We start from the raw sequence: 57,671 nt of genomic DNA, 5'->3' as shown, positions 1-57,671 counted from the left end.
TCCACTGGTATTTCGTGAAGGGATGTTCATTGATAAAAGCCTGAATATCGATGGTTGTCTTCTTCATACGGCATTCCTGGCAGGCTGAGCGGGGGACAGAGATAGATTATTGTTATCACCCTCGCGGTCATTGATATTGTCTGTGCGATTATCGAACGAAGTGTCGTTAATCGCCTCATTTAATAAAATCATCGAACTCTGTTTCAGGCAATGCAGGTCAGCCGGTAAGCGTGCGATTATCGTCCGTTTTCGCGAACCGTCAGAAGGGAAGGGTTAGTAAATCAAATAAAATCAGTGAATTAAATAATTCTGTCGAGCATTAAGCGCTAGCCGTAATTGTGATGTACTTAACAGACGATAGTCGTGGGGGCGCAAAGGCCGAATACCTGCTTTTTAAGGGGGAAGATTGTCAGGAAAAGGTATCCTGTAAGGCTGACCTGGACTATCCTTGTCAGCGGCTGGCACGTGTGTGCCTGTTTGCGCTTTTTTTGGCTGAAAGGAGTAAAAAAATGGCGACAGGAAAGTCCTGCTCTCGCTGGTTTGCGGCTATTGCAGCCCTGTTAATGGTGGTTAGCCTGAGTGGGTGTTTCGATAAAGAAGGCGATCAGCGCAAAGCGTTCATCGACTTCCTGCAAAATACGGCAATGCGTAGCGGCGAACGTCTGCCGACGCTGACCGCCGATCAGAAAAAACAGTTCGGACCTTTCGTTTCCGATTACGCGGTGATTTACGGTTATTCACAGCAGGTGAGTCAGGCGATGGATGCGGGGTTGCGTCCGGTGGTGGATAGCGTGAATGCGATTCGCGTGCCGCAGGATTATGTGACTCAACGCGAACCGCTGCGTCAGGCAAACGGCGCGCTGGGCGTTCTGAGCCAGCAACTGGAAAACGCAAAAATGCAGGCCGATGCCGCTCACGGCGCGCTGAAACAGAGCGACGATCTGAAGCCGGTCTTCGACCAGGTTTATAATAAAGTCGTGACGACGCCAGCGAATGCGCTGCAGCCGCTGATCCCGGTGGCGCAGGTCTTCACCCGGCAACTGGTGCAGGTCGGTGATTTTATTGCCCAACAGGGGACGCAGGTCAGCTTCGTCGCCAACGGCATTCAGTTCCCGACTTCACAGCAGGCCAGCCAGTATAATACGCTGGTCGGGCCCTTGCCCGCGCAGCACCAGGCTTTTAATCAGGCGTGGACCGCGGCGGTGAACGCGACGCGCTAAGTGGTCAGATCTCCCGGGTAAGGCGTCTGCTTTATCCGGGATTGCTGTTTCTCACTTCACGTGCGGATTAACGCAGTTCTTCTCGACTTTGCCGTTCAGGGCATCAATCAGATTATCCACCGCGCAGGCCGCCATATTGTAACGAGTCTCGTGGGTTGCGGAGCCTATATGCGGCAACGCAACGACGTTTGGCAGACTTAGCAGCGGAGAATCTTTCGCCAGCGGTTCTTGTTCGAACACGTCCAGTCCGGCAGCATAAATTTTCCCTTCCTGTAGGGCGGCAATCAGCGATTTCTCGTCAACCACGGCGCCACGACCGGCGTTAATAAAGATGGCGGAGGACTTCATCCTGGCGAACTGCGCTTTGCCAAACAGGTGATACGTCTCGTCAGTCAGCGGCAGGATCAGGCAGACAAAATCGGCTTCCTGCAACAACGTATCGAGATCGCAATAGCGGGCATTAAACCGCTCTTCCGCCTGCGGGTGCTGGCGACGAGCGTTGTAGAGAATCGGCATGCCGAAACCCGCATGCGCGCGCTGGGCGAGCGCCATCCCGATACGCCCCATGCCGACGATGCCCAGGGTTTTATGATGCACATCGTTACCAAACCAGTCCGGGCCAATGCTTTTCGTCCACTCCCCGGCTTTTACGCGGTCGGCGACTTCAACCACCCGACGCGCGGTACTTAAAATCAGCGCCATCACGGTATCGGCCACGGTTTCGGTCAACACCGTCGGGGTGTGCATCAGTAATATTTTACGTGCATTCAGGGCATCAACGTCGAAGTTGTCATAGCCGACGGAGATGGTTGAGGTTGCACGAAGCTTCGGCATGTTCTCCAGTAACGCGGTATCGACTTTTTCGCTGGCGCCCAGCAGACCCACCGCTTCAGCAAAGGCGGCGGCATGTTGTGAAACGGTCTCCGGATTCAGGTTTTTCACCTGAGTCACGGTAAAGTGTTGTTCCAGACGCTGTTGCAGGTCGTCGGGAAGCGTTTTGTAGAGAATAACTGACGGCTTCATGCGGATCTCCATTATGTGAAGGTTTCAGGCGTGACGTGCGCCAAGCGGAATTTTTTGATTATTAGCAGGCTTAACAATCAGAGTAAGCCATACCGAAGCGAAAAGCGCCACTCCCATAAAAATGTACGATGCGGACGGGCTACCGGTAGTGCCATTCAGATAGCCCACAAACCAGGAACCGAAGAAAGACCCCAGGGCGCCCATGCTGTTGATCAGCGCCATCGCACCCCCGGCAACGTTACGCGGCAGCATTTCAGGGATGATGGCGAAGAAAGGCCCGTATGGGGCGTACATCGCCGCACCGGCAATCACCAGTAACGAATAGGAAACCCAGAAATGGTGGGCGCCGACGGCCCAGGAGCCGATAAACGCCAGCCCGCCAATCAGCAGTAGCGGCCAGACAAACAGCTTGCGATTCTGCATCTTATCGGAGGCCCATGACACCACGATCATGGCGATGGTCGCCGCCAGATAAGGAACCGAAGAGAGCCAGCCGACCTCAACCATCCCCATATTCTCGCCGCCGCTGCGGATAATCGACGGTAGCCACAGGACGAAACCGTAAACCCCGATGCTCCAGGCAAAATACTGCATACACAGCAGCACAACGTTACGCGAGCGGAAAGCTTCACCGTAGTTGCGTATCGGTTTGATGCCCTGTTGTTCACGTTCCAGTTGTTCCTGCAGCGCGGCTTTTTCGCTTTCCGCCAGCCAGTTGACCTGGGACGGTTTATCCTTCACCAGTACCCACCAGCAGCATGCCCAGATAATCGCCGGTACACCTTCAAAGATGAACATTTCCCGCCAGCCGAAAGACTGAATCAGGTAACCGGACACAACCGACATCCACAGCACCGTTACCGGATTGCCGAGGATCAGGAACGTATTGGCGCGAGAACGTTCGGATTTGGTAAACCAGTTGCTGATATAAATCAGCATCGCGGGCATTACCGCCGCCTCTACGACGCCAAGAATAAAGCGGATTGCCGCCAGCGCCGGGATATTGTGCACCATCCCGGTCAGCGAGGCGCAGGCGCCCCACAGAATCAGGCAGATAAAAATCAGTTTGCGTACGCTGCGGCGTTCGGCATAAATCGCGCCGGGGATCTGAAAAAAGAAGTAGCCGAGGAAAAATAGCGCCCCCAGCAGGGAAGAGATACCTTTGGTGATGCCCAAATCTTCAGTAATACCGGCTGCTGAAGCGAAACTGAAGTTAGCGCGGTCGAGGTATGCCAGGCTATAGGTGATAAACACGATAGGCATGATATACCACCAGCGTTTTGTTGCATTTGTCGAGCTATTCATAGGATTGCCTCTGTGAGTGAGGTGACATTTATCATTAGAAAAGATCGGTTACGCCGCGCTGCATGTAGGGTACAGGACGGCCGTACATTGCGTGGGCGTTGCTTACTCGCCCAGCGCCTCGCGCGTGGGCAACCCTTCGCTATCGCCCTGGACCTGAATGGCCAATGAACCGATTTTGTTGCCGCGCAGTACCGCCTGCTGCAGCGACTTGCCTTCCAGCAGGGCGCTAATCACGCCGACGGCAAAACCATCGCCTGCGCCGACGGTATCCACGACGTTATCGACTTTTATCGCCGCTACCGCCCCCTGGTCGCCGTCAGCGGTTTTATACCAGGCGCCATCGGAACCGGTCTTGATCACCACCGTGCGTACGCCGCGGGTTAGGTAGAAATCGGCGATGGCTTCGGGCGTCTGCTGACCGGTCAGAACCATCCCTTCTTTCAAACCAGGCAGCACCCAGTCGGCCTGAAAAGCGAGGCGGTTGAGTTGCCCGACCATTTCGGCGGTACTTTTCCATAGCGTCGGACGCAGATTCGGGTCGAATGAGAGGGTTTTCCCCTGGCCTTTCATGGCACGAGCAGCATGCTCCAGCAGCGCGTACGAGCTGTCTGACAGCGCAGCGGCGACGCCGCTTAAGTGCAGATGACGGGCGCTGGCGAAGTACGCTTCGTTAAAGTCGTCCGGCGACAGATGGCTGGCGGCGGAGCCTTTACGGAAATATTCCACAATGGGATCGGTTCCATTATCGACTTTAGATTTCAACTGAAAGCCGGTAGCGTAGCGGCGATCCAGGCTAACCCCGTCAGCGTCGATTCCCTCTTTCGCCAGCGTGTTGAGGATGAAGCGGCCAAAGCTATCCTCGCCGACGCGGCTTACCCAGCCGACGCGAAAACCCAGACGGGCAAGGCCGGTGGCGACGTTCAGTTCGGCCCCCGCAACGCGTTTCATAAAGTGCTCAGCGTCAGCCAGTTCGCCGGTTTCGCTGGCGACAAACATCGCCATAGCTTCGCCTATCGTGATGACATCCAACGTTTTTTGCATAACTTAATCCTTGCGTAACAGGTTGACATAGCGGCGGGTCACGGCCGTCAGGTCCTGCCCGGTCAGCGGAAATTCAATCCCGCGGGGGGCATCGGCGGGCAGGTTGTCGAGCAGTGTCAGCCAGCGGTCGGCGGCTTCGTCCGGCGGCACGGCACGAAAGTGCGAATGATGCGGCTCAGCCGCTTTGACGTGGATATAGCTGACGGCGGGCGCCAGATGGCGGGCGGCTTCTTCCGGCGAGTCGCCGACCCACAACCAGTTGCCCATATCAAAGGTCAGGGTGATGGGCAGCTGATTAACCCGGCAGGCGGCTTTGAAGCGTTGCATTGGCGCTAACTGGCCGCAATCAGTCTGATCGTTCTCAACCACCAGCGTCATCCCGCTTTCGCGCAGAATATCCCGCAGCGCTTCCAGTTCCTTGTGGTGGTTAAAGTTGCCCAGCGAGAGTTTCAGCCACAGCGCATTAAGGGTTTGCGCTTCCAGCAGGAGAGAGGGAAGTTGCGGATTGAGCGCGCCATCGCGGGCAAACAGGGCTTCCGGGGCTGAGTAGCAAGCCAGCAGACCACGGCGCTCAATGTCTGCGGCCAGCGACGGCAGGTGGTTCAGTTCATCGGCGCTGAACAGTTCGCGGCGAATTTCCACGCCGTCCGCCCCGGCAGCGGCGATAAACGGCAGCACGGCGGACTGCCCGCCGAGCGCTTTAACATGGTCATTACCGTAAGCGGCGGTAACGACAATAATTTTCCTGGCCATTCCATAAACTCCCGGCGGTTATCTGATGCGTTATTTATTACGCTAGATGGTACCGGTTCCAAAGAAAAGGTCAGTATGTCTAATTTATGATCGCCATCACGAAGGATCGTTAGCGGGAGGTGGAGCCCCTGACGATGAGTTCACCGGAAAACACCCGTTCACAGACCGGGTCGTTACTGCCGTTAATCCGCCGCACGACCTGCTCGATAGCGGCGAAACCAATCTGCCAGGTGGGTTGCTTAAGTGTCGTAATCCCCACGCCCGCCAGCTCGGCCCACTCCAGCTCATCGAAACCCAGCAGCCCGATATCGCTGCCCCAAATCAGGCCAACGCGCTTCAGGGCGCGCGCGACCTGCAGGGTCAGCGCCCCATTAGCGGAAATCACCGCTTTACGCATCCCACGATGGTGGGAGTGGAAATGACGCAGGACGTCATCCAGCATCGCGCTATCGTTCAGCGGTACTTCGGCGTTTTCCGCGACAATATCGGCATGGTGGCGGAGCGTCTGATGAAAGGCGTTCAGGCGCTCGCGGCGGGTATTGACCGAGCCGAGCGGCTCGCTGAGGAACAACAATGCTTCAAAGCCTTTTTCCACCAGATGTTCGGTGGCGGTGGTCGCGGCCTGGGTGTTATCGAGACCGACGACATCGCAGGCGAATTCAGGAATTTTGCGGTCGATAAGCACCATCGGCAGCGCCGACTGCTGCAGGCGGTTAAGCCCGTCTTCGCGCATTCCCACCGCGTTGACCACAATCCCTTCCACCTGATAGCTGCGCAGGAGGTCGAGATAGTGAAGCTCCTGGTCCACTTCGTTGTTGGTATTACACACCAGCAGCGTGAAGCCTTTATCACGGCAGGCGGCCTCGATGCCGCTGAGCACATTGACGGAGTAGGGGTTGGTGATATCGGCGATAATCAGGCCAATCAGCCGGGTACGGCCATGCTTCAGGCCGCGGGCCATCAGGCTGGGGCGATAATCAAGCTCGGCGATGGCTTTTTCAATCCGCCCCAGCAGATCGTCGGAAAGCAGATGTTTTTCGCCGTTCAGATAGCGTGAAATGCTGGTTTTGCCGGTTTTTGCGGCTTTCGCCACATCGCTAATGGTTGCTCGCGCCGCTTTCGCCATGGTGGCTTCCTTTGCTGAAATCTGCACACACCTTAGCGCGAAAATCCGCTATATCAAGCATTTTGCCTGGTTCTGTTCAGTGGCCTGTACCGTTCACGGTTAATATGAAAGGTGCTTGTCATCTCCGCTGTGAGTGAATGGCCAGGAGGACGTTTCGCCCATTCCCCTGGCGTCCGGCATTGTGCTGAAACCCGCCATTATGCGTTCGCTTCTTTCCTTAATTATTTTTATTCTTTGCCACAGCAACCACGACAGTTGATTATGTTGTCCGAAGACGGAGAAAATTCCGCAGAGCGCATCTCAATTTGTAAATACTATTGAACGGCTTAATAACAGGCCGTCACCACACCTGCTATCGCTGACCAGGAGCCTGCTTTGTCAATTTCATCTGCCACCAAAACCATCCTGACCGCCGCCCACTGGGGGCCAATGCTGGTCGAAACGGATGGTGAAAACGTCATCTCATCCCGTGGCGCGATTGATACGCCTTTCACTAACTCCCTGCAAACCGCAGTGCGCGATCAGGTACACAGTAAAACGCGCGTACGCTATCCGATGGTACGTAAGGGATTTCTTGCCTCGCCGGATAGCCCGCAGGGCGTGCGCGGCCAGGATGCGTTCGTGCGGGTGAGCTGGGCGCAGGCAATGGACCTGATTAATGTTCAGCATCGGCGTATTCGTGACAGTTATGGCCCGTCGTCGATCTTCGCGGGGTCCTACGGTTGGCGTTCCAACGGCGTATTGCATAAAGCGGCGACGCTGCTCCAGCGCTATATGAGCCTGGCGGGCGGATATACCGGGCATCTGGGCGATTATTCCACCGGCGCGGCGCAGGCGATTATGCCGTATGTGGTGGGTGGCAATGAGGTCTACCAGCAGCAGACCAGCTGGCCGTTGGTGCTGGAACATAGCGATGTAGTGGTGTTGTGGAGCGCGAATCCGCTAAACACGCTGAAAATCGCCTGGAATGCGTCCGATGAGCAGGGGATCCCGTGGTTTGATCGTCTGCGTCAGAGCGGAAAGCGCGTGATCTGCATCGATCCGATGCGATCGGAAACCATGGCATTCTTTGGCGATGCGGCAGAGTGGATCGCTCCGCATATGGGCACTGACGTGGCCTTAATGCTCGGCATCGCCCATACGCTGGTGGAAAACGGCTGGCAGGACGATGAATTCCTGGCTCGCTGTACCAGTGGCTACGGGATTTTTGCCCGCTATCTCAAAGGAGAAAGCGACGGCACGCCAAAAACCGCAGAATGGGCTGCGGAAATCTGCGGGGTAAATGCGGATAAAATCCGCGAACTGGCACAACTATTCCACGAAAATACGACAATGTTGATGTCCGGTTGGGGTATGCAGCGCCAGCAGTTCGGCGAGCAGAAACACTGGATGCTGGTGACCCTTGCCGCGATGCTAGGTCAGATAGGCACTAAGGGCGGGGGTTTTGGCCTTTCCTACCATTTTGCTAACGGCGGCAACCCGACGCGCCGTGCGGCGGTGCTGGCTTCCATGCAGGGCTGCGTGGCGGGAGGCACCGATGCGGTAGAAAAAATTCCGGTAGCACGCATCGTTGAAGCGCTGGAAAACCCCGGCGCGGCTTATCAGCATAACGGTATGGAACGGCATTTCCCCGATATCCGCTTTATCTGGTGGGCGGGCGGTGCCAACTTTACCCATCATCAGGACACCAACCGGCTGATCCGCGCCTGGCAGAAGCCGGAGCTTATCGTTATTTCCGAATGCTTCTGGACTGCGGCGGCGCGCCATGCCGACATCGTGTTGCCCGCGACCACCTCGTTTGAACGCAATGATATGACCATGACCGGCGATTACAGCAACCAGCATCTGGTACCGATGAAGCGCGTGGTGGCACCGCGCGATGAAGCGCGCGATGATTTTGATGTTTTTGCTGACCTCAGCGAACGCTGGGAAACGGGTGGTCGGGAGCGCTTTACGGAAGGTAAAAACGATCTGCAGTGGCTGGAGACGTTCTACCAGATTGCCACCCAGCGGGGGGCCGCTCAGCAGGTGACGCTGCCGCCATTCGCGCAGTTCTGGCAGGCGAATAAGCTGATTGAAATGCCGGAAAACCCGGAAAACGCGCGTTTCGTCCGCTTCGCTGCCTTTCGCGACGATCCACAGGCGAACCCGTTGAAAACCGCCAGCGGTAAAATTGAAATTCATTCGCCGACCATCGCCAGCTTTGCTTATCCGGACTGTCCGCCGCATCCGATGTGGCTGGAGCCGGATGAGTGGCATGGCAATGCGCAGGAGGGGCAACTGCAACTGCTTTCAGCGCATCCGGCTCATCGTCTTCATAGTCAGCTTAACCCTACGTCGCTGCGCGCGCAGTACGCAGTGGCGGATCGCGAACCGTTAATCATCCATTCGCAGGATGCGAGCGCGCGTAATATCGCCGATGGCGATCTGGTGCGGGTGTGGAATTCACGCGGTCAGGTGCTGGCTGGTGCAGTGGTGACCGACGGTATCCGTCCCGGGGTTATCTGTCTGCATGAAGGCGCGTGGCCCGATCTCGATGCTCAGTCAGGTATCTGTAAAAACGGCGCGGTGAACGTGCTGACCAAAGATATCCCGACATCGCGGCTCGGTAATGGTTGCGCCGGAAATACGGCGTTAGCGTGGCTGGAGAAATATACCGGGCCTGAGCTTACGCTGACGGCGTTTGATCCGCCGACCAGTGCATAATCCAGGTTGGATGCTGGGTTTCATCCTGCCATGCGCAGTCTTCAATGCGAAAGCCCTGCGCATGGTAGAAATTTACCGCCCGGACGTTTTTCTGGTACACCTCCAGGCTGAGCCAGGCGTAGTGCTTTTTGACTTCGTTGATGAGCGCGCTGCCGATCCCCTGCCTGATGGCATCCGGCGCGACGAACAGCGCGCCGATAAAGCGTGACTCCATCACGCTGATAAAGCCCTTCAGTTCGCCGTTCTGTTCCCATACCCAGGTACAGGCGGTGGGCAGATAAACATCGCGAACCACAGCGATGCTGTCATGCCAGTAGCGCTCATCAATAAATGGATGTGCGTGAATTGTACTTTTCAGCCAAAGCGCGAGCAGCGAGTCGCCTTCGTTACTGTCCCGGTAGCGGATCATCCTGACCTCCGGGGTGACAGAAGCAGCCGGTAACATGGTCGTTGACCAGGCCGCAGGCCTGCATAAAGGAGTAGCAGATAGTTGAGCCGACGAACTTAAATCCGCGTTTTTTCAGCGCTTTTGACAGCGCATCAGAAGCCGGGGTCGTTGCCGGAATTTCGGCAAGCGTGGCGGCGGCCGTGATCTGCGGATGATTGTCGACGAAGGACCAGACAAAATCAGCGAAAGGCTCGCCGTTTTCCTCCATGGCCAGAAAGGCCCGTGCGTTGCCGATGATGGCCTGAATTTTACCGCGGTGGCGAATAATCCCGCTATCCAGAACCAGACGTTCAATGTCCTCTTCGCCCATGGACGCGACGCGAACCGGATCAAAGTGGTGAAAAGCACGGCGGTAATTTTCACGTTTTTTCAGCACGGTGATCCACGATAATCCGGCCTGCTGGCCCTCAAGGCAAATCATTTCAAACAGTTTACGAGAGTCCTTTTCAGCAACGCCCCACTCGCTATCGTGGTACTCAATATATAAAGGATCCTGGCTGACCCATCCGCAACGTTGCATGTGCCTCTCCCTTTTTTAAAACCTATCTGTTCATTTCCTCTGCAGGATACAGATAAATCGTTATATCGGGGGGATTATTCCCAAAACAGGGCTCGTCCACCCCCCCTCGAAAACAGCGCAATCTTGCTGTCCGGACTCTTTTGGACGCCGCTATAGTGATAATAAAGAAATGTGATGATCTTCGGGGAGCCTGAGCCCGGCGACGTATCCATTCAGGTGTCGGGCGTAATCAGTGCCAATGCCTGACAACAGGAATATATCGCTATCGACAGAAAAAGTAATACTCCGGAACACGATACATGGGATAGCGATCACCAACCGCGCGAGTAAGCTACCCGTGTGCAGCAGATAAATGCGTCTGGCAATAAAGGCATCGCCTTCTGACTTGCCTTCACTGCCAGCGTAAGCATGGTGAAAAGCCGTTAACCGTATAGCGCGGCTACGCGCATTATGGAGGCTATCTGTAGCATATCTGATATGTTTATTTTACTTTGTGATCACAGTGATGACACATATTATGATGATAGTGAGCACTAACTTTTTTGGAAGGTAAAGAAGGCATGGATGTTTTTCAATGCCATTCATTCCGCCTTTAGTGCATTTCATTCCCCGGAGGCGGCAGTTCATGCCTTTTTCCCCCTGGCTTATAGGGGATTTCGTTATTGTGGCCGCAGTTAATTATTCAGGACAACTGCTATGAACGCTGCAAACCGTCAATACACCCGCTGGCTCACGCTGATAGGCACTATCATTACCCAATTCGCGTTGGGATCGGTTTATACATGGAGTTTGTTCAATAGTTCGCTTTCCGCCAGGTTAAATGAACCGGTCAGTCAGGTAGCTTTTTCATTTGGTCTGTTAAGCCTCGGTCTGGCGCTTTCCTCATCCGTTGCCGGTAAATTGCAGGAGCGTTTCGGCGTCAGACGCGTCACTATGGCGTCCGGTATTCTGCTGGGGCTCGGGTTCTTCCTCACCGCCCATGCCAGTAGCCTGTTGATGCTGTGGCTGAGTGCGGGCGTGCTGGTGGGGCTTGCCGACGGTGCCGGTTATCTGCTGACGCTGTCGAACTGCGTAAAATGGTTCCCGGAACGTAAGGGGTTGATTTCGGCTTTTTCCATCGGCGCGTATGGCCTTGGCAGCCTTGGTTTTAAATTTATAGATTCCCATCTGCTGGCGACGGTCGGCCTGGAGAAAACCTTTATTATCTGGGGCGCTATCGTGCTGGTGATGATTGTGTTTGGCGCAACGCTGATGAAAGATGCGCCGAATCATACCGTGACGGCAAGCAATGGGGTGGTTGAAAACGACTTTACCCTCGCTGAATCAATGCGTAAACCGCAGTACTGGATGCTGGCGGTCATGTTCCTGACTGCCTGTATGAGCGGCCTGTACGTTATTGGCGTCGCGAAAGATATTGCCCAGGGGATGGTGCACCTTGATGTGGCGACGGCGGCAAACGCGGTTACGGTGATTTCCATCGCGAACCTTAGCGGCCGTCTGGTGCTGGGTATCCTGTCCGATAAAATGTCGCGTATCCGGGTCATTACTATCGGCCAGGTTGTGTCGCTTATCGGTATGGCGGCGCTGCTGTTCGCGCCGCTGAATGCAGCCACCTTCTTCGCAGCGATTGCCTGTGTCGCGTTTAACTTCGGCGGAACGATTACCGTCTTCCCGTCGCTGGTCAGCGAATTCTTTGGTCTTAATAATCTGGCGAAAAACTACGGCGTGATTTATCTCGGCTTTGGTATCGGCAGCATTTGCGGCTCGCTGATTGCCTCACTGTTTGGCGGTTTCTACGTGACCTTCTGCGTTATCTTTGCGCTGCTGATTCTTTCTCTGGCGCTGTCGACCACCATTCGTCAGCCGAAAAGTGAAATTTACCATCAGGCCCATGCCTGAACCGCATCTCCCCTGGCGGGAGCGTGAATTCATTACCTAATCTAACCGAGTCTATCCAACCAAATGTTTTGTAAATGTTTGGTTGGATCACATTCCTCCCTGATACTTTTCCCTTCCGCTGTGGTCTACTTAGCGCGCTTTGTCGACGTTTCTTATCACAGACGATACACAACATCATTCAAGTTTCATCGATGCGGCAACCTAGGCGTCTCCGGGTGTGCTCTGGCAGGTGAGCGCCTGTCAGGACGAGGCCGGGTATTGGTCGGGTTATTGCTGGCAGCCAACAAAGAGGCCGCTTGAAGTAAGATGGGTACAAACGCGCTTTATTAACCTGCTGACTTATCTCGGTTAAGTCAGCAGGTTTTATTTCTTCATTTTTCAGGTTTGCTTGCATGAAATACATTAAAACGATGACGCAGCAGAAGCTGAGTTTCTGGCTCGCGCTGTACATCGGCTGGTTTATGAATGCCGCCGTATTTTTTCGTCGCTTCGGGGGATATGTTCAGGAATTTACCTTCTGGAAAGGCATCTCAGGTGCAGTTGAACTGATCGCGACTGTGCTGGTTACCTTTTTTCTGCTGCGTATTTTGTCGCTATTCGGACGCCGGGTATGGCGCATCCTCGCGACGATCGTGGTTATATTCTCTGCGGCTGCCAGCTATTACATGACCTTCCTCAATGTTGTTATTGGCTACGGCATTATTGCGTCCGTGATGACCACGGATGTCGACTTGTCCAAAGAGGTGATTGGCTGGCATCTGATTCTCTGGCTGGTGCTGATGAGCGCGCTGCCTCTGCTGCTTATCTGGAACAACCGCTGCCGCTATACGCTATTGCGGCAAATCCGCACTCCGGGCCAGCGGGCGAAAAATGTCGCTATTGTGATACTGGCCGGCCTGATGGTCTGGGGGCCTATTCGCCTGCTGGATGTCCGGCAAAAAAATGTAGAGCGTAGTTCAGAAGTGGATTTGCCAAGTTATGGCGGAGTGGTGGCTAACTCCTATTTGCCGTCTAACTGGCTTTCCGCGCTGGGGCTATATGCATGGGCACAGGTTGATGAATCTTCTGATAATCAATCCCTGATTAACCCGGCGAAGAAATTCACCTACATCGCGCCTGAGGGGCTTGATGACACTTACATGGTGTTTATCATTGGCGAAACGACCCGCTGGGATCATATGGGTATTCTGGGCTATAGCCGGGACACCACGCCTGCGCTGGCGCAGGAGAAAAACCTGGTCGCCTTCCGCGGATACTCCTGCGATACCGCGACAAAGCTGTCGCTGCGCTGCATGTTTGTGCGCCAGGGCGGAGCGGAGGATAACCCACAGCGGACGCTGAAAGAACAGAACGTTTTCGCCGTTCTGCATCAGCTCGGTTTTACCGGCGATCTGTACGCCATGCAGAGTGAGATGTGGTTCTACAGCAATACGATGGCTAACAATATTGCTTATCGAGAGCAGATTGGCGCCGAGCCGCGCAACCGCGGCAAGAGCGTTGACGATATGCTGCTGGTGGACGAACTGCAGCGTGGTCTGGTGAATAACTCAGGGGGTAAACACCTGATTATTCTGCATACCAAGGGGTCACACTTTAACTATACCCAACGCTATCCGCGTAGTTTTGCCCGATGGCAGCCGGAGTGCGTCGGCCTCGATAACACCTGTTCAAAAGAAGAACTGATCAACTCGTACGATAACAGCGTGACCTATGTGGATCACTTTATCGTTAGCGTACTGGACCAGTTGCGGGATAAGAAAGCGATTGTCTTCTATGCGGCTGACCACGGTGAATCAATTAACGAGCGCGAGCATCTGCACGGTACGCCGCGTAAAATGGCGCCGCCTGAGCAGTTTCGCGTCCCGATGCTGGTGTGGATGTCGGATAAGTATCTGCAATCGCCTGATCATGCAGCCTCTTTTGCGCGTCTGAAGCAGCAGGCGGCGATGAAGGTGCCGCGTCGTCATGTGGAACTGTATGACACCATTATGGGTTGTCTTGGCTATACTTCGCCGGATGGTGGGATTAATCAATATAACAACTGGTGCCACGTTCCCGGCGTGGACGAGAAGACGCAGTAGCCGAGTGGCGAGTTTCTCGCCGCTTGAGTGACTTTTTCATAATAAGGCATTGACGGTTGTGTATCTCAGCAGTAAGATGCGCCCGCATTCGGTGATTGGCGCAGCCTGGTAGCGCACTTCGTTCGGGACGAAGGGGTCGGAGGTTCGAATCCTCTATCACCGACCAGATTCGAAAAGCCTGCTCAACGAGCAGGCTTTTTTGCATCTGTAGTCAACGAGGATGAGAACCTCCGGGGGCAGGAGGTTCGACCCGAGCGAAGCGAGAGAACGTTGCGCCAGCAACGGCCCGCAGGGCGAGCCACGCAGTGGCGAGTTATCCTCTATCACCGACCAGATTCGAAAAGCCTGCTCAACGAGCAGGCTTTTTTGCATCTGTAGTCAACGAGGATGAGAACCTCCGGGGGCAGGAGGTTCGACCCGAGCGAAGCGAGAGAACGTTGCGTCAGCAACGGCCCGCAGGGCGAGCCACGCAGTGGCGAGTTATCCTCTATCACCGACCAGATTCGAAAAGCCTGCTCAACGAGCAGGCTTTTCAGATTGCTGACAAAGTGCGTTTTTCCGGAATTGCCCGGCGGCGCTTCGCTTGCGCGGGCCTACGAAAAACCCATAACATGATGATATTATTGGTTTTACATGCCAGGTAAGGCGATAGCCGCCACCCGGCAGAAATGCGAGCACAATATCTAAATCAGGTTTGTCATCAGCCTCAAAAGCCTGCTCAACGAGCAGGCTTTTTTGCGTCCGTCGCCGTGCAAATCCGGAAAACGGTGCCCGGGGAGTCAATTCCTGGGTCGTGGCGTAAATGCTTCACTCCGTCTGGAGCCTCTCCCGAGCAGGCATATCGCGCTACTTCCAGAGGATGCCAGGCAGAGAAAGGGAGCAAATGTCTCAAAACCCCATCGACGACGGCTTTTTGCCATTTGCTCACGATTTTGTGACATCTTCCATTGTATTTTTTTATATATATACCGATCTTTTTTCGCGAAGCTTATGGATAACTTCAGCATTTTCCGCTGTGCGTTTTAACGTTCACGCTATTTATCGCTCACATATTGGTCACATCGCAAGAAATTTTTACCATTTTCCATAATTGCTTATCACTGCCTGTAGAAAAATATAAAGGTATTTATTCTGGGTTTATGCTGATAGCACAAATTTCTCTGCTGGGAATGACGCTATGAACTTTTTTTAATCTTTGTCTGCTGATTCTCACCCCGGATATAAAACCATGTTGGATGTATTGACGTTTCCCCATTCTGTTGACAGATTGTAGGGCATGAGGGGCATTTCATGGAGAATCCGTACTGCAACTCAGTCGTTTTTGTGAAAGGAATCCCCATCTCTCTCAACGCCTTCGGGCACCACCGACTGGACCGGGTATATTCTCATCGTTCTCGTTGCGGGACGGCGCCAGATTTGACGCTCCGCAGTCAGAAATATGACGAATAAAAATAAATAAAGGTCTGGCGGATATATGCAAACAACATCACATTTGGAGCAGAATAATGAGTATTTCCTTGAAAAAATCAGGGATGCTGAAGCTTGGTCTCAGCCTGGTGGCCATGACCGTTGCCGCAAGCGTACAAGCGAAAACCCTGGTTTATTGTTCTGAAGGTTCGCCGGAAGGCTTTAACCCACAGCTATTTACCTCAGGTACCACCTATGATGCCAGTTCAGTGCCGATTTATAATCGACTGGTCGAGTTTAAAACCGGTACGACGGAAGTTATTCCTGGCCTGGCGGAGAAGTGGGACGTTAGCGCAGATGGCAAAACCTATACTTTCCATTTGCGTAAAGGTGTGAAGTGGCAGAGCAGTAAGGATTTTAAACCGACCCGCACGATGAACGCCGACGACATTGTCTTCTCATTCGACAGACAAAAAAACCCAAAAAATCCATATCATCAGGTGTCTGGCGGCAGCTATGAATACTTCGAAGGGATGGGCTTACCGGACCTGATTAGCGAAGTGAAGAAAGTGGACGATTATACCGTCCAGTTCGTACTGACCCGCCCGGAGTCACCGTTCCTCGCTGACCTCGCCATGGACTTCGCCTCGATTCTGTCGAAAGAGTACGCCGATAACATGCTGAAAGCCGGTACGCCGGAAAAAGTGGACCTGAACCCCATCGGGACTGGCCCATTCCAGCTGGTGCAGTACCAGAAAGACTCCCGTATTCTCTACAAAGCTTTCCCTGGCTACTGGGGTACTAAGCCGAAGATTGACCGTCTGGTCTTCTCAATTACCCCTGATGCTTCCGTGCGCTACGCTAAGCTGCAAAAAAATGAATGCCAGATCATGCCGTATCCGAACCCGGCAGATATTGCGCGCATGAAAGAAGACAAAAACATCACCTTGATGGAACAGCCTGGCCTGAACGTAGGCTATCTCTCTTTCAATACTGAGAAGAAACCGCTGGATGATGTGAGGGTTCGTCAGGCGCTGACCTATGCCGTCAATAAAGAAGCGATTATCAAAGCCGTTTACCAGGGCGCGGGTCAGGCTGCGAAGAACCTGATCCCGCCGACCATGTGGGGCTATAACAACGATGTTAAAGACTACACCTACGATCCAGAGAAAGCGAAAGCGCTGCTGAAAGAAGCGGGCCTGGAAAAAGGCTTCAGTATTGACCTGTGGGCGATGCCGGTGCAGCGTCCGTACAACCCGAACGCACGCCGTATGGCTGAGATGATTCAGGCTGACTGGGCAAAAGTTGGCGTCAAAGCTAAGATCGTCACCTACGAGTGGGGCGAATACCTGAAACGCGCGAAAGCGGGCGAGCATCAGACCGTGATGATGGGCTGGACCGGTGACAATGGGGACCCGGATAACTTCTTCGCGACCCTGTTCAGCTGCGCTGCGGCAAAAGACGGTTCTAACTACTCCCGCTGGTGCTACAAGCCGTTTGAAGACCTGATTCAACCGGCCCGCGCTACCGACGACCACAACAAACGCGTTGAGCTGTACAAACAGGCTCAGGTGGTGATGCATGACCAGGCCCCGGCATTGATCATTGCTCACTCCACCGTGTATGAGCCTGTACGTAAAGAGGTCAAAGGCTATGTGGTTGATCCACTGGGTAAACACCACTTCGATAACGTCTCTATTGAATAATTAAAAGTCAGGGGTGCTTTGACACCCCATGCCTGCGGCGCCGCGCTTACCCGGTCCTACCGTAACAGGCCGGACTGGCGCGGCGCCATCTGGCGTAATGCTTTACCCCGCAGTGGTGTATGCGTGGGATAAAATCTGTGAGCAATACAGACGTCCTGTCACCAGACGGGCCGTCACTAAAGAGAATCCGGGTTATGTTGCAGTTCATTCTCCGACGTTTGGGACTTGTCATCCCGACATTTATCGGTATTACCCTTCTCACTTTTGCCTTCGTTCATATGATCCCCGGCGATCCGGTGATGATTATGGCGGGTGAACGTGGTATTTCCCCTGAACGTCACGCACAGCTACTGGCCGAAATGGGCCTTAATAAGCCGCTGTGGCAACAGTACGTTCACTATATTTGGGGTGTGATGCACGGTGATTTAGGCATCTCGCTGAAAAGCCGTATTCCCGTATGGGATGAGTTCGTGCCGCGCTTTAAGGCGACGATGGAACTGGGCATTTGCGCAATGATTTTCGCCGTCATCGTCGGGATCCCGGTGGGCGTGTTGGCGGCGGTCAAACGCGGTTCTATCTTCGACCACGCCTCAGTCGGCCTCGCGCTGACCGGTTATTCCATGCCTATCTTCTGGTGGGGCATGATGCTGATTATGCTGGTTTCGGTACAGCTCAATCTGACGCCGGTCTCCGGGCGCATCAGCGATACCGTTTTCCTTGACGATACCCTGCCGCTAACCGGCTTTATGCTGATTGATACCGCGATTTGGGGGGAGCCGGGGGATTTTATCGATGCGCTGATGCACATGATCCTACCGGCGGTGGTGCTGGGCACTATCCCGCTGGCGGTGATTGTACGAATGACCCGTTCATCAATGCTGGAAGTGTTGGGTGAGGATTATATCCGCACCGCGCGTGCGAAAGGTCTGACGCGTATGCGGGTGATCGTCGTTCATGCGCTACGTAACGCAATGTTGCCGGTGGTTACGGTGATTGGGTTGCAGGTTGGTACGCTGCTGGCGGGGGCTATCCTGACAGAAACGATCTTCTCCTGGCCGGGCCTCGGTCGCTGGCTGATTGACGCGCTGCAGCGCCGCGACTATCCGGTGGTGCAGGGCGGGGTACTGCTGGTGGCAACGATGATTATTCTCGTCAACCTGCTGGTCGATCTGTTGTATGGCGTGGTGAACCCGCGTATCCGGCATAAGAAGTAAGGGGCCATCATGTCACACGTTACTGAAAATAAAATTGTCGCCGCACCGGTGCCGATGACCCCTCTGCAGGAGTTCTGGCACTATTTTAAACGCAACAAAGGCGCCGTCATTGGGCTGGTCTACGTCATGGCGATGATCATTATTGCCGTGTTTGCCAACGTCATTGCGCCCTATAACCCGGCGGATCAGTTCCGCGATACATTGCTGGCGCCGCCGTTCTGGCAGGACGGTGGGAGTATGTCGCATCTGCTCGGCACCGATGATGTTGGCCGCGATATCCTGTCGCGCCTGATGTACGGCGCGCGCCTGTCTCTGTTGGTTGGTTGTCTGGTCGTGGTGCTATCGCTGATTCTTGGCGTGGTGCTCGGCCTGGTGGCCGGCTATTTCGGCGGCGTCGTTGACGCCATCATCATGCGCATCGTTGATATCATGCTGGCGTTGCCGAGCCTGCTGCTGGCGCTGGTGCTGGTGGCCATCTTCGGTCCCTCTATTGTGAATGCTTCGCTGGCGCTGACGTTTGTCGCCTTGCCGCACTACGTGCGTCTGACGCGCGCGGCGGTACTGGTGGAGGTGAGCCGCGATTACGTGACCGCGTCGCGGGTGGCGGGCGCGGGGGCGATGCGCCAGATGTTCATCAACATTCTTCCTAACTGCCTTGCGCCGCTGATCGTTCAGGCGTCGCTGGGCTTCTCTAACGCCATTCTCGATATGGCCGCTCTTGGCTTCCTTGGCATGGGTGCGCAGCCGCCGACGCCGGAGTGGGGCACCATGCTCTCCGACGTGTTGCAGTTCGCGCAGAGCGCCTGGTGGGTCGTGACCTTTCCGGGGATTGCGATCCTGCTGACGGTGCTGGCATTTAACCTGATGGGTGACGGTCTGCGTGACGCGCTCGATCCCAAACTGAAGCAGTAAGAGGTTCGAGATGGCGTTATTAAATGTAAATAAACTATCGGTGCACTTCGGTGACGAAGGGACGCCGTTCCGCGCCGTAGACCGCGTGAGCTACAGTGTCGATCAGGGGGAAGTGATCGGGATTGTCGGCGAGTCCGGCTCTGGGAAATCGGTCAGCTCGCTGGCGATTATGGGGCTGATTGATTTCCCGGGTCGCGTCATGGCGGAAAAACTGGCGTTTAACGGTCAGGACTTGCAGCGCATCTCTGAGAAAGAGCGTCGCAACCTGGTGGGGGCGGAAGTAGCGATGATCTTCCAGGACCCGATGACCAGCCTGAATCCGTGCTACACCGTTGGTTTCCAGATCATGGAAGCGATTAAGGTGCATCAGGGCGGCAATAAGAAAACCCGTCGGCAGCGGGCAATTGACCTGCTGACGCTGGTCGGTATTCCCGATCCGGCTTCCCGTCTTGATGTCTATCCGCACCAGTTGTCCGGCGGGATGAGTCAGCGCGTAATGATTGCGATGGCCATTGCCTGTCGGCCAAAGCTGCTGATTGCCGATGAACCCACGACGGCGCTGGATGTCACCATTCAGGCGCAGATCATCGAACTACTGCTGGAACTGCAGCAGAAAGAGAACATGGCGCTGATCCTGATTACGCACGATCTGGCGCTGGTGGCGGAAGCGGCGCACAAAATCATCGTCATGTACGCCGGTCAGGTGGTGGAAACCGGCGATGCGAAAGACATTTTCCGCGCGCCGCGTCATCCGTACACTCAGGCGCTGCTACGGGCGTTGCCGGAGTTTGCTCAGGATAAAGCGCGTCTCGCTTCGCTGCCGGGGGTGGTGCCGGGAAAATATGATCGCCCGAATGGCTGCCTGCTTAACCCGCGTTGCCCCTATGCGACCGACAAATGTCGTAGTGAAGAACCTGAACTGAACTTGCTTAACGGCGGACGCCAGTCGAAATGCCACTACCCACTTGATGATGCCGGGAGGCCGGGGCTATGAGTATGCATGAGGCCACCACGCAACAGCCGCTGTTGCTGGCCACCGATTTGAAAAAACACTACCCTGTGAAGAAGGGGCTTTTCTCGCAGGAACGTCTGGTAAAAGCGCTGGATGGCGTCTCGTTCACCCTTGAGCGGGGTAAAACGCTGGCGGTTGTCGGTGAATCCGGCTGTGGGAAGTCAACGCTTGGCCGTCTGCTGACGATGATTGAAACCCCCACCAGCGGTGAGCTCTATTATCAGGGGCAGAACCTGCTTAAGCGCGATCCGCACGCGCAGAAACTGCGTCGGCAGAAAATCCAGATAGTGTTCCAGAACCCCTACGGTTCGTTGAATCCGCGAAAAAAGGTCGGGCAGATTCTCGAAGAACCGCTGCGGATCAATACGTCGCTGAGCCAGGCGCAGCGCCGTGAGAAAGCACTGGCGATGATGGCGAAGGTGGGCCTGAAAACGGAACATTATGACCGTTATCCGCATATGTTCTCAGGCGGGCAGCGTCAGCGTATCGCTATCGCCCGCGGTCTGATGCTGGACCCGGACGTGGTGATTGCCGATGAGCCGGTTTCCGCACTGGATGTGTCGGTACGTGCGCAGGTGCTGAATCTGATGATGGATTTGCAGCAGGAACTGGGGCTGTCTTACGTATTTATCTCCCACGACCTGTCGGTCGTGGAGCACATCGCTGATGAAGTGATGGTGATGTATTTAGGCCGCTGCGTGGAGAAAGGGTCGAAGGATCAAATCTTTAATAATCCGCAGCATCCGTATACTCAGGCGCTATTGTCGGCGACACCGCGCCTGAACCCGGATGATCGCCGTGAGCGTATTAAGCTGACTGGCGAACTGCCGAGCCCGCTGAGCCCGCCGCCGGGCTGTGCGTTTAACGCCCGCTGTCGCCGCCGTTTCGGCCCATGTACCCAACTACAGCCGCAGTTGAAGGATTATAATGGTCAACTGGTGGCCTGTTTTGCGGTCGATCAGGATCTCAATGGAGAGAAGCCGCTGGCGTAATGCAGTCGGAGATAAAACTGGCGAACCGGACTGAATGTTGGTCAGGTTAGCCTGTTCAGTTGCGTTATCGGCTTTATTGGCGGTCAGGCGAGGGCCGCTAATTCCGCCTGAATGACGGTATGTGGGGACGCGGTAGCCGCAGTGGAGTCCGGGGGAGCAAAACCTCCCCGGGCTGTCCAGACGCTGCGGGTATGACGATAATTTACCCTGATTAAATATGGCGGATTAAGATCAAAAAATATTAAAATGAACGCGCTTTAGTATTCTGCAGGTGTGCATTACGCTTAATTTAAAAGTTTATCTATACCCTAAATAATTCGCGTTGCTTAAAGGCGGCAAGGGCGTGAGTCCCCAGGAGCATAGATAACGATGTGACTGGAGTGAGTGTAGCCAACGCATAAGCAACTTGAAGTATGACGGGTATATAAAATTATTGAGGATACGTCACGACGGTAGGTAAGTAACAATTCGTCGGCAACGAATTTTAACGGCTATCGGCTGACTTGCGCAGAGAGTCGGACTTCTGACAGGGAGACTTGTTTGAAATCTGATTTATTCAACAAAGCCTGTCGGTAGTATAAAAACGCCCCTATGCTAATCGCCTGGCAGAGGGTACGCACGAGATAGACAACGCAGCCACCCAAAAAATGGGACTATGATTTTGAAAAAGAATTGATAGTGTAGCTGTATTATCGCGATGAAATGACACCCAGCCTGACTTATTCAAAACAATTAACCTCATATTAACGTTAGCGTAAGGTGGCGGACATAACGCCGGGTAAGGGTCTAAATAAACTCTTTATAAAACTCCCTGATGCATCAAAACGGCAACAGAGAGAGTGACTGACCGCAATGAGCGGCAAATCTGTCAGCAACGGATTCGCATGTCGCGAAGTGGCAACCAGTAACGATGCAGCGCAAGGATGGACCGGGTCCCTGGCCCGCCAACGACGTGGCGGTTTGCCAGAAAATGTCTCTATGCTTTAGCGGCGTTGAATGACAATTAAAACAGATTAAAAATATGATATATTTAAAATCATGAGGTTATCGATGAACCATTATGATGACTTACAGCGCTTCAAGGAAAAAACGCGAACACAGCGTTTACAATTCAAGGACCTTTCATCAGAAACCGCCGTTGGTGAAAAAGGGGATTGGGCTATCCTCAATCAGCTTATGCCCGTAACGGAAGAACCTACTTTAGCGATGGCTGAGACCGTTTCACTTCCCTCACCGCAGTTGGTTTCTGTCGATACGTTTACTCGCGTTGAAAGTCACCCCGTTCAGGCCGTACCTTCGCCATCGTTGGTTGCTCCGGTGGCAACGGCTCCTGAACCTGTCGCGGCATCAGCGCAGCCTGTTTCGGTGACGGAGACCTCCGAACCGGCTGCCGTTGAAACGGTTGTGCAGGAAAACGTCACGGCGCCTGAGCCTGTTACCCAGGCGGTGATGTCTCAACCGACACCGCCCCGCGTGCCTGCGCCCGCAATCAGATCTCGCCCGGCGATAACATCGACGACGGGAGGCTTCGCCCATCTCTTCGCGACGCAAACGGTGACGGCCGGGCCGGTAGCGAAAGGTAAAGATCAGCCTCTGAAATCACTCTTAGAAAGGATTGCAACATGCCGTTGATTTGTGTCTGTTCTCCGAAAGGCGGCGTAGGCAAAACGACCCTCGCGGCAAACCTGGCCTGGGCGTTGGCCAGAGCGGGGAGTAAAGTTCTGGCCCTTGATTTTGATGTGCAGAACGCTCTGCGTCTGCATTTTGGCGTTCCTCTTAGCGATGAACGCGGCTATGTGGCGAAAGCGCTGGAACTCCACGACTGGAGCCAGTGCGTACTGAGCGCCGGCAGTAATATTTTTGTCTTACCCTATGGTGAGGTGAGTCCGGCTCAGCGCGTGGCTTTTGATGAGCATTTGGTTCATGACGAGCACTTTCTGACGCGCGGCCTGGCTGCACTGCTCAATTATCCGGGGCTGATTATTATCGCCGATCTGCCGCCGGGCCCTTCCCCGGCGCTGACGGCGTTGACCCCCCTTGCGGATATGCATCTGATACCGCTGCTGGCGGATACCGCATCGATGTCCGTGCTGTCGCATGTCGAAAAACAGCGCCTGACCGGCGGCGAACTCAACGATAAGCACGGGCACTATTTTGTGATTAACCAGAGCGATAGCCGCCGTCAGGTGAGTCGCGATGTCACCGCGTTAATGGAACAAAAGCTGGGTGACCATCTGCTGGGCATTATCCATCGCGATGAAAGCGTGGTGGAGGCAAATGCGTCCCAGAAATCGATTCTTGACTTTAATTCTTCCTCCGCAGCCGCCTTTGATATTGAAATTATCGCCAAAAAAATCTCTGCGCAGTTGGGTATTAATATTGGCGATGGCACGGTGTACAACCCGCCACGCAGGTCAGGGCTTTAATTAAATCGCAGGGCGGCTGAATGAAAAAATCTCTTTTTTGGTTACTGGTACTGGTGCTTGCGCCCGTTGCTGCGCTGGTTGTGATCACGCCGATGGACAGTCAAAAGCAGTATATTTTTGGCCTGCTGAGTATCGGTATCCTCCTCATCATGGGGTTCAGCAAGAACCGCAGTGTCTCCGTCATTATGGTTGTGACATCACTGCTCATGTCGACCCGTTATATGTATTTCCGTTTAACGCAGACCCTGCATTTTAACTCCACCATCGAAGCGATTCTGGGGATGGGGCTGTTTCTGGCGGAAGTGTATATCTGGGTGATGTTGCTGCTGAACTACCTGCAGACGGTCTGGCCGCTGAAGCGTGAAATCGTTCCGCTGCCGGATGATATGAGCACGTGGCCGACGGTCGATATCTACATTCCGAGCTATAACGAACCGCTTGAGGTGGTTCGCGATACCGTGCTGGCGGCACAATGTATTGATTATCCAGCAGATAAGTTAAAAATTTATCTGCTGGATGATGGTAAACGCAGCGATTTCGCCGTTTTTGCCGCCGATGTTGGGGTGGGGTATATCACCCGTAACGATAACAAACACGCCAAGGCGGGTAACCTGAATCATGCGATGACCCTGACCAACGGCGAACTCATTTGCGTTTTTGACTGCGACCATGTGGCGACCCGCGTGTTCCTGCAGGCGACGGTCGGCGGGTTCCTTAACGATCCGATGCTGGCGCTGGTGCAGACACCACACTACTTCTACTCGCCGGACCCCTTTGAGCGTAACCTCTCCGTTGGCCGCAATATCCCCAACGAAGGGATGCTGTTTTATGGCCCGATTCAGCAGGGTAACGACAACTGGAATGCGACCTTTTTTTGCGGATCCTGTGCCGTTATTCGCCGCACCGCGCTCGATCAGATTGGCGGTTTTGCGGTTGAAACGGTGACAGAAGATGCGCATACCGCGCTGAAGTTCCAGCGTCTGGGCTGGAAATCGGCGTTTCTCGATATTCCGCTGGCGGCGGGTCTGGCCACTGAACGCCTGGTCGTACACGTGATCCAGCGTACCCGCTGGGCGCGCGGGATGACGCAAATCTTCCGTCTCGATAATCCCTTATTGGGGCGCGGGCTGACGTTTCAGCAACGCCTCTGTTACCTCAGCGCCATGCTTTACTATCAGTTTGCTCTGCCGCGGGTGGTGTTTGTTACCGCGCCGCTGGCTTATCTGCTGTTTAACCTGAATATCATCTACTCTTCGGCGAGTCTGGTTGTTTCCTACGCGCTGCCGCATCTGTTCCTCGCGATTTATGTTGGATCGCGGATGAATGGTCGCTATCGCTACAGCTTCTGGGGGGAAATTTACGATATCGTACTGGCGTTCCATCTGGTGCTACCGACGCTGGTGACGATGATTTTCCCTAAGCGCGGGAAATTCAACGTCACCGATAAAGGCGGCTTGCTTGATGTCGGCTATTTTGATTTTACGGTCGTCAGGCCGCACCTGGTTGTTGCTGGTCTGCTGGGCCTGGGCGTGGTGGTGGGTATTGTCCGTGCCGTCGGCCACGATTACTTTGGATCGGACCCGTGGGTTATCGCGCTGAACGTTGGCTGGGGGATTTACAGCCTGATCTTCCTGCTGGCCGCTATCGCCGTCGCGCGGGAAAGTCGCCAGGTGCGCAAGACGATTCGTATTGATGTCGATATTCCGGTACTCATCCACTATACCAGCGGCATTGTCTCTCGTAGCCATACTGCCGACCTGTCAATGGGGGGATGCCGTGTTGTCGCGCCGGATAAGCGTCACCAGCAGGATGAGATTGAAGCGATTGAACTGCTCCTCCAGTCCGGGGCGATTGCGATTCCCGTTCGTCAGGTCACGGGCGACGATCGTTTTGTCCGCCTGCAGTTTGATGAACATATCCCGCTGTCCCGTCGCCGCGAACTGGTCCGTGTGGTACTGGCGCGCGCCGATGCGTGGATTAATCCGCCGCGTCCGCAGGACAATCCGTTCCGCTCTTTTGCTACCATTTTGCGCTGCGTATTTGATCTGTTCTGGCTGACATGGAAAACGCGCAGCCAGCGTCGCCAGCCACCTGCGGCGAACCCCGCGCGGGAGGATGGCGGCTTATGAAACGTTTAACGGCGCTTGCGCTGCTGGTTGGTCTGTTCGCTGTGCCTGCGTTGCATAGCGAGGAGACGCCTGTACATTCCTTATCGCAACTGAACTTCCCGTTACCTGATGCGGGGGGCGGCAGCGCGGCGGTTGCCGAATCGGCAGCGGAATCCAATTCAGCGGCCACGACCGAATCGACTTCGCTGCCGGCGATGCCGCCGCCGGTCATCTCTGACACACCCGATACGCTCCCCTTAACGCCGGTTGTCGGTGGTGATTTGAACCTGACGCAGATGGGCCGGCCGGACGGCATTATGCTGAGCGGCGGGCAAAATCAGGGAGGGGCCAGCTTTACGTTGCCCGCCGATCAGGTGGTCACTCATGCCCAACTGATGCTGGAGGTGAAGGTTTCGCCGGAGATGGCGACCCGCAACGCCACGCTGCAATTAATGCTGAATGGCCAGCCGCTTGGTACCTTACCGCTGGGGGCTGAGGGCAAGGACATTTCGCATTATCAGCTGGATATCCCGGCGGAGCTGATGGTTTCCAGCAACAACCTGAGCTTTAAAATTAACGACGGCGATGGCATGCAGTGTCGGCTGGATAACCATGATACGTCGCGGGTGACCATTTTGCCCGCCTCTCACTTTAGCTGGGAGAGTCAGCAGCTCAATATCAGTAATGATTTAAGCTATTTTCCGCGCCCGTTTTTCGACAGTATGCAGATGACCCCGGCGGATATCGCCATTGCCTATCCGCAGAACGCGACGGCGGATATCTTCAGCGCGGCGGCGCTGGTGTCGTCATGGTTGGGGATTCAGGCCGACTATCGCGGTATCGAGTTCGATGCCCTGCGCGATCGCCTGCCGGAGAAACATGGCATTATTATCGGCCATCCAGGCGAGCAGGTTGGGGGGCTGACGCTACCGCAAACCGACAAACCGTTGCTACAGGTTATTGAAAATCCGGGTAATCCCGCCTACAAGCTGCTGCTGATTGTTGGACGGAATGACGCCGCGCTGCGCATGGCCGCCTGGCGGCTGACGCGCGGCGATTTCGCCCCGCAGACTGCCAGTATGACGGTTGCGCCGCAGGCTATTCCGCTCGGCAAACCGTACGATGCGCCGCGCTGGATAGCCACCGATCGCCCGGTAAAACTCAGCGAACTGCTACGTAAAGATCAAAGTATGACCGTTAACGGCGTATGGCATGAGCCGCTACGTGTGGCCTTCCGCGCGGCGCCGGATCTCTATCTATGGGACGGCGAAACCATCCCTTTGCGGATTGGCTATCGCTTCCCGTCCGAGAGCTGGATTAATGAAGATAAGTCGTTGTTAAGCGTGACGCTCAACAACACCTTCCTCAACAACCTGCCGATGAACAAGCAGGGGCCGCTGGAGAAGCTCTGGCGTTACCTGGGCGGCGATGCGCGCCAGGAGCGTTTTACTATTCCGCTGGCGCCGTATCTGATTTACGGCGATAACCAGCTTTCGCTCTATTTCAACCTGGTGCCGAAGGACAATGCTCCCTGTTCCGTATTGTTGAACAGCAATATCAAGAGCCGTCTCACCGACGATTCATGGATTGATTTGAGCAGTACGCGACACTTCTCTTTGTTACCGAACCTCTCTTATTTTGTTGGTGCGTCATTCCCCTTTTCGCGGTTAGCGGATTACTCGCAAACCACCCTGCTGCTGCCTGAGCATCCTTCCGAGACACAGGTGGCGACCCTGCTGAACCTGGCCGCGCGTTCAGGAAATTCAACCGGGGAAGCGCTGGTGAATAACCGGGTTGTATTAGGCATTCCTGATGGCGGCGCGAGTTTACAGTACCTGCGCGATCGCGATGTGCTGGCGGTGAGCTCCCTTGATCAAAAAGGGTTTAACCAGCGTCTGTTGGCCGACTCTCCCTATAACCCGGTCGATAATCTGCTTAGCGTACGCGAACCGACGCTGTGGGCAAAAATAGAGCGCAAGCTAAGCGGCGACTGGGCTTCGGACGGTATGGACGCTGACCGCTATCTATCCTCCCGAAGCGCCTGGCGCGGTTTTATCAGCTACCGGTCGCCGTGGAATGCCCAACGACTGGTGGTGGTCGCGATGGCCAGTAATGACGATCAGCTGGCGAAACTGGAAAACGATCTTAATTCCGCGCGTATCAATGCCGGTATTCGCGGCGATACGGCAGTGATCACCAGTGAGAATGGCGTGCGCAGTTTTCAGGTCAGTACCCCATTCCCCAGCGGCCAGATGCCCTGGTACATGATGGCGGTGTGGTACGCCAACCAGCACTCCGGCCTGCTGGCGTTGCTGGGGCTGATCGCCACATCAATTCTGGGACTGGCGCTGACCGCCATGTTTAAACGTCATGCTCGTAAGCGCCTGGAGGCGGGGGATCGCCAATGAAAAGAGTGAGCAGAATGAATAACAAGGCCGTCCGCCAGATTTCCACGCTGTGCCTGTCCGGCGTGCTGACGCTCGGCGCGTTCAGCGAGGCTCGGGCGGCAGGTAACGATGCGGCGCTGCAGGCATTGTTTGCCCAGGCAAACTACTGGCATGAAAAATCCCACGACGAGCTGGCGATGGAGTCGCTGCAGAAAGTGTTGTCGGTGGATGCCGACAACACCCGGGCGCTATATCTGATGGCGCTGTGGGCGCAACAGGGAGGGGATCTCCAGGCGGCGGCCCAGTGGCGGGAGCGGCTGGCGAAAGTGGCGCCCGATAGTCCTGATTTACAGGAACTGGATAGCGCCAAAAAAATGGCGCAGGTGCCGCAGGGGCAACTGAATCTGGCAAGACAGCAGGCGCGAAGCGGCAATATTCCCGCTGCGCTGGCGACCTGGCGGAGCATGTTTAACGGCAACGTCCCGCCTTCCGGGCTGGCGGCGGAATACTACATGACGATGGCCAGCGACAAGTCGCTCTATCCGCAGGCCCTGAGTGAACTGCGTCAGTATGTTGCGCAGCATCCGCAGGAGAACGGGGCGCGCGTGGCATTGGGCAAGGTGCTGACCTGGCGCGAAGAGACCCGCCGGGAAGGGATTGCTATGCTGGAACCGATGGCCAGCGGCAGCAAAGAAGCCGACAGCGGGCTGCGGCAGGCACTGTTGTGGATGGGGCCGCAGGCGGGGGACGAGCCGTTTTATGATAACTGGATGCAGCGTCACCCGCAGGATAGCGAAGTGCAGAACTACTTCCGCGAACGGCGCAATGGCCAGGCGCGCGGCCAGGGATATGCCGATCTGAACAGCGGTAATATCCCCGCGGCGAAAAAACAATTTGAGCAGGTTCTGCAGGCCAACCCGCAGGATGCGGACGCGCTGGCCGGAATGGGCTATATCGCTCAGCGTAGCGGCGATTTTCAGGCGGCGTCTCAATATTTGAGTCGGGCGGCGGATCTCGGCGGCGATGCTGCGCAAACCCGGCGTCAGCAGGCGGCGGATGCGCTGTTTTATGGTCAGCTCGCGCAGGCGCAGCAGGCCTATAAACAGGGCAACATTAGCCAGGCGCTGGCGCTTTCCGCACCGCTGGCGCAGCAGAGCGGCACGCAGGGCGCGGCGGCGAAGCTCTTCCGCGCTGATGTATTGCGTCACAACAAAGATTTGCCGCAGGCCGAGCAAACGTTGCGGTCATTACTTAATGAACAGCCGCAAAATGGCCCGGCGCGGGAGAATCTCTATTACGTTCTGCGCGAACAAAATAAAACGGCGGAAGCGCAGGCGATGCTGCAAACGCTGCCGGAAAGCCTGCAGCAAAAGCTCCAGCCCAGGGCGATCGTCGGTAATCCGGGTGATTCTCTGCGCCGACAGGCTCAGGCGCAGTCCAGTAACGGCAACGTGGCGGGCGCTATCGCTACGCTGCGCCAGGGCGTCTCGCGCTATCCGGACGATGCCTGGATGCGCCTCGATTTAGCCCGACTGTTGCAAAAGTCCGGCGCTGGCGATGAGGCAAACTCGATTATGACCGCCGCCTGGCGCCCTGGCGCCAACAGCGACTCGCTGTACGCCGCCGCCCTTTTTGCCAGTGATAACGGCGGCTGGCAGCAGGCGCAAACCCTGCTGGCGAGAATTCCCGCCGCCAGACAGACCAGCCAGATGCGCGAGTTGCGTCAGCGGGTAAACTACAATCTGCAACTGTCGATCGCGGAAAGTTATCTGGCGCAGGGGAATACCGTCGCCGCGTCCAATACGTTAAGGGCGATGGCCGGGACGCCGCCAGAAGCGCCGGCGGATGTCGGTAAACTGGCGCGACTGCTGGCCGAGAGCGGCGATATCAGCACGGCGGTATCGCTGGTGCGCAACAACATCAACCACGGTATTTCCGGTAATGCCGGAGATTATGCCGATCAGATAACCGTGCTCAATCAGGCGGGTCTGACTCAAGAAGCACAGCAACTGTTGACTAATCCACAGTTACAGGCAAACAGTACGCCAACGCAACTGGCCAGTATTAGCAATGGTTACGTGATTAATGAAGCGGACCACCTGCGGGAACAGGGCAATTACGCGGCGGCGTATGACAAGCTGATGCGTGCGATGCAGAGCGATCCGCAAAACACAGACTTGATGTTCGCGATGGCGCGTCTCTATCAGAGCGGCAAAATGAACAAAGAAGCCGGGGTGGTGTACGACTATCTGATGACCCACGATACGCCGAATCAGGACGCGCGCAGCGGCGCCATTAATGTCGCGCTATCGGAGGGGGATAACGACCGGGCGGCACAGCTGGCGAGCGGTCTGCGGCCGGATAATTCGCCGGACCGTTTACTGCTGCTGGCGCGTGTCGCCGAATCCCAGGGGGAGCACCAGCAGGCGATGACGTACCTGCGTAGCGCCCGCGGCAGGCTGTTGGGATTACAGAGCAGCAACAGCGCGCAAACGCCGACAGTGGGCGGCTTGCTGGCGGCGGACAACCCGTTTCTTGGCGTTTCGCGCACATCACCGGCAACGCGCACGGCTTCCGCCTACGGGTTATATATGCCATGGCAGGTTTCCCAGGTTTCGACTGGCGATGGCAGTACGTTGCCGGGGATCCAGCGTCCCGATCTGCCGGTTGAAACCGCGCAGGCGCGTACGCTGCGTCAGGTCGATACCATGATGGAGTCCCTGCAGGAAAAAACCGGGACCTGGCTACAGGCCGGTATGGAGGTGCGCGGTCGCGATGGTGAATCCGGCACCAGTAAGCTGACCGAATTGAAAACCCCGTTGACCTGGTCTTCGTCGCCGTTCGGTGATTCACGTTTCGATTTCACCGTTACGCCAATTACCTTGAACGCCGGAACCGCAACCGGCGATGCCTGGCGGCGCTATGGCTCGAACCCGTTGTCGAACGCGGTCTCTAATATAATTTCTACCGCTACCAGCGAACAGAAGTCGATCGCAGCGATGACCGATACGGAGAAAGAGACGCTTTATGCCAGCTATCCGGGAGCAGAAACGCTGAACGGCCTGGGGACGTTAAGCGCGTCGGATTACAACCCAACGACCAGTACCGGTATGGAAAATCTGGCGAAGCTGAAGGCCTACGACTCTGGACAGGTTTATGAATATCTTACTGCATCAAGTCTGAAGCCGAACGTAGACGAAGCGAGCGGCACGACGAATTCGCAAAATGCGAATGGCGTTGAACTTAATATGGCGCTGAGCGGTGATAACTACCGGGCCGATATTGGTAGCACCCCATTGGGGCAGGATCTCAACACTCTGGTAGGTGGCGTTAAGTGGTCGCCGAAGCTGACCAACTATCTGTCGTTAATTTTTACCGGCGAACGTCGTGCGATCACCGACAGCCTGCTCTCCTATGTCGGCCTGCAGGACGCCTACTCCGGCAAAACCTGGGGCCAGGTGACGAAAAACGGCGGTACTTTGCAACTGAGCTATGACGATGGCGATGCCGGCTTTTACGTTGGCGGCGGGGGCTATAGCTACCTTGGGAAAAACGTTGCCAGCAACACCAGCATCAATGCCAATGCCGGGGTTTATCTGCGGCCTTACCATGATGAGTATCGTCAGCTACAGGCCGGGTTGAGTATGAGCTACATGGATTTCTCGAAAAACCTTAGCTACTTCACCTACGGGCAGGGGGGTTATTTCAGCCCGCAGAACTATGTCAGCGTGTCGCTACCGGTCAGCCTGATGGAGAAATATGATAACTGGACGATGAAGCTTGGCGGATCGGTGGGCTATCAATCTTACAGCCAGGATAAGAGCGCCTATTTCCCGACCAACTCCGAATGGCAGCAGACTCTTGAGTCTGCGGTAACCGATGGTTTTGCCAAAGAGGCATACTATTCAGCCACCTCGAAGAGCGGTATCGGCTACACTCTGCGCGCCGGCGCGGATTACAAAGTTAACAAACAGATGACGCTTGGCGGCCAGGTTGGCTATGATACTTTCGGCGACTATAACGAGAGCACTGCCGGTCTTTATATTCGCTATATGCTGGGAGACAACTGATCATGACGGACAATAATAATGCTCTGGTTATCACCTGGTTTCAGCAGCAGCAAACGCCAGTCGGATGGTTCGATCTGTTACTGATTATGGTTGACGGCATGGTCAACAACGCAGGGGAGCTGGAGAGCCAGCCTTTTCTGCGGCAGATGGGCGAGGCGCTGGCTGATGAGCATCCATTGCCGGAATCAGAGACGGTCGGCCAACTGGAAGCCAATATTAATGCGCAGCTGAGCCGCTTTCAGTGGGGCTTTGTAAGCGTTGAGGTTAGCGAGGATTGCCTGCGATTACGTCATCAGGCGCTGCCGGTCAGCCGTGATGAAGCGCGCCGTATCCGCTGGTGTAATGCTTTCAGCGCCGTCCTTGAAGGGCTTTATTCCCGCTGGTTACAAGGACAGGGCGGCGGTGCGCATGTGATTTTACAGCGCGAGCGGATGTTTTCGGTTTCTGATGTCCAGTTTATCTATTTCCATCCATAACAGGGGAATTTATGTCCTTACGTGCTTTGGCTGCAGTCGTAATGGCGACGGTGATGATGCTTCCCCATGCGTGGGCCGATACGGCGTGGCAAAGTTACAAATCGCGTTTTCTGATGCCGGACGGGCGCATTATTGATACCGGAAACGGCAATGTTTCTCATACTGAAGGCCAGGGTTTTGCCATGTTGTTAGCGGTGGCCAATAACGATCGTCCGACGTTTGACAAACTCTGGCAATGGACCAATAAGACGCTGCGTAACAAAGATAATGGGCTGTTTTACTGGCGCTATAACCCGGTGGCGCCTAATCCGGTGGCGGATAAAAACAACGCAACCGATGGCGACACGATGATCGCCTGGGCGCTGTTGCGTGCGCAGCAGCAGTGGCAGGATAGCGCATACGGCACGGCATCCGATGCGATTACCAGCGCACTGCTGAAGTTCACGGTGGTCACGTTCGCCGGTCGTCAGGTGATGTTGCCGGGGGCAAAGGGGTTTTACTTTAACGATCACCTGAACCTGAATCCGTCCTATTTTATCTTTCCGGCATGGCAGGCCTTTGCGGCTCGCACGCATCTGACGGCCTGGCGAAAGCTACAGAGTGATGGTCAGGCGCTGCTGGAAAAAATGGCGTGGGGAAAATCTCAGCTACCCAGCGACTGGGTGGTGTTAAACGCAGATGGCAAGATGGAACCGGCAAAAGAGTGGCCAGCGCGGATGAGCTATGATGCGATTCGTATCCCGCTGTATGTCTCCTGGCGTGACCCGCAAAGTCGTTTGCTGACGCCGTGGAAAAACTGGTTCCAGAGCTATCCGCGTCTGCAAACGCCGGCATGGATTAACGTCAATACCGGTGAGGTCGCCCCCTGGTTTATGACCGGCGGGCTGCTGGCGGTACGTGATTTAACCCTCGGGGAAGCGCAGGGTGAACCTGAGATTACGGCTCAGGACGACTATTATTCCGCCAGTCTGAAACTGCTGGCGTGGCTGGCGAATAAAGACCGCCAGTGAGCGCCGGAATGCGTTTTGCTCCCTGCGTTATGCCAGGGGGCGGCTCCGCCGGAGCCAGTGAAATCAGTTAATCAGTGGCTCCGGCAAACTCGTTTTTAGCCCTGATTCAGCCTGAATAATTTCGGCTGGCGTCTGTTTTTATGTGCTTCAGCGTAATGCCGGGGGCATGGGGGGCGCGAAACGGCCCATGCCGTTCACAGGCTGCGGAGATGGCCAGTATCCACCTATTGACAGTGAACGGAACCGGCCACCGCTCAAAACCACGCAAAACAAAAATAGACCATTTCGCCACTCCCCTTAAAAAAGACGCTCCCGCCGACCGGTGCAGATTAGCCTGAATTATGCGAGAGAGCGTCACTCCCCGACGCTCTTCGCGTATACTCGTCAGGCTTTGCCTTTTTTGGCAATACAGGCTGATTATTCCCTGATGGACTGGCCCCTGGCTACGGGCGTGAATGCACGATTTGAGTATATAATCAGCCTGAAAACGATCGGTGTGGATGGATCTATACCGAAAATGCGTTCAGTTTCAGTGGAGAACCCCGTTGCGCGTCAGCCGCTCACTTACAATTAAACAGATGGCGATGGTCGCGAGCGTATCCATGGCGTTCGTATTGGTCTTCTGTTCTATTTTGCTGTTCCACTTTGTTCAGCAGAGTCGCTTTACCACGGCCACGCAATTAGAAAGCATCGCGCGTTCCGTCCGCGAACCGCTATCAGCGGCGATCCTGAAAGCCGATATTCCGGAAGCGGAAACGATTCTGAGCAGCATTCAGCCCGCGGGTGTCGTCAGCCGGGCAGACGTTGTACTGCCTAATCAATTCCAGGCGTTGCGAATGCGCTTTATCCCGGAGCGTCCGGTCCCGGTAATGATCACCCGGATGTTCGAACTGCCAGTCCAGATTTCATTGCCGATCTACTCTCTTGAGCGGCCTGCGAATCCGCAGCCGCTGGCTTACCTGGTGCTACAGGCCGACTCCTGGCGGATGTACAAATTCGTGATGAGTGCGCTCTCAACGTTAGTAACTGCTTACTTACTGTTGGTGCTGGTTCTGACGGTGGCGCTCACCTGGTGTATCAACCGTCTCATCGTGCGTCCGTTACGTAAAATCGCCCGCGAACTGAATGATGTGCCGCAGCAGGAGCGCCTCGGCCACCAGCTTACGCTACCGCGTTTACATCATGATGATGAACTTGGAATGCTGGTGCGCAGTTACAACCGTAATCAGCAGACTTTGCTGCGCCAGCATGATGAACTCTCTTTGCAATCGACCCGTTTCCCGGAGTCCGAGCTGCCCAATAAAGCCTTTTTGATGGCGATGCTGGAGCAGATAGTTGCCCGTTCTCAGGCTTCGGCACTGCTGATCATTGCCTGTGAAACGCTGCAGGATACCGCTGGCGTGCTGAAAGAGACGCAGCGCGAAATGCTGCTGCTGACTCTGGTGGAAAAGCTGCGCGCGATTATTCCTTCGCAAATGGTGCTGGCCCAGGTAAGCGGTTACGACTTTGCGATCCTGGCCTCCAGCATGGCTGAACCCTGGCAGGCGGTTACGCTAAGTAAGCAAGTACTTACTGTTATAAATGAGCGTTTACCGTTACACGGTATCCAGCTTCGCCCCTGCGCCAGCGTCGGTATCGCGATGTTTAACGGTGAAATCAGCGCCGAACAGCTCTATCGGCGGGCGTTTTCTGCCGCCGTAACCGCGCGTCGTAAAGGTAAAAACCAGATTGAGTTCTTTGATCCGCAGCAGATGGAGAAAGCGCAACGTCGGCTGAGAGAAGAGCATGATATTTTGACGGCGCTCGATAACCAGCAGTTTGCTATCTGGCTGCAACCTCAGGTAGATGCCCGTAGCGGTGAAGTGTGTGGCGCGAAAGTGCATCTACGGCAGCGCCAGGCGAATGGCGACTGGTCGCTGCCGGGAGATCTGCTTGAGCGCATTGACGCCTGCGGGCTGACGGCTCCAGTCGGCTACTGGCTACTGGAAGAAGCCTGTCGACAGTTGGTCGTCTGGCAGAATCAGGGGATCATGCTGCCGTTGTCGGTTAATGCCTCGTTGCTGCATAGCGACAGCGAAGTGGAAATACTGGCGCTGCTTGCGCGCTACCGCGTTGTGCCGGATACCCTGGTGCTGGAAGTGACAGAAAGCCGTCGAATGGACGAGCCGCAGACGCTGATTTCCCGGCTGCGTCCGCTGCGTGAAGCAGGCGCGCGGATTACGCTGGATGATTTCGCTATGGGTTACGTGGGCCTGCGTCAACTGCAACATATCAAATCGTTGCCAGTGGACATGTTGAAAATCGATAAGACGTTGATCGATATGCTGCCGGATGACATCAGTCTGGTCCCGGCGATTATACAACTGGCTCGGGGCCTCAATCTGCGTATTGTTGCGGAGGGCGTTGAAACCCAGGCGCAGTATACCTGGCTGCAGGCGGCGGGGATCGATATTGCGCAGGGTGGGCTGTTTAGCGGCGCCATTCCGCCGGAAGCATTTATGACCCGCTTTTTACTGAATGATACCGGGGATGCAAATTTGTAACTGTATTGTTAGCTTGTGCGAGTCAGCTCAAATTTATTAACAATTCCGTTGCAAATGTGCACCTTGTTATTTCTGAAATGTTTCACGGGTGTTATTTTTAAGCCACAGACGCAGTACCCTTTCTTTGTCTGTGGTTATTCCCAAAGGACACCCTATGAAAACCTCTTTCTTTAAAAGCCTCTATTTCCAGGTTTTATCTGCCATAGCGATCGGTATTCTGCTGGGCCACTTTTACCCGGAACTGGGTACGCAGATGAAGCCTTTCGGCGATGCTTTCGTGAAGCTGATTAAAATGGTAATTGCTCCGGTTATCTTCTGTACCGTCGTGACAGGGATTGCCGGGATGGAAAGCATGAAGGCCGTCGGCCGCACCGGCGCGGTGGCGCTGCTCTATTTTGAAATCGTGAGTACCATTGCTCTGATTATCGGCCTGATCATTGTCAATCTGGTGCAACCCGGTGCCGGAATGCACGTTGATCCGGCGACGCTGGATGCGCACGCCGTGGCGGTTTATGCCGCGCAGGCGAAAGAACAGGGCATCGTGGCGTTCTTGCTCGATATTATCCCTGGCAGCGTGATTGGCGCTTTTGCCAGCGGCAATATTCTGCAGGTACTGATGTTCGCGGTACTGTTTGGTTTTGCGCTGCATCGTCTGGGCAGCAAAGGCCAACTGATTTTTAACGTGATTGAAAGCTTCTCGCAGGTCATCTTCGGCATTATCAATATGATTATGCGCCTGGCGCCGATTGGCGCGTTCGGGGCGATGGCTTTTACTATCGGTAAATACGGCGTCGGTACACTGGTACAGCTCGGTCAATTGATCGCCTGTTTCTACATTACCTGTATCCTGTTCGTGGTGCTGGTACTTGGCTCGATCGCCAAAGCAGCCGGCTTTAGCATCTTCAAGTTCATTCGTTATATTCGCGAAGAACTGCTGATTGTGCTGGGAACCTCTTCCTCTGAGTCGGCGCTGCCGCGCATGCTTGATAAGATGGAAAAACTGGGCTGCCGTAAGTCCGTGGTGGGGCTGGTGATCCCGACGGGGTACTCATTTAACCTTGATGGAACCTCAATCTATCTGACAATGGCGGCGGTGTTTATCGCGCAGGCGACCGATAGCCATATGGACATTTTCCATCAGGTTACCCTGCTGGTCGTGTTGCTGCTCTCCTCGAAAGGTGCGGCGGGAGTGACGGGCAGCGGTTTTATCGTGCTGGCGGCGACCATTTCCGCTGTTGGCCATCTGCCGGTGGCCGGTCTGGCGTTAATCCTTGGCATCGACCGCTTTATGTCCGAAGCGCGCGCACTGACTAATCTGGTGGGTAACGGCGTGGCGACCATTGTTGTCGCTAAATGGGTAAAAGAGCTGGACGCCAGACAGCTGGATGATGTCCTGAATAACCGCACTCCGGTACGCGAATCGCACGAATTATCCTCATAAATCCATCTGTTAGGCCCGTTCTCCTTGCTGGAGAACGGGCTCCTGCGCATAATTAGGGAGCGCTGTCGTTTGTACAGCGCGACTCTATACCTTAAATAATTCGAGTTGCAGGAAGGCGGCGAGGCAGTGAATCCCCGGGAGCGTACTCCAGTACGAGACTGGGGTGAACGAGGAAAGCCAACGCACATGCAACTTGAAGTATGACGGGTACAAATGTTTATTTAACGTCTACATGTGACATTTTCATCTTCGCGTGGTCTAACCGACGTACTTCACTTACCACATTTTTCGGCGGTCCGTCCGTGGGCTGCTGTTGTAACCAGGAATGTTGATCAGGGGTTCACATGCAGGGCACAAAAATTCGACTCTTAACCGGTGGGTTGCTGATGATGGCGGCAGCCGGTTATGTGCAGGCTGAAGCGCTCCAGCCGGACCCGGCCTGGCAACAAGGGGTGCTTGCAAATGGCTTTCAGTGGCAGGTGTTAGCGACCCCGCAACGTCCCAGCGATCGCGTCGAAATTCGCTTGTCCGTAAATATTGGCTCGTTGAGTGAGAGCACTCAGCAGAGCGGTTTTAGCCACTTTATCCCCCGTCTTGCGCTGACGCAAAGTGGTGCCCTGCCGACCATGCAGGCACGTTCGTTGTGGCAGCAGAGTATTGATCCAAACCGCCCTTTACCCCCCGCGATCGTCTCTTATGACTACAGTCTGTTTAACCTGAGCTTACCGAATAACCGTAACGATTTGCTGAAAGAGGCGTTGAGCTGGCTGGCAAATGCAAATGGTAAGCTGTCAATTACCCGGGAAACGGTCAATCACGCTTTGCAGAGCGAGGATATGGTGGCGACCTGGCCTGCGAATACCAAAGAAAGCTGGTGGCGCTATCGGCTGAAAGGTTCAACGATGCTGGCGCACGATCCGGCCGTGCCGCTGAAGCAACCGATTGATATTGCCAAATTAAAAGATTTCTATCACAAGTGGTATACGCCGGATGCCATGACGCTGATCGTCGTTGGTAACGTTGACAGTCGCAACGTCGCCGAGCAAATCAACAAAATCTTCGGTAGCCTGAAAGGCAAGCGCGAGACGCCAGCGGCGGTTCCTACGCTCTCGCCGCTACCGACAATGCCGGTCAGTATTATGACCGATGCGGTGCGCCAGGATAAGCTGTCACTGATGTGGGATGCGCCGTGGCAACCGATTCGCGACTCGGTTGCGCTCCAGCGTTACTGGCGCGATGATCTTGCGCGTGAAGCGCTGTTCTGGCACGTACAGCAGAATTTACGCAAAAGTAATATCAAGGACATCAACCTCAGTTTTGACTGTCGCGTTCTCTACTTGCGGGCGCAGTGTGCGATCAATATCGAATCGCCGGCCGAACGTCTGAATGCAAACTTAACGACCGTGGCGCGCGAACTGGCGAAAGTGCGCGATAACGGTCTGTCACAGGATGAGTTTGCTGCCCTGATTGCGCAGAAAAACCTTGAGTTGCAGAAGCTGTTCGCCACCTATGCGCGCACCGATACGTATATCCTGATCAGTCAGCGGATGCGTTCGTTGCAAAACCAGGTGGTGGATATTGCGCCTGAGCAGTATCAGAAGCTGCGCCAGGAGTTCCTTAACTCACTGACGGTTGACATGCTAAACCAGTACCTGCGTCAGCAACTGTCGCAGGATATGGCGCTGGTACTGCAGCAGCCGCAGAGCGAGCCGGAATACAACATAAAGGATCTCCAGGCGACGTGGGAGAAAGTGATGGCGCCTGTACCCGCCGCCGCGCCAGCGACTGAAGGCAGCAACGATGTCGCGGAAGGGAACAACGACGTGACGGATACCCCGCCAGCGCAGTAAGAAAAACCGGATAGCCATGCTATCCGGTGAGGCCGATAACAACGGTATCAGCCATTGGGCTTGCGTTTCAGCCGGGCGGCGGCTGGGGCTTTATCCGGCCAGGTAAATCAATAATATCGTTAGGTTACTGATTTAACGTGGGCCGGATCAGCGTTGCGCCGGGGAGATTACTGCGGCATCGCTTCGCGCGGGATAATCGCGCCGCGATACTGTATTACCGTGCTGGCGGTCAGATGCCCGCGTTTTGCCGCGGATTCGGCGTCTCCGCCGGTCAGGCGTACCGCCAGATAGCCAGCGCTGAACGAATCACCTGCCGCTGTGGTATCAATCACACGCTCTTTTGGCAGTTTTACCGCCGGAACTTCCTGTTGCGGTTGGCCAGCAATCGCCACCAGGCAGGATTCGGCGCCGCGTTTGACCACCACTTCTTCGACGCCAGCGGCGTGAGTACGCGCAATCACGTCCTCAACCGGTTTCTCCCCCCACAGGGCATCTTCATCGTCAAGGGTCAGGAAAGCGATATCGGTGCAGGTCAGCATCTGCTGATAAACCTGCTGCGTCTCCTCTTTGCTGCTCCACAGGCGAGGGCGATAGTTGTTATCGAAGATCACTTTGCCGCCGTTCGCGCGGCATTGGCGCAGCAGGGTCAGCAGTTTTTCACGGCTGGCGGGACTGAGGATCGCCAGACTGATACCGCTGAGATAGAGATAGTCAAAGGTCGCCAGTGCTTCACAGATCGCCGCAGACTGTTCGCTTTCCAGCCAGAACCTGGCCGCTGCTTCATTGCGCCAGTAGTAAAAGGTCCGCTCGCCGGTATCGTCGGTTTCGATATAGTACAGGCCCGGTAAACGGTCGGCCATACGCTGAATCAGGTCGGTCTGGACATTTTCGCGCTGCCAGGATTCGAGCATCTGTTGACTAAAGGTATCAGTTCCCAGTGCGGTGACGTAGTGCACACTCAGTGCGCTGGCGTCGGTCTGACGAGCGATATAGACGGAAGTGTTTAGCGTATCGCCGCCGAAGCCGCGGTTTACTGCCGCCCCTTTTTCTGACAGTTCAATCATACATTCGCCAATGACGGCAATTTTCTTCGACATAGTGATGACCTGAAATTAAATCAATATTCGTTCTAGTGTGCGCTGGGTCGCTTTTATGGTCAACCATATTAAAACAACGTTCCATTATTTTTTTGACCTGACGCGGATTATGTGACGGAGACCGCAATTGTCAGCGTCATTGGCTTTTCCGGTGTTTACCGGATGGTCACGTGGCAAGGAACAGGCGAATCCGGATTGGGCGATGTGGTCGCTGATGAAAAATAGCGGGGTGAAATGTCGCCCCTGGCTGCAATGCGCCGGGGGCGAAGAGCGTTACAGCGACTGATGACGCGTTTCGTGAGTGAGCAGCAGGGCAATCATCGTCAGCGTCGCCATTGCGGCCAGGTAGAGCCCCACCGCAGGCAGGCCGTAATTGCCCTGCAGCCAGGCGGCGATATACGGCGCCACGGAAGCGCCGAGGATCGACGAGACGTTATAGGAGAACGAGGCGCCCGTGTAACGAACTTCCGTCGGGAACAGCTCTGGCAGCAGCGCGCCCATCGGGCCAAAGGTCAGCCCCATCAGGCTCAGACCAAGCAGCAGGAAGACAAAGACCAGCAGAGGGCTGCCGGAGCCGAGCAGCGGTTTAAAGGCAAACAGCGCGAAGAGAATGATCAGGGCCGTGATGACGACCATGCTCTTACGGCGGCCAAATGCATCTGCCAGCATGCCGGCAACCGGTATCATCACGCCAAAACCAATAACCGCCATCATCAGCATCCACAGCACTTCGTTGCGCGGCAAACCGAGACCAATCGGGGCAGCGGCGGTGCTGAAGGTCATGGAGTAGACGGTCATGATATAAAACAGCGTGTAGGTCGCCAGCATGATAAAGGTGCCGAGGACAGTAACGCGAATGTGTTTTGTCAACAGCGTGCCTAACGGGATTTTCACCTGTTTCTTCGCGGCGGCGACTTTAGCGAACACCGGCGACTCGTGCAGGGACACGCGAACGTACAGACCGATGATCACCAGCACGGCGGAGAAGATAAACGGCAGACGCCAGCCCCAGTCCATAAATTGCTGGTCGGTCAGCAGCCAGGAGAGCAGCAGGAAGGTGCCGTTAGCGAAGAAAAAGCCGATAGGCGCGCCCAGTTGCGGGAAAGAACCATACAGCGCGCGCTTGCGCGACGGCGCGTTTTCCGTCGCCAGTAACGCCGCGCCGCCCCATTCTCCACCGAGACCCAGACCCTGGCCAAAACGCGCCAGCGCCAGCAGCATCGGCGCCATAATTCCGATAGTCTCATAGCCAGGCAGCAGGCCGATAACCACGGTGGAGATCCCCATGGTCAGCAATGAAGCCACCAGGGTCGTTTTACGGCCTACCCGGTCGCCAAAATGACCAAATACCGCGGATCCGATAGGGCGGGCAATAAAGGCGATAGCAAACGTCGCCAGCGACTGTAGCGTGGCGGCAGCAGGATCGCCCTGCGGGAAGAAAATGTGCGGGAAGACAATGACCGCTGCAGTGGCATAGATATAGAAGTCAAAGAACTCAATGGCGGTACCAATGAGTGAGGCGACCACGACTTTATTGCGTGAATTAACCGGGACGGTTTCCTGAGCGTTGTCGAGTGTTGTGGCTGTGGATTGCATAGATCTTTCTTATTTTTTGCGAACGAAGGGCCATATAGCCACAGCATCAGGGACATTTCAATCTGTAACAAGGGGAGCGATAGCCTGAAAAAGAGGCAAAAAGTGGATAATTTTTGTTACCGGAAAATAACTTCTATGAAATGCTTCACATAATTCAAGTTATGGTTGATAAAACCAGTTTCTGGTTAAAGAAAAGTTACGTGTTGGATTTATCTGCTGAAATAATAGGTTGGGCTGAATTTTGCGTCTTTATTCAGCCCAGTAATGATTTAATCGTGGGATTTGCCCGGCATCCGATGGTCGCCTTTATACTCGGCAGTCGCAATCCATGCGGCGCAGAAAAGCGTCAGGCGGGCGAAGAAATAAAAGAATGCCATTATCCCCAGTACCGAGCCAAATGCCGCTCCTGAAGGGGACTTCACCAGCGCCGGTAGCGTCCAGGTCATAATGATTTTGATTATCTCAAAGCCGACCGCCGCAATCAGCGTGCCGCGAATCAACGCCTTGCGGCGAGGACGGTGGCGCGGCAGTCGCCAGAAAATCCAGAAAAACAGCAGATAGTTGGCGAAAATAGAGATTGCGAGACCAATCAGTCGCCATGCGGGTTTCAGCCATTCGATATTATCGAGATAAAGCGCCGAGATAATTATCCGCTGGGCGGAACCTGCCACTGAGGTGATCGATAAGGTGATCACTAATGCAACCAGCAGGCCGATCAGCGAGATAAGGTCGCGGAAATACTTTACCCAAATCTTCTCCTGATCCTGCGGCGTGCGTTCCCAGACGTCACGCGACTGGGCGCGAATCGCCTCGCGCAGGTTGCCCATCCAGTTAATCCCCGAATAGAGCGCGACCAGCAGGCCGACGATACCCACCGCGGTGCGCTGCTGGACGGCGGTGTTGATGGTATTTTTCAGCGTTGCGGCGAGAGTCGGGTCGCTCACGTTGAGCAAAATTTTATCGAAGATATCCTGTAGTAAGGTGGGATGCGAAGCCAGCACAAAGCCGGCGGCCGCAAAAGAGACCATCAGGATAGGGATCATCGACAAAAACGAGAAGTAAGTGATGGCGGCGCCAAACTGATTGCCAAGCCTGTCGTTGAAGCGCTCGGCGGCGCGAATGAGGTGCGCAATAATGGGGTTGCGCTGGACTTTTTCTGCCGTTCCGGTGACGGTTTTCAGTGCCTGATTGGCCTTTTTCGCCACGGCAGAATCATTAATCGCGGCTATCGTGCTTTTGTTTTTATCCGGCGGCGAGCCAGGTTCCTGGGGCGGGCGTTGAGCGTCGTTTTCCGGCGTCATAACGTTTTTCTTCCTTTTTTTACAGCGGTATTCATCAAAATTATATACGTAAAATCGTTGATACGGTGTCTGATTCCTAATCGACATAGGTTTTCATCAGCCCGCCTAACCACTCCATAAACAGATGTACCCGACGTGAAAGATTACGCCGGTGGGGATAAATCAATGAGACCGGTAATGGTTCGGCGCGGTAATGAGGCAGAATTTCTATCAGTTCACCGGTGCGCAGCATGTCACGCACGCCAGTTCGCGGAACCTGAATAATTCCCAGACCCGCCAGACACGATGCCTGATAGGTTTCAGTACTGTTGACGGTCAGCACGCCGCCGATTTTAACCCAGCGAACCACGCCATCGCTGAATACCTCAAATCCCAGTGGGCGTACGCCGAGGTTGCTCGCGTAGTGGATCAGCGCATGATCGACCAGATCATCAAGGGACTGCGGGTAGCCGAAGCGCGCCAGATAGTGCGGGCTGGCGCAGTTAATTTGCGTGAGTTTACCCAGAGGCCGCGCGATCAGCCCGGAGTCCTTCAGCGTACCGACGCGAACTACACAGTCAAACCCTTCGCGGACGATATCGACCAACCGATCGCTGCTGCTGAGCTCCAGTTCGATACCGGGATATTGTTGCAGAAATGCCGGTAGCCGCGGGATGACCAGCTTTTTCGCTATCCCGACGGGCATATCTACCCGTAAACGACCGCTGACACTGGAGGGATCGAGCTGGAACATGCCGTCCAGTTCATCAAGATTGCTGAGCAGATCCTTTGCGCGTTCGTAGTAAACCATACCGTCCTGCGTCAGCTGTACCCGGCGGGTCGTACGGTGCAGCAGGCGAGTGCCCAGATGGTTCTCCAGCGCCTGAATCTGGCGCGATACGCTCCCTTTCGGTAGGCCGAGGATATCGGCGGCACGGGAAAAACTCTCCAGTTCCGCGACCCGAATAAACAGCTGCATTGCGTGAATTCTATCCATCCCGGGGGCCTATTGTTATTGATACAGAAACAGTAAAACGCAATTTCCTATATTTATTGTTTTTATAGCAGCTAATAAGCTCTTTAACTATGCAAACGCAAGCAAGAAGGGGGTTCTGATGACACAACGTATCGCTTTAGTCACCGGCGGGAGCCGCGGGTTGGGAAAAAATGCGGCATTAAAGCTGGCAGAGAGGGGAACCGATATTATCCTGACCTGGCACAGCAACCAGCAGGCGGCGCTGGACGTTGTCGCTGAAATTGAACGAAAAGGCGTAAAGGCGGCGGCATTACCGCTCAACGTCGGCGATAGTCATCATTTTGACAGCTTTGCTCATAAGATGACGGAATTACTTCAGCAGCACTGGCAGCGGGATAGCTTCGATTATTTATTGAACAATGCCGGTATTGGTCTGAACGTTCCCTTTGCTGAGACCAGCGAAGCCCAGTTTGATGAGCTGATGAATATCCAGTTTAAAGGACCGTTTTTCCTTACTCAGCGCCTGCTGCCGTTGTTAGCTGACGGCGGACGCATCCTGAATGTATCCAGCGGGCTGGCGCGTTTTGCGCTGCCGGGCTATGCGGCTTATGCTGCCATGAAAGGCGCGATGGAGGTGTTGACCCGCTATCAGGCGAAAGAACTGGGGGCGCGGGGAATTTCGGTCAATATTATTGCCCCTGGCGCCATTGAAACCGATTTTGGCGGCGGTGTAGTGCGGGATAACGCGCAGGTTAATCAGTATATCGCCGCGCAGACTGCGCTGGGAAGAGTGGGTCTCCCGGACGATATCGGCGACGCGATTGCCGCGCTGCTCAGCGATGACCTGCGCTGGATGAACGCCCAGCGCGTCGAAGTTTCCGGCGGGATGTTTTTGTAATCTTTTTTCCTCTACGGGGGATGGTCCGGCGAGCCGAAATAATTCGGCTCGCCGGAGAACACCGTCATCAGGTCGTCGCGGGCAGCGATACCGCCGTGGCATAAGACGTCAGGCATGGCAGAGTCCCTGAAGCGCGTATGCCAGGCATCAATTCTGGAAGCCGCGCGCTTTTACAGGGGTTCGCCATACAGACCAATGAGCCGACGCACGACGCCGTTGGTCCAGCCGAAGCCATCCTGCAGCGGATATTCGCCGCCGCCGCCCTCATGCGGGGTGGCGCTGGCGATATGGTACTTTTCGATCAGCTTATGGTGCCGTTTGTAGAAATGGTTTACCGTTTGCAGCCAGCTGTGAGCTATCTCATCCCCGAGCGGATCCTGACCGTACATTTTAAATCCTTGCACCGCCATCCACTGTAGCGGTGCCCAGCCGTTGGGTTTATCCCACTGTTCGCCGCTTTCGTACTCGGTGGCCATAATCCCGCCGGGAGTCAGCAGACGCGCGCGAACCGCATCGGCGAGCCTGTCGGCCTGTTCATGCGTCGCCATACCGACGTACAGCGCAACGATACTGGCGGCGGAGAACAGGGCCAGCTGTTCGCGGCGCCAGTCGTAGTCGCGAAAACAGCCGCCTTCCTCATCCCACAGGTAGCGGGTCACCGCTGCCCGGCGGTCGTTGGCTTTCTGGCGAAAAGCGGCCTCTGTGTCCCGCTCTCCTTTCAGGCCGGAGAGATTGGCGATGGTGTTCTCCAGCTTGAATAAAAAGGCGTTCAAATCAATCGGGATAAACTGGGTGGTGCGAATACTTGCCAGCCGGGTGATATCCCGTAGCCAGCGGCTGGAGTAATCCCAGCCGGATTCCGCTCCGGCGCGCAGATCGCGGTATACTTCGTTTGGCGGTCGCCCGGAGCGCTTCGCGGTTGCCACATCTTCCCCCCAGGATTCATCGCGCGGCGTATCGCGATCGTCCCAGTAGCGGTTGAGCAGCGAACCGTCCGGCATGCGCACTACGTGGCGATAGGCCTGATTGGGCACCAGCGATTCAGCGCCGTCCATCCAGAAGCTGTATTCCATTTGCAGATGGTCGAGATAACGTCTGGCGCCGCGAACGCCATCTTCCTCAAATAGCTCCACCATCAGCGCGAAAACCGGCGGCTGCGAGCGGCTGAGATAGTAGGTGCGGTTGCCGTTCGGAATATGGCCGTAGATTTCAATCATCCACGCGAAGTTGTCCGCCATACATTTCAGCAGATCTTCGCGGCCGCTTTCCGCCAGCCCTAACATGGTGAAATAGGAGTCCCAGTAGTAGGTTTCGCTAAAACGCCCGCCGGGGACGATATACGACTGCGGCAACGCCAGCAGCGACGACCAGGGAATATGATCCTGCGGCTCGCGGGTCAGAATTGGCCACAGGGCATCAATGTGTTCTTTCAACGATCGATTGGGATCGGAAACGTAATCCTCGGCGCGGTTGTCCGGCAACCAGAAATGCTCTTCAATAAACTGGCGTAAATCGAATTCGGACGTGCGTTTTACGCGCCGGTAGTGAAGCAAAATATCCAGCGGATCCTGCTTCGGCGCACAGTCGGGAAAGGTTTTGCTGTCGGCAAAAATACCTGACTTCTGGACATGGGTAAACAGTTCCAGATAGCGGTCTGCAGGGGTCAGGGCATCTGACGCGGGCAGCCCTTCAATAATCTCCGGTTCCGGTTCAACGTCGAACATTTCATCCAGTTTTAACTCGTACGGATCGGCTTCGTAGCATGGATCGTTTTCGATCCTGAGTTCATCGGCATCAGCGTTACGTAATTTCTGGCTGAACATAATGATACGGACCTCCGGATTGCGTCAGTAGAGGATGCCGGGAGCACCCGACCTGTCTATTAAGCGTAGACATTCGCAGCGGGGGAGGGAGGATAAAATGTGCGATAGATCACGTTTTATTATTAAGATGAGGTAACGGGATATAGCCCTAATTAACTGATCTACCGACTTAAAAAACGCTTCATCGTTGGGTGTTCGCCTGACGAATTTAGAGCATTCGTTTTGCAACAAAATCTAAATTTCGGCTGGTGACCAACCTGTCTCAGATATTATGCTCGCATTTTCGCCGGGCAATTCCGGAACAACACGCTTTGTCTGCAATCTGCAATTCCCCGGCATTTGCACGGCGCGCGATTATTCCCATGCGGCTTCCAGCATCTCCAGTAGCTGCTCGCTGGTCAGCATAACCGGGTTGGCTTTCATCGATGATGAGCCGCAGGCGGCAAGGGCCGCTGGCTCCAGCGCTTCGTGCGGTACGCCGAGCTCCCGCAGGTTTCCCAGTCCGGCGCGCTGACTCCACTCGCGCAGGCTCTGCCAGGCGCTGTCCGGCTCAACGCCCAGCCCGGCGGCCAGCCACTGGCGCACATCAGCAAAGCGTTGACGGACCTTCTCGTCACTTATTTGCGCTTCATTCAGCGCCAGACCGAAGGGGAGCAGGCTGCCGCAAAGCGCGCCGTGGGCGGCATGGCTCAGGCCGCCCAGCGGTCCAGCCAGGCCGTGGATCGCGCCAAGCCCGGCATTCGCTAATGCCAGCCCGCCGCACAGGCTCACCCACGCCATCTCATCGCGGCTGTCCGGGCACTCTTTTTCCATCAGCGTTCTGAGGGCCTTAATGCCGCGCGGGATTGCATCCCGACACAGGGCGTCGGTAAAAGGATTCGCGCGGGCGCACAGCCAGGGCTCGATAACCTGCGTGAGGGCGTCGAGACCGGACGCTAAGGTGACTGCGCGTGGCGCATTGTCGGTGAGCGACGGGTCGACAATCGCCAGATCCGGCAGCATCCGGTCGTCGCGCAGGCTGACTTTGCGTTGTTGCCCGGGAACGTTGATCACCGCATTTTTTGTCACTTCCGCGCCGGTACCGGCGGTGGTAGGAATGGCGACAAACGGCAGCGGATCGGCCTCTAATTCGCGCCCGTTACCGACCACTTCCAGATAGTCGATTGCGGGCCCCTGAACCGGAACCAGCGCGGCAATGGCTTTACCCGCGTCAATCACCGCGCCGCCGCCGAGGCTGACCACCGCGCCGATGCCCTTTTCCCGCGCCAGGCGAACGCCTTGTTCAATATCCTGCAGGCAGGGTTCATGGGCGATTGCCAGCGTTGTGACGTTCAACTGGCAGGTATGTAATTCGTCCAGTAAAGGCTGTGCCCGTTGCAGGCTGGCACCGTGAACCAGCAGTATCTGCGCTGAACGCCCGGCAAGCCAGGAAGCAGCGCTACACGCAAGGCCGCGGCCAAAACGGATATTGCCCGGCGTTAAAAGGTTAAAATTAGTCAACATGTCGGGGTCCTGTATCGAAGAACAATTTTGCAATCCACTATAGCCGAAATCATTCGGGTTGCAGGGAGGCGGTAATCACATGAATTTCGATGGGCCGGGTTCGGTAAGCGCTTTGCCTGAACGCGCGTAACCAACGCTTATGTCCCTGGAAGTACACATTATCCGGCTGTACACATGCGAACGATGGAGTATGGTGAAACTATCATCTCTTTTGATTGAGGTATTGCTGACAATGATAAAAATACTGGGCAAGCGCTCATCAATTAACGTGCGTAAAGCGCTGTGGACCTGCGAGGAAGCGGGGCTGGAGTATCAGCAGGAGGATTATGGCAGCGGATTCCGGTCGATTGAGACCCCGGAATTTCGCGCGCTCAATCCGAATAGCCTGGTGCCGGTGCTGCTGGATGATGATTTTGTGCTGTGGGAGTCGAACAGCATTTGCCGTTATCTGGCGCGGAAAGCGGGGCGGGACGATCTGCTCCCCGCCGTGCCGCAGGCTGCTGCGGAGGTCGAACACTGGATGGACTGGCAGGCAACCGAGTTTAACAATGCCTGGCGCTACGCCTTTATGGGGCTGGTGCGTAAGGACCCGCGGTTTCAGGACCCGGTGGCGATAAAAGAGAGCATCGCCGCCTGGACCCGCTGCGTGCAGATCGTGAATGCGCAGCTGCAGCAAACCGGAGCATGGATCACCGGCAGCCAGTTTACCCTTGCGGATATTGTGCTTGGCCTGTCGGTGCATCGCTGGAAAATGACGCCGTTCGCGCACCCTGAAATGGCGCAGGTTGAACGCTGGTATATGGCGTTGAACCAGCGTCCGGCCTTTAAGCGCCACGGGAACAATGGCGTGGCGTAGAGATAAAAAGGCGCGCCGGGGAGTCATGCTGGTTAGTTAAGGGCAGTCAGTTGTGTTTATGGCTGCCTGAGCGGTTCCGTTAATCGGTGGTGATGGTGGATTTTTCGTTTTACCTATTTGATTCAGTGGCCTGTTCCGTTCACGGTTAATACGAGGATATTCTTCATATGCATTGCGTGTGAACGGCCAGGGGGACGTTTCGCTCGTCCCCCTGGACCCCCGGCATGGCGCTGAAAACCTGCCGCTGCGCGGTCCGCTCCACTCCGGCTTCATCTGGCGGACCGGCTGAGACGCGGCATCCTTGCCGCGACTCAGCCTCTGGCCGCCCACTGGCCGCCGTCCTGGCGGCCAGTCCTGGATGCGCGCCTGCGTTCTCGCCAGGTTTCCTTGATGCGCCAAACCCCTTGCGGTAAGCCTGAGCTGAAATGGTAACTCCCCAGTCGCTGTAGGCCAGAAAAAATCGACGATGTCGTCAGTCTTGTAGCCGTATCGCGCTTTCACCATAACCACCGAAAAAGCGATTACCGTTGACCAATAAAACAGAAGACAACGCCGGTGACTCGCTTAACCGATCGGCACTACTCCGGTGAGCGTCTTTTGAGTGCCAGATCATAGGATGACGAGCGTTTTAGCGCATGGTCACAAACTCTTCCGCCGCCGTCGGGTGGATCGCCACCGTATTGTCGAAGTCTTTCTTGGTTGCGCCCATCTTCAGCGCCACCGCAAAGCCCTGCAGCATTTCATCCATACCGAAGCCGATGCCGTGAATGCCGACAATTTTCTCTTCCGGGCCGACGCAGACCAGCTTCATGCGGCACGGCTGACGGTGCGAGGTTACGGCGGTATACATGGCGGTAAAAGAGGATTTATACACTTTTACCGCGTCATCGCCGTACTGTTCGCGCGCCTGCGGTTCAGTTAAGCCGACGGTGCCGACAGGTGGATGGCTGAAGACCACGGTCGGGATGTTGCTGTAATCCAGATGTTCGTCCGGTTTGTGGTTAAACAGACGCTCGGAGAGGCGACGGCCGGCGGCCACGGCTACCGGAGTCAGCTCAACGGCACCAGTATTATCGCCAACGGCGTAGATGCCCGGAACGTTAGTATTCTGGAACTTATCGACGATGATGTAGCCTTTGTCGTTGGTCTCTACGCCGGCTGCGGCCAGGTTGATGTTATCGGTCGCCGGTTCGCGGCCAATCGCCCAAATCAGGCAGTCGACGGTCTGGCTGCGGCCATCTTCCAGCTCCAGAGTCAGGCTGCCATCAGCGTTCTTCACCACCGCTTTCGGAATGGCGTTGGTATGCAGTTCCGGGCCTTCAGCGTTCATTACCTCAACCAGCGTTTCAACGATCAGCGGATCAAAGCTGCGCAGCGGCGCGTGTTTGCGCACGAACAGATGAGTTTCCGCGCCCAGACCATTAATCACCCCGGCCAGCTCAACGGCGATATAGCCTGCGCCAACCACCGCAACGCGTTTTGGCAGCGCCGGAAGCGCGAAGAAACCATCTGAATCGATACCGTACTCGACGCCCGGAATATTCGGATGGCTCGGGCGTCCGCCGGTGGCGATCAGGATATGATCGGCGGTAATGGTTTCGCCATTCACTTCCACAGTTTTCGCATCGACAAAGCGGGCGAAACCTTTAATCACGTCGACCTTGTTTTTGCCCAGCACGTTATCGTAGGAGGTGTGAATACGATCGATATAGGCGCTGCGGCTGGCGACCAGTTTCTCCCAGTCAAAGTGATTGATGGTGGCGTCAAAGCCGTAATCCGGGCCATACAGATGGATTGCTTCGCGGATTTGCGCCGCGTGCCACATCACTTTCTTCGGTACGCAGCCGACGTTAACGCAGGTACCGCCCAGATCTTTGGCTTCAATCAGCGCGCACTTCTGGCCGTACATTGCCGCACGGTTGATGGAGGCGATACCGCCGCTACCGCCGCCGATAGCGATGTAGTCATAATGTTTGGTCATGGCTCTGGTCCTTAATGATTGAATGGCCGCGATTGTAGCGCGAGGCGTAAAAGGTTCCACCGATGGTTGCGATTACTCAGGCACGATCCAACTGACGGTCGCATGGCCGATGCCGGTCGGCACCAGCGTTTTATGCAGCCACGGCAGAACGTTGTTCATCTGTTGCTCCAGCTTCCATGGCGGATTGATCACAATCATCCCGGAGGCGGTCATCCCGCGCTGGTCGCTGTCCGGGCGTACCGCCAGCTCGATTTGCAGAATTTTGCGAATGCCGGTGGCTTCTAACTCTTTGATCATACGCTTAATTTGTGCCCGTAAGACCACAGGATACCATAGCGCGTAGGTGCCGGTGGCAAAGCGTTTGTAGCCTTCATGAATACCGGTTACCACCGCCTGGTAATCGGTTTTTATTTCGTAAGGCGGGTCGATAAGCACCAGCCCACGGCGGGAAACCGGCGGCAGCTTCGATTTAAGCTGTTGGTAGCCATCGGCTTTTTCTACCCGGGCGCGATTGTCTTTCTGAAACTCGGCACGCAGCAGCGGAAAATCGCTCGGGTGCAACTCGGTCATCTGCAGGCTGTCCTGCTCGCGCAGCAGCTGGCGGGCAATCAGCGGCGAGCCTGGGTAGTAACGCAACTGGCCGCTGCGGTTGAAGTGCTGCACAACGGAAATATAGGGTTCCAGCTCGGCGGGCAGATCATCCTGCTGCCAGATGCGGGCGATACCGTCGAGATATTCGCCGGTACGCTCGGCGTGTTCTCCGCTCAGCTGATAGCGACCAGCGCCGGCGTGGGTGTCCAGATAGAGAAACGGTTTTTCTTTCTCTTTGAGTGATTCAATGATCAGGCTCTGAACGGTATGTTTAAGCACGTCGGCGTGGTTGCCTGCGTGAAAGCTGTGACGATAACTGAGCATGGATACGGTGATTCCGGGAATTAAACAAGATAACCGGTAGTTTACCGCAGATCCGCCTCGATTACCGCTGTGGCGCCGTCTTGTTTCGATTCTGGCTAAAGCGTTGCAAAACATAACGCTGTCATAAAAGTGTCAAACGGTGGCGTTAGCGTTGCTGGCAGGCAAGGTAATTATTTGAATATACCCGTCATACTTCAAGCTGCTTATGTGTTGGCTACGCTCGTTCACCTCAGTCACATAGTTATCTGTGCTCCTGGGGAATCACTCCCTTGCCGCCTTTAAGCAACGCGAATTATTTAGGATATAAAGGAAAAATAATGAAACTGCAAATCTCACTGCTGGCATCGGCGTTAATCCTGGCGCTGCCGGTTCTGGCGAAGGATATCCCGTTGAATCAGGCGGCGGCAATCGCCAACAGCGTGACGCCAGCCGCCGCCAGCCCGGCCTTTGACGCGCTGGAGAACCAAAGCCTGGCGCAGTTGCGTAACGCGCTGAAGGGTGATGCGCCAACGCTCACTCGCGATCGGTTGAAACACGCCAGGCAGAGTAAAATTCAGGCGGATAAAGCGTGGCTAAAAGCCAGCGGCTATGACTTCCAGGTTAAAGCCAACCAGCAGGCGGGGATCGCTCTTCTTTCGGCGTTCAGCACGCTGCCGAAGACGGTGATACAGCAAAACCTTGAGACGGTCACCGCGATTAACCGCGATGCGGTACAAACCACCCGCCATCAGGCGCTGGCGGATGCCGAGGGCATCAGCTATCTCTATTTTCTCAGCGATGCAATGGGTCCGCGTCTCGGAAAAGCTTTCCTCTCCGCCTACGATAAAGGCGAACTCAGCAAGGCGGCGGCGCTGATTAAAGCCTCCGAAGTGAGTACCGGAGCGGCCAAAAAACACTTTAACAACCCGCGCCCGTTTCTGATTCAGGGCAATACCATCCATCTGGTGCCGGATGATGTGGTGGTGAAGGATAACAAACCCTATACCGCAGACGGTGGTTCGTTCCCGAGCGGGCACACGAATACCGGTTATACCGATGCGCTGCTGATGGCGGAGATGATCCCTGAGCGGTTTGACGCACTGGTGACCCGCGGCGCGCGTTACGGTTACTCGCGTATCGTGTTGGGCGTGCATTATCCGCTGGATGTGATGGGGTCGCGGATGGTGGCGCAGCGTAATGTCGCGCACTATCTGAATGACGCTAAGTACCGCGCATTGTTCAATGAAGCTCGCGATCAACTACGCACAGCGCTGGCGAAGGAGTGCGGCATGACGCTGGCGGAGTGTGCAAAGGCGCCAGCGAAGGATGATCCGTACCGCGACCCGGCAATGCGCGATTTTTATCGCTTTACTATGACCTACGATTTGCCGCAGCAGAAGGGTGAAAAGCCGCGCCTGAAGGTGCCGGAGGGAGCGGAAGTGTTGCTGGAGTCTGCGTTGCCGACGTTGTCCGCCGCGCAGCGTCGGGCGCTGATGGTCAAAACGGCTTTGCCTGCGGGATATCCGCTGTCGGGTGAAACCAGCGACCAGCAGTTCTGGCAGCGGTTGAATTTGCCTGCGGCATACGAGATGGCGGTCGGCGCGCATTGAAAACAGAGGGGACGGCGTTCCTGCCGGGCGGCGGCCAGCCCGCACGGCGCTTTTGTTGCCCGGCAAGGCGACGTTTAATGCGTGCCGGGCAAGGGGCAGGTTATCGCCGATTTAGCTCTCTTTTGGCGCTTTTACTGCCGGAAGTGCCCGACTGACCGGCACCGGCAGCCAGGCGCGAATCAATAGCCCGCCACGTTCACTGGAACCCAGTTCCAGTTTGCCATTATGGTTATCGATAATGCGCTGGACAATCGCTAATCCCAGCCCGGTTCCGCTGATTGTACGGGCGCTGTCGCCGCGCACAAACGGCTGAAACAGATGCTCGCGCTGCTCCGGTTTAATTCCTGGTCCGTCATCTTCCACCTGGAACCAGGCCCGGTTGCCTTCGCTACCGCTGCTGACTTTAATCCAGCCGTTGCCGTAACGGGCGGCGTTGACCACCATATTCGCCAGCGCGCGTTTGATGGATAGCGGATGCACGCTTAGCAGAATTTCGCCCGGTTGCAGATCGGTGACGATTTCGCGCTCGTAGCCGCTTTCCGCCGCAATCACTTCGCCCAGCACCGAGTTGAGGTCTGCCATCTCCATCGGCATCTCCTGACCGGTACGCAGGTAGTCGATGAATTGTTCGATAATGGCGTTGCACTCTTCGATGTCCTTATTAATGGACTCCGCGAGATAGCCGTCCTCTTCGCTCATCATCTCCGTCGCCAGACGGATACGCGTTAGCGGGGTACGCAAATCATGGCTCACTCCGGCCATCAGCAGCGTCCGGTCGTCCGCCAGTTGCTTCACGCCTGCCGCCATATGGTTAAAAGCGCGGGTTACCGAGCGCACTTCAGAGGCGCCGTATTCGCGCAGGGGCGGGGGAATAATGCCGCGTCCGACCTGAAGCGCGGCATGCTCCAGATCGACCAGCGGCCGGTTCTGAATACGAATAAATAGCCAGGCGCCGCCAATCGCCAGCAGCATAATCGCCAGGGTATAGCGGAACAGCGGCGAAAAGTCGCCCTGATGGATTTCGGTCAGCGGGACGCGCACCCAGATATTGGGCGAGAGCCAGGTTTTCAGCCACACCACGGGGGAGCTTTTATTGACCTCCACCCGCACTTCGGTTGGCCCGCCAAGCTGGTGCGCCATCTGCTGGCTTAAAAATTCATAATGCTGCGCCCAGCGCAGGCCTGCGTCTTCCGCCGCTTCGTTAGAATAGAGCGAAATGCCCAGCTCGCGGTAAATCTCGCGGCGAAACGCCGGCGGCACCACCAGTTGCGTGCCATCTTCCAGTTGCAGCTTATCGGTCATCAGCATACGGACTTCGTAGGCCAGAACCTTATTAAACTGCTGAAGACTCGGCAGAATCGCGAAATTCAGCACCACTAAATAGGTCGTCACCAGGCTGGCGAACAGCAGAGTGACGATCAGTAACAGCGTGCGGGCAAACGAGCTTCGCGGCGAAAAACGCACGCGTTTCATGCCTTAGAACCGTCCGGGACGAATACGTATCCCAGACCCCACACGGTCTGGATATAGCGTGGATGCGCCGGATCTTCTTCCACCATGCGGCGCAGGCGGGAGATTTGCACGTCGATGGAACGCTCCATTGCTGAATATTCACGACCACGGGCGAGGTTCATCAGCTTATCGCGGGACAGCGGTTCGCGCGGATGGCTGACCAGCGCTTTGAGCACCGCGAATTCACCGCTGGTCAGCGGCATCGGCTCATCTTCGCGGAACATTTCGCGCGTACCGAGGTTCAGCTTGAACTTGCCGAAGGCGATCACCGCCTCTTCCTGCGAAGGGGCGCCCGGCAGTTCGTTAGCCTGGCGACGCAGCACGGCGCGGATACGGGCCAGCAGTTCGCGCGGGTTGAACGGTTTCGGGATGTAGTCGTCGGCGCCGATTTCCAGACCCACGATACGGTCAACTTCTTCCCCTTTCGCCGTCACCATAATGATCGGCATCGGGTTACTCTGGCTGCGCAGGCGGCGGCAAATGGACAGGCCATCTTCTCCGGGCAGCATGAGATCCAGCACCATCAGGTGGAAGGATTCACGGGTCAGCAGGCGGTCCATTTGTTCGGCGTTCGCCACGCTTCGAACCTGGAAGCCTTGCTCGGTCAGATAACGTTCGAGTAGCGCACGCAGACGCATGTCGTCATCGACAACCAGAATCTTATAATTCTCTTGCATTGTTTATACTCCCAAAGGTTCACTGCAATTGTCAGTGCGTATTCTCAAAAAAGCCCGGGTCGCTCACCAGCGAAATCTGGTATATATTCCAGGCTAAATTGTTACAAAGCATATTTAACAGCAGCTTAAGTATACATTTAAGCATAAGCCACATTATTTATCCTGTTGGTATTATTACGTGCGATGAATTGTGCGTAGCATGGTACAACGATCTGCAATCAGGAGCCGGAACCTGCGATGAGAACGCCGCTGATCACCCGTGAAGGGTATGAGAAACTAAAAAAAGAGATGGACACCCTGTGGCGTGAAGAGCGCCCGGAGGTCACGAAAAAAGTGACCTGGGCGGCGAGCCTCGGCGACCGCAGCGAAAACGCTGATTATCAGTACAATAAAAAGCGCCTGCGTGAAATCGACCGCCGGGTACGCTACCTGACCAAATGCCTTGAACATCTGAAAATCGTTGATTATTCGCCGCAGCAGGAGGGGAGAGTGTTCTTCGGCGCGTGGGTGGAAATTGAAAACGATGATGGCGATACCATGCGCTTTCGTATCGTCGGTTACGATGAAATCTTCGGTCGCAAGGATTACATCTCTATCGACTCGCCGATGGCGCGCGCGCTGCTGAAAAAAGCGGTCGGTGATTTAGCGATCGTGAACACGCCCGCCGGTGAGGCGACCTGGTACGTGAACGAAATTGAATACGTTAAATGAGCCCGCAATCCGCGCCGGAACATTCCGAGAGACTGTGGTCGCGGCTGGTATTTTGCCGTGTCAGTCCGTATAACTATGCCCCTGATTTTTGATCCTAAAGATGAATTAACCTCATGATGAATGATTCGCTCTGCCGCATTATTGCGGGTGAACTTCAGGCCAGGGCTGAACAGGTAGAAGCTGCCGTTCGCCTGCTTGATGAAGGGAATACCGTGCCGTTTATCGCACGCTATCGTAAAGAAGTCACTGGCGGTCTGGATGACACGCAGTTGCGTAATCTGGAAACCCGCCTGGGTTATCTGCGTGAACTCGACGATCGTCGCCAGGCGATCCTCAAGTCCATCGGCGAACAGGGCAAGCTGACCGATGAGCTGGCTAACGCCATCAACGGCACGTTAAGTAAGACCGAACTCGAAGACCTCTACCTGCCCTACAAACCCAAACGTCGCACCCGCGGGCAAATCGCCATCGAAGCCGGACTTGAACCGTTGGCCGACCTGCTGTGGACAGACCCGTCCCACACCCCGGAAACGGAGGCGGCAAAATATATCAACGCTGACAACGGCGTGGCGGACGCCAAA

The 57,671-nt window shown here is 55.5% G+C and carries 42 protein-coding genes, 1 tRNA gene, 2 other RNA genes and 2 pseudogenes (2 of these 47 only partly in view); 29 read left to right on the top strand and 18 right to left on the bottom strand.

Annotated features, from left to right (window positions below; genetic code table 11):
• A protein-coding gene (locus tag FE839_RS04480; RefSeq protein ID WP_138359552.1) for an MFS transporter crosses the window boundary here: on the bottom strand, positions 1-67 show its 5' portion. The gene continues 1,292 nt to the left of window position 1, outside the view; 67 of the gene's 1,359 nt are visible here — the first part of the coding sequence; the start codon lies at positions 65-67; its stop codon lies off the left edge, out of view.
• Positions 68-509: 442 nt separating this feature from the next.
• Between FE839_RS04480 and FE839_RS04475 the strand changes: the two genes are divergently transcribed.
• Positions 510-1,220, top strand: coding sequence for a DUF3053 domain-containing protein (locus tag FE839_RS04475; RefSeq protein ID WP_138359550.1), 711 nt, complete (start codon positions 510-512; stop codon positions 1,218-1,220).
• A gap of 51 nt (positions 1,221-1,271) precedes the next feature.
• Here FE839_RS04475 and ghrB read toward each other — a convergent pair whose 3' ends face one another.
• The 5 genes from ghrB to FE839_RS04450 all read right to left on the bottom strand — a co-directional run bounded on the left by ghrB (position 1,272) and on the right by FE839_RS04450 (position 6,468).
• Positions 1,272-2,243, bottom strand: a complete 972-nt coding sequence (ghrB, locus tag FE839_RS04470; RefSeq protein WP_138359548.1) for a glyoxylate/hydroxypyruvate reductase GhrB — start codon at positions 2,241-2,243, stop codon at positions 1,272-1,274.
• A gap of 24 nt (positions 2,244-2,267) precedes the next feature.
• Positions 2,268-3,548, bottom strand: coding sequence for an MFS transporter (locus tag FE839_RS04465; RefSeq protein WP_138359546.1), 1,281 nt, complete (start codon positions 3,546-3,548; stop codon positions 2,268-2,270).
• Positions 3,549-3,650: 102 nt separating this feature from the next.
• On the bottom strand, positions 3,651-4,589 hold the full coding sequence (locus FE839_RS04460; RefSeq protein ID WP_138359544.1) for a sugar kinase: 939 nt from the start codon (positions 4,587-4,589) through the stop codon (positions 3,651-3,653).
• Positions 4,590-4,592: 3 nt separating this feature from the next.
• Positions 4,593-5,342 carry a sugar phosphate isomerase/epimerase family protein gene (locus FE839_RS04455; RefSeq protein ID WP_138359542.1) on the bottom strand — a complete coding sequence of 250 codons (750 nt, stop codon included), beginning with the start codon at positions 5,340-5,342 and terminating at the stop codon, positions 4,593-4,595.
• Between the two features lie 109 nt (positions 5,343-5,451).
• Positions 5,452-6,468 carry a LacI family DNA-binding transcriptional regulator gene (locus FE839_RS04450; protein ID WP_138359540.1) on the bottom strand — a complete coding sequence of 339 codons (1,017 nt, stop codon included), beginning with the start codon at positions 6,466-6,468 and terminating at the stop codon, positions 5,452-5,454.
• A gap of 375 nt (positions 6,469-6,843) precedes the next feature.
• Between FE839_RS04450 and FE839_RS04445 the strand changes: the two genes are divergently transcribed.
• Positions 6,844-9,174, top strand: coding sequence for a molybdopterin guanine dinucleotide-containing S/N-oxide reductase (locus tag FE839_RS04445; RefSeq protein ID WP_138359538.1), 2,331 nt, complete (start codon positions 6,844-6,846; stop codon positions 9,172-9,174).
• Here the strand turns inward: FE839_RS04445 and FE839_RS04440 are convergent.
• Positions 9,137-9,583: an N-acetyltransferase gene (locus tag FE839_RS04440; protein ID WP_138359536.1), complete on the bottom strand. Its 447-nt coding sequence runs from the start codon at positions 9,581-9,583 to the stop codon at positions 9,137-9,139. The two genes, FE839_RS04445 and FE839_RS04440, sit on opposite strands and share 38 nt — an antisense overlap.
• On the bottom strand, positions 9,561-10,142 hold the full coding sequence (gene tag / locus FE839_RS04435; protein ID WP_138359534.1) for a DNA-3-methyladenine glycosylase I: 582 nt from the start codon (positions 10,140-10,142) through the stop codon (positions 9,561-9,563). The genes FE839_RS04440 and tag overlap by 23 nt, the downstream gene beginning before the upstream one ends.
• Positions 10,143-10,297: 155 nt before the next feature.
• Here tag and FE839_RS25075 point away from each other — a divergent pair.
• The 21 genes and pseudogenes from FE839_RS25075 to FE839_RS04325 all read left to right on the top strand — a co-directional run.
• Positions 10,298-10,466, top strand: a pseudogene (locus tag FE839_RS25075) (autotransporter outer membrane beta-barrel domain-containing protein); the annotation flags it as partial.
• Between the two features lie 372 nt (positions 10,467-10,838).
• Positions 10,839-12,041: an L-lactate MFS transporter gene (locus FE839_RS04425; protein WP_138359532.1), complete on the top strand. Its 1,203-nt coding sequence runs from the start codon at positions 10,839-10,841 to the stop codon at positions 12,039-12,041.
• 392 nt (positions 12,042-12,433) lie between these two features.
• A complete protein-coding gene (gene eptB / locus FE839_RS04420; RefSeq protein ID WP_138359530.1) occupies positions 12,434-14,122 on the top strand; it encodes a kdo(2)-lipid A phosphoethanolamine 7''-transferase in 1,689 nt (562 codons plus the stop codon).
• 89 nt (positions 14,123-14,211) lie between these two features.
• A tRNA-Pro gene (locus FE839_RS04415) sits at positions 14,212-14,288 on the top strand.
• A gap of 33 nt (positions 14,289-14,321) precedes the next feature.
• A non-coding RNA gene (locus tag FE839_RS04410) (RtT sRNA) lies at positions 14,322-14,455 on the top strand.
• Between the two features lie 33 nt (positions 14,456-14,488).
• Positions 14,489-14,622: non-coding RNA, RtT sRNA (locus FE839_RS04405), on the top strand.
• A gap of 1,005 nt (positions 14,623-15,627) precedes the next feature.
• A complete protein-coding gene (gene dppA / locus FE839_RS04395) occupies positions 15,628-17,235 on the top strand; it encodes a dipeptide ABC transporter periplasmic-binding protein DppA (RefSeq protein WP_138359526.1) in 1,608 nt (535 codons plus the stop codon).
• Between the two features lie 194 nt (positions 17,236-17,429).
• Positions 17,430-18,449 (top strand): dipeptide ABC transporter permease DppB, encoded by a 1,020-nt coding sequence (gene dppB, locus FE839_RS04390; RefSeq protein ID WP_138359524.1) that lies wholly within the window; start codon positions 17,430-17,432, stop codon positions 18,447-18,449.
• A gap of 9 nt (positions 18,450-18,458) precedes the next feature.
• Positions 18,459-19,361 carry a dipeptide ABC transporter permease DppC gene (gene dppC, locus FE839_RS04385; RefSeq protein ID WP_138359522.1) on the top strand — a complete coding sequence of 301 codons (903 nt, stop codon included), beginning with the start codon at positions 18,459-18,461 and terminating at the stop codon, positions 19,359-19,361.
• A gap of 10 nt (positions 19,362-19,371) precedes the next feature.
• Positions 19,372-20,355, top strand: coding sequence for a dipeptide ABC transporter ATP-binding protein (gene dppD, locus FE839_RS04380; RefSeq protein WP_138359520.1), 984 nt, complete (start codon positions 19,372-19,374; stop codon positions 20,353-20,355).
• Positions 20,352-21,365 carry a dipeptide ABC transporter ATP-binding subunit DppF gene (gene dppF / locus FE839_RS04375; protein WP_138359518.1) on the top strand — a complete coding sequence of 338 codons (1,014 nt, stop codon included), beginning with the start codon at positions 20,352-20,354 and terminating at the stop codon, positions 21,363-21,365. The genes dppD and dppF overlap by 4 nt, the downstream gene beginning before the upstream one ends.
• Before the next feature lie 1,050 nt (positions 21,366-22,415).
• Positions 22,416-22,997, top strand: coding sequence for a cellulose biosynthesis protein BcsO (gene bcsO / locus FE839_RS04370; protein ID WP_138359516.1), 582 nt, complete (start codon positions 22,416-22,418; stop codon positions 22,995-22,997).
• Between the two features lies 1 nt (position 22,998).
• A pseudogene (locus tag FE839_RS04365) lies at positions 22,999-23,791 on the top strand (cellulose synthase operon protein YhjQ/BcsQ).
• Positions 23,792-23,811: 20 nt separating this feature from the next.
• Positions 23,812-25,920, top strand: a complete 2,109-nt coding sequence (gene bcsA, locus FE839_RS04360) for a UDP-forming cellulose synthase catalytic subunit (protein ID WP_138359512.1) — start codon at positions 23,812-23,814, stop codon at positions 25,918-25,920.
• Entirely contained in the window at positions 25,917-28,307 is a 2,391-nt protein-coding gene (gene bcsB / locus FE839_RS04355) for a cellulose biosynthesis cyclic di-GMP-binding regulatory protein BcsB (RefSeq protein ID WP_138359510.1), read from the top strand. Before bcsA ends, bcsB begins: the two co-directional genes overlap by 4 nt.
• Complete coding sequence (locus FE839_RS04350) at positions 28,304-32,356, top strand: cellulose biosynthesis protein BcsC (protein WP_138359508.1); 4,053 nt, start codon at positions 28,304-28,306, stop codon at positions 32,354-32,356. The genes bcsB and FE839_RS04350 overlap by 4 nt, the downstream gene beginning before the upstream one ends.
• A complete protein-coding gene (gene bcsD, locus FE839_RS04345; RefSeq protein ID WP_171034821.1) occupies positions 32,356-32,832 on the top strand; it encodes a cellulose biosynthesis protein BcsD in 477 nt (158 codons plus the stop codon). The genes FE839_RS04350 and bcsD overlap by 1 nt, the downstream gene beginning before the upstream one ends.
• Before the next feature lie 11 nt (positions 32,833-32,843).
• Positions 32,844-33,842, top strand: coding sequence for a family 8 glycosyl hydrolase (locus FE839_RS04340; protein ID WP_138359504.1), 999 nt, complete (start codon positions 32,844-32,846; stop codon positions 33,840-33,842).
• Between the two features lie 545 nt (positions 33,843-34,387).
• A complete protein-coding gene (locus FE839_RS04335) occupies positions 34,388-36,385 on the top strand; it encodes a sensor domain-containing phosphodiesterase (protein WP_138359502.1) in 1,998 nt (665 codons plus the stop codon).
• 154 nt (positions 36,386-36,539) lie between these two features.
• A complete protein-coding gene (locus tag FE839_RS04330; protein ID WP_138359500.1) occupies positions 36,540-37,826 on the top strand; it encodes a dicarboxylate/amino acid:cation symporter in 1,287 nt (428 codons plus the stop codon).
• Positions 37,827-38,170: 344 nt separating this feature from the next.
• Complete coding sequence (locus FE839_RS04325; RefSeq protein ID WP_138359498.1) at positions 38,171-39,676, top strand: M16 family metallopeptidase; 1,506 nt, start codon at positions 38,171-38,173, stop codon at positions 39,674-39,676.
• Between the two features lie 167 nt (positions 39,677-39,843).
• Here the strand turns inward: FE839_RS04325 and kdgK are convergent, their stop codons facing one another.
• Positions 39,844-40,773, bottom strand: a complete 930-nt coding sequence (kdgK, locus tag FE839_RS04320) for a 2-dehydro-3-deoxygluconokinase (protein ID WP_138359496.1) — start codon at positions 40,771-40,773, stop codon at positions 39,844-39,846.
• A gap of 127 nt (positions 40,774-40,900) precedes the next feature.
• Here kdgK and FE839_RS24635 point away from each other — a divergent pair, with 127 nt between their 5' ends.
• The gene (locus FE839_RS24635) at positions 40,901-41,059 is read left to right on the top strand and encodes a hypothetical protein (protein ID WP_171034814.1); all 159 of its coding nucleotides are present in this window, start codon (positions 40,901-40,903) and stop codon (positions 41,057-41,059) included.
• Here the strand turns inward: FE839_RS24635 and FE839_RS04310 are convergent.
• From FE839_RS04310 to FE839_RS04300, 3 genes are all read right to left on the bottom strand, one after another.
• Positions 41,047-42,369 carry an MFS transporter gene (locus FE839_RS04310; RefSeq protein ID WP_138359492.1) on the bottom strand — a complete coding sequence of 441 codons (1,323 nt, stop codon included), beginning with the start codon at positions 42,367-42,369 and terminating at the stop codon, positions 41,047-41,049. The two genes, FE839_RS24635 and FE839_RS04310, sit on opposite strands and share 13 nt — an antisense overlap.
• 269 nt (positions 42,370-42,638) lie before the next feature.
• Positions 42,639-43,670: an inner membrane protein YhjD gene (gene yhjD / locus FE839_RS04305; protein ID WP_138359490.1), complete on the bottom strand. Its 1,032-nt coding sequence runs from the start codon at positions 43,668-43,670 to the stop codon at positions 42,639-42,641.
• Between the two features lie 76 nt (positions 43,671-43,746).
• Positions 43,747-44,646 (bottom strand): LysR family transcriptional regulator, encoded by a 900-nt coding sequence (locus tag FE839_RS04300; protein ID WP_138359488.1) that lies wholly within the window; start codon positions 44,644-44,646, stop codon positions 43,747-43,749.
• A gap of 118 nt (positions 44,647-44,764) precedes the next feature.
• Here FE839_RS04300 and FE839_RS04295 point away from each other — a divergent pair, with 118 nt between their 5' ends.
• Positions 44,765-45,523, top strand: a complete 759-nt coding sequence (locus tag FE839_RS04295; protein WP_138359486.1) for an SDR family NAD(P)-dependent oxidoreductase — start codon at positions 44,765-44,767, stop codon at positions 45,521-45,523.
• 170 nt (positions 45,524-45,693) lie between these two features.
• Here FE839_RS04295 and FE839_RS04290 read toward each other — a convergent pair whose 3' ends face one another.
• Entirely contained in the window at positions 45,694-47,346 is a 1,653-nt protein-coding gene (locus FE839_RS04290; RefSeq protein WP_138359484.1) for an alpha,alpha-trehalase, read from the bottom strand.
• A gap of 354 nt (positions 47,347-47,700) precedes the next feature.
• Positions 47,701-48,849: an iron-containing alcohol dehydrogenase gene (locus FE839_RS04285; RefSeq protein WP_138359482.1), complete on the bottom strand. Its 1,149-nt coding sequence runs from the start codon at positions 48,847-48,849 to the stop codon at positions 47,701-47,703.
• Between the two features lie 232 nt (positions 48,850-49,081).
• Here FE839_RS04285 and FE839_RS04280 point away from each other — a divergent pair, with 232 nt between their 5' ends.
• Positions 49,082-49,705, top strand: coding sequence for a glutathione S-transferase family protein (locus tag FE839_RS04280; RefSeq protein WP_138359480.1), 624 nt, complete (start codon positions 49,082-49,084; stop codon positions 49,703-49,705).
• Positions 49,706-50,333: 628 nt separating this feature from the next.
• On the opposite strand, the gene gorA is transcribed toward FE839_RS04280, so the two are convergent.
• On the bottom strand, positions 50,334-51,686 hold the full coding sequence (gene gorA / locus FE839_RS04275) for a glutathione-disulfide reductase (protein ID WP_138359478.1): 1,353 nt from the start codon (positions 51,684-51,686) through the stop codon (positions 50,334-50,336).
• Between the two features lie 72 nt (positions 51,687-51,758).
• Entirely contained in the window at positions 51,759-52,601 is an 843-nt protein-coding gene (locus FE839_RS04270) for a 23S rRNA (adenine(2030)-N(6))-methyltransferase RlmJ (protein WP_138359476.1), read from the bottom strand.
• A 317-nt stretch (positions 52,602-52,918) separates the two neighbouring features.
• Between FE839_RS04270 and FE839_RS04265 the strand changes: the two genes are divergently transcribed.
• Positions 52,919-54,190: an acid phosphatase gene (locus FE839_RS04265; protein WP_138359474.1), complete on the top strand. Its 1,272-nt coding sequence runs from the start codon at positions 52,919-52,921 to the stop codon at positions 54,188-54,190.
• Between the two features lie 111 nt (positions 54,191-54,301).
• On the opposite strand, the gene envZ is transcribed toward FE839_RS04265, so the two are convergent.
• Together envZ and ompR are read right to left on the bottom strand one after the other, a co-directional pair.
• The gene (gene envZ / locus FE839_RS04260; protein ID WP_138359472.1) at positions 54,302-55,663 is read right to left on the bottom strand and encodes a two-component system sensor histidine kinase EnvZ; all 1,362 of its coding nucleotides are present in this window, start codon (positions 55,661-55,663) and stop codon (positions 54,302-54,304) included.
• Positions 55,660-56,379 carry an osmolarity response regulator transcription factor OmpR gene (ompR, locus tag FE839_RS04255; protein WP_001157751.1) on the bottom strand — a complete coding sequence of 240 codons (720 nt, stop codon included), beginning with the start codon at positions 56,377-56,379 and terminating at the stop codon, positions 55,660-55,662. Before ompR ends, envZ begins: the two co-directional genes overlap by 4 nt.
• Positions 56,380-56,616: 237 nt before the next feature.
• Between ompR and greB the strand changes: the two genes are divergently transcribed.
• Both greB and FE839_RS04245 read left to right on the top strand, forming a co-directional pair.
• Positions 56,617-57,090, top strand: coding sequence for a transcription elongation factor GreB (gene greB / locus FE839_RS04250; RefSeq protein WP_138359470.1), 474 nt, complete (start codon positions 56,617-56,619; stop codon positions 57,088-57,090).
• Between the two features lie 113 nt (positions 57,091-57,203).
• Positions 57,204-57,671 carry the 5' end (the start) of a Tex family protein gene (locus tag FE839_RS04245; RefSeq protein WP_138359468.1) on the top strand. Its footprint extends 1,866 nt past the window's final position, so 468 of the gene's 2,334 nt are visible here — the first part of the coding sequence; it begins with the start codon at positions 57,204-57,206; its stop codon lies off the right edge, out of view.

This window comes from Klebsiella indica (genome assembly GCF_005860775.1).
Lineage (GTDB): Bacteria > Pseudomonadota > Gammaproteobacteria > Enterobacterales > Enterobacteriaceae > Klebsiella > Klebsiella indica.
Note: the sequence above shows the minus strand (reverse complement) of the source record. Positions and strands in the feature narration are given on the sequence as shown.

Coding starts and splice junctions, on each gene's coding strand:
- FE839_RS04475 (WP_138359550.1), top strand. CDS start 510: ATGGCGACAGGAAAGTCCTGCTCTCGCTGGTTTGCGGCTATTGCAGCC.
- ghrB (WP_138359548.1), bottom strand. CDS start 2,243: ATGAAGCCGTCAGTTATTCTCTACAAAACGCTTCCCGACGACCTGCAA.
- FE839_RS04465 (WP_138359546.1), bottom strand. CDS start 3,548: ATGAATAGCTCGACAAATGCAACAAAACGCTGGTGGTATATCATGCCT.
- FE839_RS04460 (WP_138359544.1), bottom strand. CDS start 4,589: ATGCAAAAAACGTTGGATGTCATCACGATAGGCGAAGCTATGGCGATG.
- FE839_RS04455 (WP_138359542.1), bottom strand. CDS start 5,342: ATGGCCAGGAAAATTATTGTCGTTACCGCCGCTTACGGTAATGACCAT.
- FE839_RS04450 (WP_138359540.1), bottom strand. CDS start 6,468: ATGGCGAAAGCGGCGCGAGCAACCATTAGCGATGTGGCGAAAGCCGCA.
- FE839_RS04440 (WP_138359536.1), bottom strand. CDS start 9,583: ATGATCCGCTACCGGGACAGTAACGAAGGCGACTCGCTGCTCGCGCTT.
- tag (WP_138359534.1), bottom strand. CDS start 10,142: ATGCAACGTTGCGGATGGGTCAGCCAGGATCCTTTATATATTGAGTAC.
- FE839_RS04425 (WP_138359532.1), top strand. CDS start 10,839: ATGAACGCTGCAAACCGTCAATACACCCGCTGGCTCACGCTGATAGGC.
- eptB (WP_138359530.1), top strand. CDS start 12,434: ATGAAATACATTAAAACGATGACGCAGCAGAAGCTGAGTTTCTGGCTC.
- dppA (WP_138359526.1), top strand. CDS start 15,628: ATGAGTATTTCCTTGAAAAAATCAGGGATGCTGAAGCTTGGTCTCAGC.
- dppB (WP_138359524.1), top strand. CDS start 17,430: ATGTTGCAGTTCATTCTCCGACGTTTGGGACTTGTCATCCCGACATTT.
- dppC (WP_138359522.1), top strand. CDS start 18,459: ATGTCACACGTTACTGAAAATAAAATTGTCGCCGCACCGGTGCCGATG.
- dppD (WP_138359520.1), top strand. CDS start 19,372: ATGGCGTTATTAAATGTAAATAAACTATCGGTGCACTTCGGTGACGAA.
- dppF (WP_138359518.1), top strand. CDS start 20,352: ATGAGTATGCATGAGGCCACCACGCAACAGCCGCTGTTGCTGGCCACC.
- bcsO (WP_138359516.1), top strand. CDS start 22,416: ATGAACCATTATGATGACTTACAGCGCTTCAAGGAAAAAACGCGAACA.
- bcsA (WP_138359512.1), top strand. CDS start 23,812: ATGAAAAAATCTCTTTTTTGGTTACTGGTACTGGTGCTTGCGCCCGTT.
- bcsB (WP_138359510.1), top strand. CDS start 25,917: ATGAAACGTTTAACGGCGCTTGCGCTGCTGGTTGGTCTGTTCGCTGTG.
- FE839_RS04350 (WP_138359508.1), top strand. CDS start 28,304: ATGAAAAGAGTGAGCAGAATGAATAACAAGGCCGTCCGCCAGATTTCC.
- FE839_RS04340 (WP_138359504.1), top strand. CDS start 32,844: ATGTCCTTACGTGCTTTGGCTGCAGTCGTAATGGCGACGGTGATGATG.
- FE839_RS04330 (WP_138359500.1), top strand. CDS start 36,540: ATGAAAACCTCTTTCTTTAAAAGCCTCTATTTCCAGGTTTTATCTGCC.
- FE839_RS04325 (WP_138359498.1), top strand. CDS start 38,171: ATGCAGGGCACAAAAATTCGACTCTTAACCGGTGGGTTGCTGATGATG.
- kdgK (WP_138359496.1), bottom strand. CDS start 40,773: ATGTCGAAGAAAATTGCCGTCATTGGCGAATGTATGATTGAACTGTCA.
- FE839_RS04310 (WP_138359492.1), bottom strand. CDS start 42,369: ATGCAATCCACAGCCACAACACTCGACAACGCTCAGGAAACCGTCCCG.
- yhjD (WP_138359490.1), bottom strand. CDS start 43,670: ATGACGCCGGAAAACGACGCTCAACGCCCGCCCCAGGAACCTGGCTCG.
- FE839_RS04300 (WP_138359488.1), bottom strand. CDS start 44,646: ATGGATAGAATTCACGCAATGCAGCTGTTTATTCGGGTCGCGGAACTG.
- FE839_RS04295 (WP_138359486.1), top strand. CDS start 44,765: ATGACACAACGTATCGCTTTAGTCACCGGCGGGAGCCGCGGGTTGGGA.
- FE839_RS04290 (WP_138359484.1), bottom strand. CDS start 47,346: ATGTTCAGCCAGAAATTACGTAACGCTGATGCCGATGAACTCAGGATC.
- FE839_RS04285 (WP_138359482.1), bottom strand. CDS start 48,849: ATGTTGACTAATTTTAACCTTTTAACGCCGGGCAATATCCGTTTTGGC.
- FE839_RS04280 (WP_138359480.1), top strand. CDS start 49,082: ATGATAAAAATACTGGGCAAGCGCTCATCAATTAACGTGCGTAAAGCG.
- gorA (WP_138359478.1), bottom strand. CDS start 51,686: ATGACCAAACATTATGACTACATCGCTATCGGCGGCGGTAGCGGCGGT.
- FE839_RS04270 (WP_138359476.1), bottom strand. CDS start 52,601: ATGCTCAGTTATCGTCACAGCTTTCACGCAGGCAACCACGCCGACGTG.
- FE839_RS04265 (WP_138359474.1), top strand. CDS start 52,919: ATGAAACTGCAAATCTCACTGCTGGCATCGGCGTTAATCCTGGCGCTG.
- envZ (WP_138359472.1), bottom strand. CDS start 55,663: ATGAAACGCGTGCGTTTTTCGCCGCGAAGCTCGTTTGCCCGCACGCTG.
- ompR (WP_001157751.1), bottom strand. CDS start 56,379: ATGCAAGAGAATTATAAGATTCTGGTTGTCGATGACGACATGCGTCTG.
- greB (WP_138359470.1), top strand. CDS start 56,617: ATGAGAACGCCGCTGATCACCCGTGAAGGGTATGAGAAACTAAAAAAA.